49 protein-coding genes, 1 tRNA gene and 1 pseudogene are annotated in these 43,225 nt (G+C 61.7%); 49 read left to right on the top strand and 2 right to left on the bottom strand.

Annotated elements, in window-relative coordinates:
• From tuf (DIE12_RS35425) to dsbD, 46 genes are all read left to right on the top strand, one after another.
• The coding region (gene tuf / locus DIE12_RS35425; RefSeq protein WP_034191706.1) for an elongation factor Tu at positions 1-1,182 on the top strand (1,182 nt) is incomplete at its 5' end.
• A 59-nt stretch (positions 1,183-1,241) separates the two neighbouring features.
• Positions 1,242-1,317: transfer RNA gene (locus DIE12_RS35420), tRNA-Trp, on the top strand.
• A gap of 42 nt (positions 1,318-1,359) precedes the next feature.
• Positions 1,360-1,740, top strand: coding sequence for a preprotein translocase subunit SecE (gene secE / locus DIE12_RS35415; protein ID WP_006482892.1), 381 nt, complete (start codon positions 1,360-1,362; stop codon positions 1,738-1,740).
• Between the two features lies 1 nt (position 1,741).
• A complete protein-coding gene (nusG, locus tag DIE12_RS35410) occupies positions 1,742-2,299 on the top strand; it encodes a transcription termination/antitermination protein NusG (protein WP_006400672.1) in 558 nt (185 codons plus the stop codon).
• A 140-nt stretch (positions 2,300-2,439) separates the two neighbouring features.
• Positions 2,440-2,871: a 50S ribosomal protein L11 gene (rplK, locus tag DIE12_RS35405; protein ID WP_006400671.1), complete on the top strand. Its 432-nt coding sequence runs from the start codon at positions 2,440-2,442 to the stop codon at positions 2,869-2,871.
• Positions 2,872-3,567, top strand: coding sequence for a 50S ribosomal protein L1 (gene rplA / locus DIE12_RS35400; protein WP_044849038.1), 696 nt, complete (start codon positions 2,872-2,874; stop codon positions 3,565-3,567).
• A gap of 308 nt (positions 3,568-3,875) precedes the next feature.
• Positions 3,876-4,373, top strand: a complete 498-nt coding sequence (rplJ, locus tag DIE12_RS35395) for a 50S ribosomal protein L10 (RefSeq protein WP_021161756.1) — start codon at positions 3,876-3,878, stop codon at positions 4,371-4,373.
• Positions 4,374-4,436: 63 nt separating this feature from the next.
• Positions 4,437-4,811, top strand: coding sequence for a 50S ribosomal protein L7/L12 (gene rplL / locus DIE12_RS35390; RefSeq protein ID WP_021161757.1), 375 nt, complete (start codon positions 4,437-4,439; stop codon positions 4,809-4,811).
• A 376-nt stretch (positions 4,812-5,187) separates the two neighbouring features.
• Complete coding sequence (gene rpoB, locus DIE12_RS35385; protein WP_044849037.1) at positions 5,188-9,294, top strand: DNA-directed RNA polymerase subunit beta; 4,107 nt, start codon at positions 5,188-5,190, stop codon at positions 9,292-9,294.
• Positions 9,295-9,315: 21 nt separating this feature from the next.
• Positions 9,316-13,557 (top strand): DNA-directed RNA polymerase subunit beta', encoded by a 4,242-nt coding sequence (gene rpoC / locus DIE12_RS35380; RefSeq protein ID WP_044849036.1) that lies wholly within the window; start codon positions 9,316-9,318, stop codon positions 13,555-13,557.
• 241 nt (positions 13,558-13,798) lie between these two features.
• Positions 13,799-15,646 (top strand): DNA helicase RecQ, encoded by a 1,848-nt coding sequence (gene recQ, locus DIE12_RS35375; protein WP_044849035.1) that lies wholly within the window; start codon positions 13,799-13,801, stop codon positions 15,644-15,646.
• A 227-nt stretch (positions 15,647-15,873) separates the two neighbouring features.
• Positions 15,874-16,254 (top strand): 30S ribosomal protein S12, encoded by a 381-nt coding sequence (gene rpsL / locus DIE12_RS35365; RefSeq protein WP_006400662.1) that lies wholly within the window; start codon positions 15,874-15,876, stop codon positions 16,252-16,254.
• A gap of 172 nt (positions 16,255-16,426) precedes the next feature.
• Entirely contained in the window at positions 16,427-16,897 is a 471-nt protein-coding gene (gene rpsG / locus DIE12_RS35360) for a 30S ribosomal protein S7 (protein WP_006477195.1), read from the top strand.
• 123 nt (positions 16,898-17,020) lie between these two features.
• Entirely contained in the window at positions 17,021-19,123 is a 2,103-nt protein-coding gene (gene fusA / locus DIE12_RS35355) for an elongation factor G (protein WP_044849034.1), read from the top strand.
• Between the two features lie 41 nt (positions 19,124-19,164).
• Positions 19,165-20,355, top strand: coding sequence for an elongation factor Tu (tuf, locus tag DIE12_RS35350; RefSeq protein WP_124551557.1), 1,191 nt, complete (start codon positions 19,165-19,167; stop codon positions 20,353-20,355).
• Between the two features lie 285 nt (positions 20,356-20,640).
• Positions 20,641-20,952: a 30S ribosomal protein S10 gene (rpsJ, locus tag DIE12_RS35345; RefSeq protein WP_004199280.1), complete on the top strand. Its 312-nt coding sequence runs from the start codon at positions 20,641-20,643 to the stop codon at positions 20,950-20,952.
• Positions 20,953-21,130: 178 nt separating this feature from the next.
• Positions 21,131-21,781 (top strand): 50S ribosomal protein L3, encoded by a 651-nt coding sequence (gene rplC / locus DIE12_RS35340; protein WP_006752926.1) that lies wholly within the window; start codon positions 21,131-21,133, stop codon positions 21,779-21,781.
• Positions 21,781-22,401 (top strand): 50S ribosomal protein L4, encoded by a 621-nt coding sequence (gene rplD / locus DIE12_RS35335; RefSeq protein ID WP_006477192.1) that lies wholly within the window; start codon positions 21,781-21,783, stop codon positions 22,399-22,401. Before rplC ends, rplD begins: the two co-directional genes overlap by 1 nt.
• Positions 22,398-22,712, top strand: a complete 315-nt coding sequence (gene rplW, locus DIE12_RS35330; protein WP_004199275.1) for a 50S ribosomal protein L23 — start codon at positions 22,398-22,400, stop codon at positions 22,710-22,712. Before rplD ends, rplW begins: the two co-directional genes overlap by 4 nt.
• A 2-nt stretch (positions 22,713-22,714) precedes the next feature.
• Positions 22,715-23,542 (top strand): 50S ribosomal protein L2, encoded by an 828-nt coding sequence (gene rplB / locus DIE12_RS35325; protein ID WP_006482900.1) that lies wholly within the window; start codon positions 22,715-22,717, stop codon positions 23,540-23,542.
• A 10-nt stretch (positions 23,543-23,552) separates the two neighbouring features.
• Positions 23,553-23,828 carry a 30S ribosomal protein S19 gene (gene rpsS / locus DIE12_RS35320; protein WP_004199273.1) on the top strand — a complete coding sequence of 92 codons (276 nt, stop codon included), beginning with the start codon at positions 23,553-23,555 and terminating at the stop codon, positions 23,826-23,828.
• A 12-nt stretch (positions 23,829-23,840) separates the two neighbouring features.
• A complete protein-coding gene (gene rplV / locus DIE12_RS35315; protein ID WP_004199272.1) occupies positions 23,841-24,170 on the top strand; it encodes a 50S ribosomal protein L22 in 330 nt (109 codons plus the stop codon).
• Positions 24,171-24,181: 11 nt separating this feature from the next.
• Positions 24,182-24,982 (top strand): 30S ribosomal protein S3, encoded by an 801-nt coding sequence (rpsC, locus tag DIE12_RS35310; RefSeq protein ID WP_006482899.1) that lies wholly within the window; start codon positions 24,182-24,184, stop codon positions 24,980-24,982.
• 2 nt (positions 24,983-24,984) lie between these two features.
• Positions 24,985-25,401, top strand: coding sequence for a 50S ribosomal protein L16 (gene rplP / locus DIE12_RS35305; RefSeq protein ID WP_006482873.1), 417 nt, complete (start codon positions 24,985-24,987; stop codon positions 25,399-25,401).
• Between the two features lie 9 nt (positions 25,402-25,410).
• Positions 25,411-25,605: a 50S ribosomal protein L29 gene (gene rpmC, locus DIE12_RS35300; RefSeq protein WP_006400652.1), complete on the top strand. Its 195-nt coding sequence runs from the start codon at positions 25,411-25,413 to the stop codon at positions 25,603-25,605.
• A complete protein-coding gene (gene rpsQ / locus DIE12_RS35295; RefSeq protein ID WP_006752928.1) occupies positions 25,602-25,874 on the top strand; it encodes a 30S ribosomal protein S17 in 273 nt (90 codons plus the stop codon). The genes rpmC and rpsQ overlap by 4 nt, the downstream gene beginning before the upstream one ends.
• A 309-nt stretch (positions 25,875-26,183) precedes the next feature.
• The gene (rplN, locus tag DIE12_RS35290) at positions 26,184-26,552 is read left to right on the top strand and encodes a 50S ribosomal protein L14 (protein ID WP_006752929.1); all 369 of its coding nucleotides are present in this window, start codon (positions 26,184-26,186) and stop codon (positions 26,550-26,552) included.
• Positions 26,553-26,561: 9 nt separating this feature from the next.
• Positions 26,562-26,870, top strand: a complete 309-nt coding sequence (gene rplX / locus DIE12_RS35285; protein ID WP_006477187.1) for a 50S ribosomal protein L24 — start codon at positions 26,562-26,564, stop codon at positions 26,868-26,870.
• Positions 26,871-26,886: 16 nt separating this feature from the next.
• The gene (gene rplE, locus DIE12_RS35280) at positions 26,887-27,426 is read left to right on the top strand and encodes a 50S ribosomal protein L5 (RefSeq protein WP_006477186.1); all 540 of its coding nucleotides are present in this window, start codon (positions 26,887-26,889) and stop codon (positions 27,424-27,426) included.
• A 7-nt stretch (positions 27,427-27,433) separates the two neighbouring features.
• The gene (gene rpsN, locus DIE12_RS35275; protein ID WP_006482884.1) at positions 27,434-27,739 is read left to right on the top strand and encodes a 30S ribosomal protein S14; all 306 of its coding nucleotides are present in this window, start codon (positions 27,434-27,436) and stop codon (positions 27,737-27,739) included.
• 14 nt (positions 27,740-27,753) lie between these two features.
• Positions 27,754-28,149 carry a 30S ribosomal protein S8 gene (gene rpsH, locus DIE12_RS35270; RefSeq protein WP_006477185.1) on the top strand — a complete coding sequence of 132 codons (396 nt, stop codon included), beginning with the start codon at positions 27,754-27,756 and terminating at the stop codon, positions 28,147-28,149.
• An 18-nt stretch (positions 28,150-28,167) separates the two neighbouring features.
• Positions 28,168-28,698: a 50S ribosomal protein L6 gene (rplF, locus tag DIE12_RS35265; protein ID WP_006758786.1), complete on the top strand. Its 531-nt coding sequence runs from the start codon at positions 28,168-28,170 to the stop codon at positions 28,696-28,698.
• A gap of 12 nt (positions 28,699-28,710) precedes the next feature.
• Positions 28,711-29,076 carry a 50S ribosomal protein L18 gene (rplR, locus tag DIE12_RS35260; protein WP_006477183.1) on the top strand — a complete coding sequence of 122 codons (366 nt, stop codon included), beginning with the start codon at positions 28,711-28,713 and terminating at the stop codon, positions 29,074-29,076.
• Positions 29,077-29,090: 14 nt separating this feature from the next.
• Entirely contained in the window at positions 29,091-29,609 is a 519-nt protein-coding gene (gene rpsE / locus DIE12_RS35255; RefSeq protein ID WP_006752931.1) for a 30S ribosomal protein S5, read from the top strand.
• A gap of 15 nt (positions 29,610-29,624) precedes the next feature.
• Entirely contained in the window at positions 29,625-29,807 is a 183-nt protein-coding gene (gene rpmD / locus DIE12_RS35250; RefSeq protein WP_006400644.1) for a 50S ribosomal protein L30, read from the top strand.
• 26 nt (positions 29,808-29,833) lie between these two features.
• On the top strand, positions 29,834-30,268 hold the full coding sequence (gene rplO, locus DIE12_RS35245; RefSeq protein WP_006482880.1) for a 50S ribosomal protein L15: 435 nt from the start codon (positions 29,834-29,836) through the stop codon (positions 30,266-30,268).
• Between the two features lie 42 nt (positions 30,269-30,310).
• Positions 30,311-31,660: a preprotein translocase subunit SecY gene (secY, locus tag DIE12_RS35240; RefSeq protein ID WP_006400642.1), complete on the top strand. Its 1,350-nt coding sequence runs from the start codon at positions 30,311-30,313 to the stop codon at positions 31,658-31,660.
• Between the two features lie 9 nt (positions 31,661-31,669).
• On the top strand, positions 31,670-31,888 hold the full coding sequence (gene infA / locus DIE12_RS35235) for a translation initiation factor IF-1 (protein ID WP_004521905.1): 219 nt from the start codon (positions 31,670-31,672) through the stop codon (positions 31,886-31,888).
• Positions 31,889-31,908: 20 nt separating this feature from the next.
• Positions 31,909-32,025 (top strand): 50S ribosomal protein L36, encoded by a 117-nt coding sequence (gene rpmJ, locus DIE12_RS35230; RefSeq protein ID WP_004199844.1) that lies wholly within the window; start codon positions 31,909-31,911, stop codon positions 32,023-32,025.
• A 38-nt stretch (positions 32,026-32,063) separates the two neighbouring features.
• Positions 32,064-32,429 carry a 30S ribosomal protein S13 gene (rpsM, locus tag DIE12_RS35225; protein WP_039323572.1) on the top strand — a complete coding sequence of 122 codons (366 nt, stop codon included), beginning with the start codon at positions 32,064-32,066 and terminating at the stop codon, positions 32,427-32,429.
• A 28-nt stretch (positions 32,430-32,457) separates the two neighbouring features.
• Positions 32,458-32,859 carry a 30S ribosomal protein S11 gene (rpsK, locus tag DIE12_RS35220; protein ID WP_004197937.1) on the top strand — a complete coding sequence of 134 codons (402 nt, stop codon included), beginning with the start codon at positions 32,458-32,460 and terminating at the stop codon, positions 32,857-32,859.
• A 156-nt stretch (positions 32,860-33,015) separates the two neighbouring features.
• Positions 33,016-33,639, top strand: coding sequence for a 30S ribosomal protein S4 (rpsD, locus tag DIE12_RS35215; protein WP_006477177.1), 624 nt, complete (start codon positions 33,016-33,018; stop codon positions 33,637-33,639).
• A 124-nt stretch (positions 33,640-33,763) separates the two neighbouring features.
• The gene (locus DIE12_RS35210; RefSeq protein ID WP_006477176.1) at positions 33,764-34,741 is read left to right on the top strand and encodes a DNA-directed RNA polymerase subunit alpha; all 978 of its coding nucleotides are present in this window, start codon (positions 33,764-33,766) and stop codon (positions 34,739-34,741) included.
• A gap of 147 nt (positions 34,742-34,888) precedes the next feature.
• Positions 34,889-35,284, top strand: a complete 396-nt coding sequence (gene rplQ, locus DIE12_RS35205; protein ID WP_006477175.1) for a 50S ribosomal protein L17 — start codon at positions 34,889-34,891, stop codon at positions 35,282-35,284.
• A 208-nt stretch (positions 35,285-35,492) separates the two neighbouring features.
• Positions 35,493-35,819 carry a divalent-cation tolerance protein CutA gene (gene cutA / locus DIE12_RS35200; RefSeq protein WP_124489450.1) on the top strand — a complete coding sequence of 109 codons (327 nt, stop codon included), beginning with the start codon at positions 35,493-35,495 and terminating at the stop codon, positions 35,817-35,819.
• Positions 35,812-37,659 (top strand): protein-disulfide reductase DsbD, encoded by a 1,848-nt coding sequence (dsbD, locus tag DIE12_RS35195; protein ID WP_124523861.1) that lies wholly within the window; start codon positions 35,812-35,814, stop codon positions 37,657-37,659. Before cutA ends, dsbD begins: the two co-directional genes overlap by 8 nt.
• 111 nt (positions 37,660-37,770) lie before the next feature.
• On the opposite strand, the gene hemB is transcribed toward dsbD, so the two are convergent.
• A complete protein-coding gene (gene hemB, locus DIE12_RS35190; protein WP_121860787.1) occupies positions 37,771-38,769 on the bottom strand; it encodes a porphobilinogen synthase in 999 nt (332 codons plus the stop codon).
• Positions 38,770-39,022: 253 nt separating this feature from the next.
• A complete protein-coding gene (gene yihA / locus DIE12_RS35185) occupies positions 39,023-39,682 on the bottom strand; it encodes a ribosome biogenesis GTP-binding protein YihA/YsxC (RefSeq protein WP_044848923.1) in 660 nt (219 codons plus the stop codon).
• 218 nt (positions 39,683-39,900) lie between these two features.
• Here yihA and DIE12_RS35180 point away from each other — a divergent pair, with 218 nt between their 5' ends.
• From DIE12_RS35180 to DIE12_RS35170, 3 genes and pseudogenes are all read left to right on the top strand, one after another.
• Positions 39,901-40,554, top strand: a complete 654-nt coding sequence (locus tag DIE12_RS35180; RefSeq protein ID WP_044848922.1) for a cytochrome c — start codon at positions 39,901-39,903, stop codon at positions 40,552-40,554.
• 201 nt (positions 40,555-40,755) lie between these two features.
• Positions 40,756-42,966 (top strand): cytochrome c biogenesis protein ResB, encoded by a 2,211-nt coding sequence (locus DIE12_RS35175; protein ID WP_044848921.1) that lies wholly within the window; start codon positions 40,756-40,758, stop codon positions 42,964-42,966.
• A 4-nt stretch (positions 42,967-42,970) separates the two neighbouring features.
• Positions 42,971-43,225, top strand: a pseudogene (locus tag DIE12_RS35170) (c-type cytochrome biogenesis protein CcsB); the annotation flags it as partial.

The following is a 43,225-nucleotide window of genomic DNA, read 5'->3' as shown; positions in this document are numbered from 1 at the left end:
GAAAAGTTTGAGCGGACCAAGCCGCACGTCAACGTTGGTACGATTGGTCACGTTGACCACGGCAAGACGACGCTGACGGCAGCGATCACGACGGTGCTGACGAAGAAGTTCGGCGGCGAAGCGAAGGCTTACGACCAGATCGACGCGGCACCGGAAGAAAAGGCGCGCGGTATCACGATCAACACGGCACACGTCGAGTACGAAACGGCTAACCGCCACTACGCACACGTCGACTGCCCGGGCCACGCTGACTATGTGAAGAACATGATCACGGGCGCGGCACAGATGGACGGCGCGATCCTGGTTTGCTCGGCAGCAGACGGCCCGATGCCGCAGACGCGTGAGCACATCCTGCTGGCACGTCAGGTTGGCGTTCCGTACATCATCGTGTTCCTGAACAAGTGCGACATGGTGGACGACGCTGAACTGCTCGAGCTGGTCGAGATGGAAGTTCGCGAACTCCTGTCGAAGTACGACTTCCCGGGCGACGACACGCCGATCGTGAAGGGTTCGGCCAAGCTGGCGCTGGAAGGCGACACGGGCGAGCTGGGCGAAGTGGCGATCATGAGCCTGGCCGACGCGCTGGACACGTACATCCCGACGCCGGAGCGTGCAGTTGACGGCGCGTTCCTGATGCCGGTGGAAGACGTGTTCTCGATCTCGGGCCGTGGTACGGTGGTGACGGGTCGTGTCGAGCGCGGCATCGTGAAGGTCGGCGAAGAAATCGAAATCGTCGGTATCAAGCCGACGGTGAAGACGACCTGCACGGGCGTTGAAATGTTCCGCAAGCTGCTGGACCAAGGTCAGGCAGGCGACAACGTCGGTATCCTGCTGCGCGGCACGAAGCGTGAAGACGTGGAGCGTGGCCAGGTTCTGGCGAAGCCGGGTTCGATCACGCCGCACACGCACTTCACGGCTGAAGTGTACGTGCTGAGCAAGGACGAAGGCGGCCGCCACACGCCGTTCTTCAACAACTACCGTCCGCAGTTCTACTTCCGTACGACGGACGTGACGGGCTCGATCGAGCTGCCGAAGGACAAGGAAATGGTGATGCCGGGCGACAACGTGTCGATCACGGTGAAGCTGATCGCTCCGATCGCGATGGAAGAAGGTCTGCGCTTCGCAATCCGCGAAGGCGGCCGTACCGTCGGCGCCGGCGTCGTCGCCAAGATCATCGAGTAAGCCAGTTATTCGTTGATCGACAGTTTTGGGGCTGGCAACAGCCAGCCCCAGCATGGTTTAGGGGTATAGCTCAACTGGCAGAGCGTCGGTCTCCAAAACCGAAGGTTGGGGGTTCGATTCCCTCTGCCCCTGCCAAAAATCGCCACGTGTCCCACGTGGCATTTGTTTTAAGGTGTTATGGCGAATCCATCCGTCGAAACTGTAAATACCTCCGGCGATAAGCTGATGCTGGCCCTGGGCGTATTGCTGGTCTTGGCCGGATTCGTGGGCTTCTTCTGGCTGGCCAACCAGCAGTGGTATGTCCGCGGTGCCGCATTGGCGGTAGGTATCATCGCCGGCGTGGCCGTCGGCCTGATGTCCGCACCTGGCAAGAGCCTCATCGCGTTTGCCAAGGATTCGTACAAGGAAGTCCGCAAGGTCGTTTGGCCCACCCGCAAGGAAGCAACGCAAACCACACTCGTCGTGTTCGGTTTCGTGCTCGTGATGGCGATTTTCCTCTGGTTGAGTGACAAATCGATCGAATGGGTGATTTTCTCGGCGATTCTGGGTTGGAAATGATATGAGCGATACTCCGGCATCCCCGAGCGGAAAGCGTTGGTACGTCGTGCACGCCTACTCCGGTATGGAGAAGAGCGTGCAGCGTGCGCTTCAAGAGCGCATCGAACGTGCTGGCATGCAGGATAAATTCGGTCAGATCCTGGTTCCGACCGAAGAAGTGGTCGAAGTCAAAGGTGGCCACAAGGCAGTAACCGAGCGTCGTTTCTTCCCCGGCTACGTGCTGGTGGAAATGGAAATGACGGACGAAACGTGGCACCTCGTGAAGAACACGGCGAAGGTCACGGGTTTCGTCGGCGGTGCGCGTAACCGCCCGACTCCGATTTCCCCGAAGGAAGTCGAAAAGATCATGTCGCAGATGCAGGAAGGCGTCGAGAAGCCGCGCCCGAAGACCCTGTTCGAAGTTGGCGAGATGGTGCGTGTCAAGGAAGGCCCGTTCACGGACTTCAACGGCACGGTCGAAGAAGTCAACTACGAAAAATCGCGCGTGCGTGTGTCGGTCACGATCTTTGGCCGATCCACTCCAGTCGAACTCGAGTTCGGCCAGGTCGAAAAAGTTTGATCCCGATTCGGTGGGCAGCCTCGGCTGCCCACCTTCGCGCTTACGGTCCGCGTTATGGCCGTTGAGGAGCGTCAGTAGCCAGCGGCGAACGCGCGTTATCACTCACCGAATGCCGTCTGGCGTTCTAACGAGGTTTACAAATGGCAAAGAAGATTGTCGGCTTTATCAAGCTGCAGATTCCTGCAGGTAAAGCCAACCCGTCGCCGCCGGTCGGTCCGGCACTGGGCCAGCGCGGCCTGAACATCATGGAGTTCTGCAAGGCGTTCAACGCGCAGACTCAAGGCATGGAGCCGGGTCTGCCGGTGCCGGTGGTCATCACGGCATACGCTGACAAGAGCTTCACGTTCGTGATGAAGACGCCGCCGGCAACCGTCCTGATCAAGAAGGCAGCGAAGGTGGACAAGGGCTCGAGCAAGCCGCACACCGACAAGGTCGGTTCGATCACGCGCGCTCAAGCCGAAGAAATCGCGAAGACCAAGATGCCGGACCTTACGGCAGCTGATCTGGACGCAGCCGTTCGCACCATCGCTGGTAGCGCACGCTCGATGGGCATCACTGTGGAGGGCGTGTAAATGGCTAAGATCTCCAAGCGCCGTCAGGCATTTGCCGCCAAGGTCGACCGTCAGAAGCTGTACGCGATCGAAGATGCACTGGCACTCGTGAAGGAATGCGCGAGCGCGAAGTTCAACGAATCGATCGACGTCGCAGTCCAGCTCGGCATCGATGCGAAGAAGTCGGACCAGGTCGTTCGTGGTTCGGTCGTTCTGCCGGCAGGTACGGGCAAGTCGGTTCGCGTTGCCGTGTTCGCGCAAGGCGAGAAGGCCGAGCAGGCTCGTGCAGCAGGCGCGGAAATCGTCGGTATGGAAGACCTGGCAGAGCAGATCAAGGCTGGCCAGATGGACTTCGACATCGTGATCGCTTCGCCGGACACGATGCGTATCGTCGGTACGCTCGGTCAGATCCTCGGCCCGCGCGGCCTGATGCCGAACCCGAAGGTTGGTACGGTCACGCCGGACGTCGCAACCGCCGTCAAGAACGCGAAGGCTGGTCAGGTGCAATTCCGTGTCGACAAGGCCGGTATCATCCACGCGACCATCGGCCGTGCATCGTTCGAATCGACTGCACTGCGTTCGAACCTGTCGGCGCTGATCGAAGCGCTGCAGAAGGCCAAGCCGGCAACGAGCAAGGGCGTCTACCTGCGCAAGATCGCACTGTCGAGCACGATGGGCGTCGGCGTGCGTGTCGACCAGGCTACGCTGGCAGCGTAAGAAAGTATTCGGGCCGCTTCGTTCGCGAAGCGGCCTACATGGGCTTTGGGCGGTTGTTCGTGCAGTTGGGCGGGCAACCGGTTATCAAAGACCGTTGGTGGGACGCAGCAGGCAGGCGATCCCTTAATTCAAGCCAACGCAGATGGCGAACCCGAAAAAGTTTTGCAGTGGTGAAGCCGCAGGTCGTGAAGCGATTCACGGCGTGAGGTGGAAATACTCCTAACGAGGTCGGACGCCGTTGTTGAACGAGGTACGTGAGGTTTCGGCCATGCCGGCCGCGCCGAACGTATCGTTTCTGGAGGCTAACCGTGCCGCTTAATAGAGAAGACAAGCAAGCCGTCGTCGCTGAGGTTTCCGCGCAAGTCGCGAAGGCCCAGACCGTTGTGCTGGCTGAGTATCGTGGAATTGCGGTTGGCGATCTGACCAAGCTGCGCGCGAAAGCGCGTGAGCAACAGGTTTACCTGCGCGTGTTGAAGAACACGCTGGCGCGTCGCGCTGTTGAAGGTACCCCTTTTGCTCCGCTGGCAGAGCAGATGACTGGTCCGCTGATCTACGGCATCTCGGAAGATGCAATTGCCGCTGCTAAGGTCGTCAACGACTTCAGCAAGAGCAATGACAAGTTGGTCATCAAGGCTGGTTCGTTCGATGGCAAGGTGATGGACAAGGCTGGCGTGCAAGCGCTGGCAAGCATCCCGAGCCGTGAAGAACTGCTCTCGAAGCTGCTGTTCGTTATGCAATCGCCTGTTTCGGGCTTCGCGCGTGCTCTGGCCGCGCTCGCCGAGAAGAAGCAAGCGGAAGCTGCGTAAGCGAACGTGCATCAGCGTTACTGATCGCTGGCTGTATCCGAATTCAATTTAGGAGTATTTCAAATGGCAATCGCAAAAGAAGACATCCTGGCAGCAGTCGAAGGGATGACCGTTCTGGAACTGAACGAACTGGTCAAGGCGTTCGAAGAGAAGTTTGGCGTGTCGGCAGCTGCAGTGGCAGTCGCTGGCCCGGCAGGCGGCGGCGCTGCTGCTGCTGCAGAAGAAAAGACCGAATTCACGGTCGTTCTGGCTGAAGCAGGCAGCAACAAGGTTGCAGTCATCAAGGCAGTTCGCGAACTGACGGGCCTGGGCCTGAAGGAAGCGAAGGACGTCGTTGACGGCGCACCGAAGGCTGTCAAGGAAGGCGTCGACAAGGCTGCTGCTGAAGAAGCCAAGAAGAAGCTGGAAGAAGCTGGCGCGAAGGTCGAAGTCAAGTAAGTTTCGACGCGCTGTGCGAAGGCTGGCGGTATTTTCACCGCCGGCCTTTTTGTGCTTTGTGGGGACGTTATTCTGGCACTCATTCGGGAGCCCGAATAATCGGCCCCAGAAGCCAAAGAAAACCGCCGAATCGTTGTCAATGCATCGATTGGCGTTTCTCTTTGTCTTCTGAAGCGACTGCAGAAGGCAAGTTTGGTCGGGTAGCGGGCAACACAGGCATCCGCTGCCGTCAGCCAGCGGTTGGTAGCGGCCAACCACCAAGCTTCTCGGCTCGTTCAAGCCATCGGGCGGCCATCGGGTCTCAGTCGGTGAACACTCGGGTTTGAAACGTCCAGGTATCCCGCCTCGACAGCACCCGCCGTGATTCGGAGATCGTATGCAATATTCCTTCACCGAGAAGAAGCGCATTCGCAAGAGTTTCGCGAAGCGCCCCATCGTTCACCAAGTTCCGTTCTTGCTGGCCACCCAGCTTGAATCATTCAGCACGTTTCTGCAAGCCGATGTGCCTGGCGCGCAACGCAAGCCTGAAGGTTTGCAGGCCGCCTTCACATCGGTATTTCCCATTGTTTCGCACAACGGCTTCGCGCGCCTCGAGTTCGTGAGCTATGCGTTGTCCGCGCCGGCATTCAACATCAAGGAATGCCAGCAGCGTGGCCTGACGTACTGCTCCGCGCTGCGCGCGAAGGTCCGCCTCGTCATCCTCGACAAGGAATCGCCGAACAAGCCGGTCGTCAAGGAAGTGAAGGAGCAGGAAGTGTACATGGGCGAAATTCCGCTCATGACGCCGACGGGCTCGTTCGTCATCAACGGCACCGAGCGTGTCATCGTCTCGCAGCTGCACCGTTCGCCGGGCGTGTTCTTCGAACACGACAAGGGCAAGACGCACAGCTCGGGCAAGCTGCTGTTCTCGGCACGGATCATTCCGTACCGCGGCTCGTGGCTCGACTTCGAATTCGATCCGAAGGACATCCTGTACTTCCGCGTCGACCGTCGCCGCAAGATGCCGGTCACGATCCTGCTGAAGGCCATCGGCCTGACGCCTGAACAGATCCTCGCGAACTTCTTCGTGTTCGACAACTTCACGCTGATGGGCGAAGGCGCGCAACTCGAGTTCGTGCCCGAGCGCCTGCGTGGTGAAGTCGCGCGCTTCGACATCACGGATCGTGATGGCAAGGTCATCGTCCAGAAGGACAAGCGGATCAACGCGAAGCACATTCGCGATCTCGAAGCCGCGAAGACCAAGTTCATCTCGGTGCCGGAAGACTATCTGCTCGGCCGCGTGCTGGCGAAGAACGTCGTCGACGGCGACACCGGCGAAGTGATCGCGAGCGCGAACGACGAAGTCACGGAAAGCGTGCTCGAGAAGCTGCGCGAAGCGGACATCAAGGACATCCAGACGCTCTACACGAACGATCTGGACCAGGGTCCGTACATCTCGTCGACGCTGCGTGTCGACGAAACGACCGACAAGACGGCCGCGCGCATCGCGATCTACCGCATGATGCGTCCGGGCGAGCCGCCGACCGAAGAAGCGGTCGAGGCGCTGTTCAACCGTCTGTTCTACAGCGAAGAAGCGTACGACCTGTCGAAGGTCGGCCGCATGAAGTTCAACCGCCGCGTCGGCCGTGACGAGATCGTCGGCCCGATGACGCTGCAGGACGACGACATCCTCGCGACGATCAAGATTCTCGTCGAGCTGCGCAACGGCAAGGGCGAAGTGGACGACATCGACCACCTCGGCAACCGTCGCGTGCGTTGCGTCGGCGAACTGGCGGAAAACCAGTTCCGCGCGGGTCTCGTGCGTGTCGAGCGCGCGGTCAAGGAACGCCTCGGCCAGGCCGAAAGCGAAAACCTGATGCCGCACGACCTGATCAACTCGAAGCCGATTTCGTCGGCGATCCGCGAGTTCTTCGGTTCGTCGCAGCTGTCGCAGTTCATGGACCAGACCAACCCGCTGTCGGAAATCACGCACAAGCGCCGTGTTTCCGCACTGGGCCCGGGCGGTCTGACGCGCGAACGCGCAGGCTTCGAAGTGCGTGACGTGCACCCGACCCACTATGGCCGCGTGTGCCCGATCGAAACGCCGGAAGGTCCGAACATCGGTCTGATCAACTCGCTCGCACTGTACGCGCACCTGAACGAGTACGGCTTCCTCGAGACGCCGTACCGCAAGGTCGTGGACAGCAAGGTGACCGACCAGATCGACTACCTGTCGGCGATCGAGGAAGGCCGCTACATGATCGCGCAGGCGAACGCCGCGATCGACGAAAACGGCACGCTGATCGACGAACTCGTGTCGTCGCGTGAAGCCGGCGAAACGATGATGGTCACGCCGGACCGTATCCAGTACATGGACGTCGCGCCGTCGCAGATCGTGTCGGTTGCAGCTTCGCTGATCCCGTTCCTCGAGCACGACGATGCGAACCGTGCACTGATGGGTTCGAACATGCAGCGTCAGGCCGTGCCGTGTCTGCGTCCGGAAAAGCCGGTCGTCGGTACGGGCATCGAGCGCACCTGCGCGGTCGACTCGGGCACGACGGTCCAGGCGTTCCGCGGCGGCGTGGTCGACTACGTCGACGCAGGCCGTATCGTGATTCGCGTGAACGACGACGAAGCGGTCGCGGGTGAAGTCGGTGTCGACATCTACAACCTGATCAAGTACACGCGTTCGAACCAGAACACGAACATCAACCAGCGTCCGATCGTGAAGATGGGCGACAAGGTCTCGCGCGGCGACGTGCTGGCCGACGGCGCCTCGACGGACCTGGGCGAGCTCGCGCTCGGCCAGAACATGCTGATCGCGTTCATGCCGTGGAACGGCTACAACTTCGAAGACTCGATCCTGATCTCGGAGAAGGTCGTTGCGGACGATCGCTACACGTCGATCCACATCGAAGAGCTGAACGTCGTTGCACGCGACACGAAGCTCGGGCCGGAAGAAATCACGCGCGACATCTCGAACCTGGCGGAAGTCCAGCTCGGCCGTCTCGACGAATCGGGCATCGTGTACATCGGTGCTGAAGTCGAAGCCGGCGACGTGCTGGTCGGCAAGGTCACGCCGAAGGGCGAGACCCAGCTGACGCCGGAAGAGAAGCTGCTGCGCGCGATCTTCGGCGAGAAGGCTTCGGACGTGAAGGACACGTCGCTGCGCGTGCCGTCGGGCATGAGCGGCACCGTGATCGACGTCCAGGTGTTCACGCGTGAAGGCATCCAGCGCGACAAGCGCGCCCAACAGATCATCGACGACGAACTGAAGCGCTACCGTCTCGACCTGAACGACCAGCTGCGCATCGTGGAAGGCGACGCGTTCCAGCGTCTCGCACGCATGCTGGTGGGCAAGGTCGCGAACGGCGGTCCGAAGAAGCTCGCGAAGGGCACGAAGATCGACCAGGCTTACCTGGAAGACCTCGACCACTACCACTGGTTCGACATCCGCCTCGCGGACGACGAAGCAGCGGCATCGCTCGAAGCGATCAAGAACTCGATCGAAGAGAAGCGTCACCAGTTCGACCTCGCGTTCGAAGAGAAGCGCAAGAAGCTCACGCAAGGCGACGAACTGCCGCCGGGCGTGCTGAAGATGGTCAAGGTGTACCTCGCGGTCAAGCGTCGCCTGCAGCCTGGCGACAAGATGGCGGGCCGTCACGGTAACAAGGGTGTCGTGTCGAAGATCGTCCCGATCGAAGACATGCCGTACATGGCCGACGGCCGTCCGGCAGACGTCGTGCTGAACCCGCTGGGCGTTCCGTCGCGGATGAACGTGGGTCAGGTTCTGGAAGTGCACCTCGGCTGGGCCGCGAAGGGCCTCGGCTGGCGTATCGGCGAAATGCTGCAGCGTCAGGCGAAGATCGAGGAACTGCGCGTGTTCCTGACGAAGATCTACAACGAGTCGGGCCGCCAGGAAGACCTGGAAAGCTTCACCGACGACGAGATCCTCGAACTCGCGAAGAACCTGCGCGAAGGCGTGCCGTTTGCAACGCCGGTGTTCGACGGTGCGACCGAGGAAGAAATGGGCAAGATGCTCGACCTCGCGTTCCCGGACGACATCGCGGAACAGCTCGGCATGAACCCGTCGAAGAACCAGGTCCGCCTGTACGACGGCCGCACGGGTGAAATGTTCGAACGTCGCGTGACGCTCGGCTACATGCACTACCTGAAGCTGCACCACTTGGTCGACGACAAGATGCACGCACGTTCGACCGGCCCGTACTCGCTCGTCACGCAGCAGCCGCTGGGTGGTAAGGCGCAGTTCGGTGGCCAGCGTTTCGGTGAAATGGAAGTGTGGGCACTCGAAGCGTACGGCGCGTCCTACGTGCTGCAGGAAATGCTGACGGTGAAGTCGGACGACGTGACCGGCCGGACGAAGGTTTACGAGAACCTCGTCAAGGGCGATCACGTGATCGATGCAGGCATGCCGGAATCCTTCAACGTGCTCGTGAAGGAAATCCGCTCGCTCGGTATCGACATCGATCTCGACCGCAATTAATCGGACTACGGAGAGAAGGCAATGAAAGCTCTGCTCGATCTATTCAAGCAAGTCCAACAGGAAGAAGTTTTCGACGCGATCAAGATCGGTCTGGCCTCGCCGGACAAGATCCGTTCGTGGTCGTTCGGCGAAGTGAAGAAGCCGGAGACCATCAACTACCGTACGTTCAAGCCGGAACGCGATGGTCTGTTCTGCGCGAAGATCTTCGGGCCGATCAAGGACTACGAGTGCCTGTGCGGCAAGTACAAGCGCCTGAAGCACCGCGGCGTGATCTGCGAGAAGTGCGGCGTCGAAGTGACGCTGGCGAAGGTGCGTCGCGAACGGATGGGCCACATCGAGCTGGCCTCGCCGGTCGCGCACATCTGGTTCCTGAAGTCGCTGCCGTCGCGTCTGGGCATGGTGCTCGACATGACGCTGCGCGACATCGAACGCGTGCTGTACTTCGAAGCATACGTGGTGATCGAACCGGGCATGACGCCGCTGAAGGCGCGGCAGATCATGACCGAAGAGGATTACTACAACAAGGTCGAGGAATACGGCGACGAATTCCGTGCCGAGATGGGCGCGGAAGGCGTGCGTGAACTGCTGCGTGCGATCAACATCGACGAGCAGGTCGAGACGCTGCGCACCGAGCTGAAGAACACCGGCTCGGAAGCGAAGATCAAGAAGTACGCGAAGCGCCTGAAGGTCCTCGAGGCATTCCAGCGCTCGGGCATCAAGCCCGAGTGGATGATCCTCGAAGTGCTGCCGGTGCTGCCGCCGGAACTGCGTCCGCTCGTGCCGCTGGACGGCGGCCGTTTCGCGACGTCGGACCTGAACGACCTGTATCGCCGCGTGATCAACCGTAACAACCGGTTGAAGCGTCTGCTCGAGCTGAAGGCACCTGAAATCATCGTCCGCAACGAAAAGCGGATGCTGCAGGAAGCCGTCGACTCGCTGCTCGACAACGGTCGTCGCGGCAAGGCGATGACGGGCGCGAACAAGCGTCCGCTGAAGTCGCTCGCCGACATGATCAAGGGCAAGGGCGGTCGTTTCCGTCAGAACCTGCTGGGCAAGCGCGTCGACTACTCGGGCCGTTCGGTCATCGTGGTCGGCCCGACGCTGAAGCTGCACCAGTGCGGTCTGCCGAAGCTGATGGCGCTCGAGCTGTTCAAGCCGTTCATCTTCAACAAGCTGGAAGTGATGGGCGTCGCGACGACCATCAAGGCTGCGAAGAAGGAAGTCGAGAACCAGACGCCGGTGGTGTGGGACATCCTCGAAGAGGTGATCCGCGAGCACCCGGTGATGCTGAACCGTGCGCCGACGCTGCACCGTCTCGGTATCCAGGCGTTCGAGCCGGTGCTGATCGAAGGCAAGGCGATTCAGCTGCACCCGCTCGTCTGCGCGGCGTTCAACGCCGACTTCGACGGTGACCAGATGGCCGTTCACGTGCCGCTGTCGCTCGAAGCGCAGATGGAAGCGCGTACGCTGATGCTGGCGTCGAACAACGTGCTGTTCCCGGCCAACGGCGATCCGTCGATCGTGCCGTCGCAGGATATCGTGCTGGGTCTGTACTACGCGACCCGCGAAGCGATCAACGGCAAGGGCGAAGGCCTGTCGTTCACCGGCGTGTCGGAAGTGATCCGCGCGTACGAGAACAAGGAAGTCGAGCTGGCCTCGCGCGTCAACGTGCGGATCACCGAAATGGTCCGCAACGAGGACACGTCGGAAGGCGCGCCGGAATTCGTGCCGAAGATCTCGCTGTACGCGACGACCGTCGGTCGCGCGATCCTGTCGGAGATCCTGCCGCACGGCCTGCCGTTCTCGGTGCTGAACAAGCCGCTGAAGAAGAAGGAAATCTCGCGCCTGATCAACACCGCATTCCGCAAGTGCGGTCTGCGTGCGACGGTCGTGTTCGCCGACCAGCTGATGCAGTCGGGTTTCCGCCTCGCGACGCGTGCCGGCATTTCGATCTGCGTGGACGACATGCTCGTGCCGCCGCAGAAGGAAACGATCGTCGGCGACGCTGCGAAGAAGGTGAAGGAGTACGACCGCCAGTACATGTCGGGTCTCGTCACCGCGCAGGAACGCTACAACAACGTGGTCGACATCTGGTCGGCAACGTCGGAAGCGGTCGGCAAGGCGATGATGGAGCAGCTGTCGACGGAGCCGGTGACGGACCGCGACGGCAACGAGACGCGCCAGGAGTCGTTCAACTCGATCTACATGATGGCCGACTCGGGCGCCCGGGGTTCGGCGGTGCAGATTCGTCAGCTGGCCGGTATGCGAGGCCTGATGGCGAAGCCGGACGGCTCGATTATCGAGACGCCGATTACCGCGAACTTCCGCGAAGGCCTGAACGTGTTGCAGTACTTCATCTCGACCCACGGCGCACGTAAGGGTCTGGCTGATACGGCACTGAAGACCGCGAACTCGGGTTACCTGACGCGTCGTCTCGTCGACGTCACGCAGGATCTGGTGGTGGTCGAGGACGATTGCGGCACGTCGAACGGCGTCGCGATGAAGGCGCTGGTCGAAGGCGGTGAAGTCGTCGAAGCGCTGCGCGACCGTATCCTCGGCCGCGTCGCGGTCGCGGACGTCGTGAACCCGGAAACGCAGGAAACGCTGTACGAATCGGGCACGCTGCTCGACGAAACGGCGGTCGAGGAAATCGAACGCCTCGGCATCGACGAAGTGCGCGTGCGCACGCCGCTGACCTGCGAAACGCGTTACGGTCTGTGCGCGGCCTGCTACGGCCGTGACCTCGGCCGCGGCTCGCTCGTGAACGTCGGCGAAGCAGTCGGCGTGATCGCGGCACAGTCGATCGGTGAGCCGGGCACGCAGCTGACGATGCGTACGTTCCACATCGGTGGTGCGGCATCGCGTGCGGCAGTGGCGTCGTCGGTCGAAGCGAAGAGCAACGGTATCGTGCGTTTCACGGCGACGATGCGTTACGTCACCAACGCGAAGGGCGAGCAGATCGTCATTTCGCGTTCGGGCGAGGCGCTGATCACCGACGATTTCGGTCGCGAGCGCGAGCGTCACAAAGTGCCGTACGGCGCGACGCTGCTGCAACTCGACGGCGCGACGATCAAGGCCGGCACGCAGCTGGCGACGTGGGACCCGATGACGCGTCCGATCATCACCGAGTACGGTGGTACGGTGAAGTTCGAGAACGTCGAGGAAGGCGTGACCGTCGCGAAGCAGATCGACGACGTGACCGGCCTGTCGACGCTGGTCGTGATCGACGTGAAGCGTCGTGGTTCGCAAGCTTCGAAGAGCGTGCGTCCGCAGGTGAAACTGCTCGACGCGAACGGCGACGAAGTGAAGATCCCGGGCACGGAGCACGCAGTGCAGATCGGCTTCCAGGTCGGCGCACTGATCACCGTGAAGGACGGCCAGCAAGTGCAGGTGGGTGAAGTGCTTGCACGTATCCCGACCGAAGCGCAGAAGACGCGTGACATTACCGGCGGTCTGCCGCGGGTGGCGGAACTGTTCGAAGCGCGTTCGCCGAAGGACGCCGGCATTCTCGCGGAAGTCACCGGTACGACGTCGTTCGGCAAGGACACGAAGGGCAAGCAGCGTCTCGTCATCACGGACCTCGAAGGCAATCAGCACGAGTTCCTGATCGCGAAGGAAAAGCAGGTCCTGGTCCACGATGCTCAGGTCGTCAACAAGGGCGAAATGATCGTGGACGGCCCGGCCGATCCGCACGACATCCTGCGTCTGCAGGGTATCGAGGCGCTGTCGCGCTACATCGTCGACGAAGTGCAGGACGTGTATCGTCTGCAGGGCGTGAAGATCAACGACAAGCACATCGAGGTGATCGTTCGCCAGATGCTGCGTCGTGTGCAGATCACCGACAACGGTGATACGCGCTTCATCCCGGGCGAACAGGTCGAGCGTTCCGACATGCTGGACGAGAACGATCGCATGATCGCCGAGGGCAAGCGCCCGGCTTCGTACGACAACGTGCTCCTCGGTATCACGAAGGCGTCGCTGTCGACCGACTCGTTCATCTCCGCGGCATCGTTCCAGGAAACGACCCGCGTGCTGACCGAAGCGGCGATCATGGGCAAGCGCGACGATCTGCGCGGCCTGAAGGAAAACGTGATCGTCGGCCGTCTGATCCCGGCCGGTACGGGTCTCGCGTTCCACAAGGCACGCAAGGCGAAGGAGATGTCCGACCGCGAGCGTTTCGACCAGATCGCAGCGGAAGAGGCATTCGACTTCGGTACGCCGAGCGCGCCGGCGGAAGAGCCGCAACACCCGGCAGCCGAATAAGCGCGGGCGGCGCGAGCCGCCTCACGCTGCCGTATTCGCTGTCATCGAAACCGCCCGGTCCGCCGGGCGGTTTTTTTTATCCGTCGTTCACGTGCATGACGGGCTTGCCGCACGGTCGCGCAGGCCCGTCATGCGCGCGCTCGAACCCTGTCCGATCGGCCAACGTTGCACGATTCGCCGCGCGCTGCGCGAGCGGGTTGTTAAAATTGCGGTCATCCTTCCGCCGTCCTCGTTCTCACTCATGTCCCGCGCCCTCGAAATCCTCGACGAAGTTTTTGGTTATTCCGCCTTTCGCGGCCAGCAGGGCGAGATCGTCGAACACGTCGCCGGCGGCGGTGATTGCCTCGTGCTGATGCCGACGGGCGGCGGCAAGTCGCTGTGCTACCAGATCCCGGCGCTGCTGCGCCGCGAGGCCGGGCAGGGCGCGGGCATCGTGGTGTCGCCGCTGATCGCGCTGATGCAGGACCAGGTCGCCGCGCTGAGCGAAGTCGGCGTGCGCGCGGCCTACCTGAACTCGACACTGTCGGGCGCCGAGGCCGCGGCGACCGAGCGCGCGCTGCGCGAGGGCGAGATCGACCTGCTGTACGTCGCGCCCGAGCGGCTGATGACGGGTCGCTTCCTCGACCTGCTCGAGCGCGCGAAGATCGGCCTGTTCGCGATCGACGAGGCGCACTGCGTGTCGCAGTGGGGGCATGACTTCCGTCCCGAATACATCCAGCTGTCGGTGCTGCACGAACGCTTCCCGTCGGTGCCGCGCATCGCGCTGACCGCCACTGCCGACGCGATCACGCGCGACGAGATCATCCATCGCCTCGCGCTCGACGACGCGCGTGTGTTCGTGTCGAGCTTCGATCGTCCGAACATCCGTTACCGTATCGTCGAGAAGGACAACGCGCGTTCGCAGCTGCTCGACTTCATCCGCGCGGAACACACGAACGCGGACGGCACGACCGACGCGGGCGTCGTCTACTGCCTGTCGCGCCGCAAGGTCGAGGAAACGGCCGAATGGCTGAAGGCTCAGGGTGTGCGCGCGCTGCCGTATCACGCGGGGATGGAGTTCGAGGTACGGCAGAAGCACCAGGAAATGTTCCAGCGCGAGGAAGGCATCGTGATGTGCGCGACGATCGCGTTCGGCATGGGCATCGACAAGCCGGATGTGCGCTTTGTCGCGCACCTCGATTTGCCGAAGAGCGTCGAGGGCTACTACCAGGAAACCGGCCGTGCGGGCCGCGACGGGATGCCGGCGAACGCGTGGATGGCGTACGGGCTCGGTGACGTCGTCCAGCAGCGCAAGATGATCGACGAGTCCGATGCGGACGACGCGCACAAGCGCGTGCAGACGTCGAAGCTCGACGCGTTGCTCGGGTTGTGCGAGACGATCTCGTGCCGGCGCGTGCGGCTCCTGAACTACTTCGGCGAGGCGAGCCAGCCGTGCGGCAACTGCGACACGTGCCTCGAACCGCCCGATTCATGGGACGCGACGCGCGAGGCGCAGATGGCGCTGTCATGCGTATTCCGCGCGCAGCGCGCGAGCGGCTTCAATTTCGGCTCGAGCCATCTGATCGAGATCCTGCGCGGCGGCCGCACGGAGAAAGTGTTGCAGCGCGGCCACGATCAGCTCAGCACGTTCGGGATCGGCGCATCGCTGTCCGAACCCGAGTGGCGCGCGATTTTCCGGCAACTCGTCGCGTACGGCTATCTCGCGGTCGACCATGGCGGCTTCGGCGCGCTGATGCTGACCGAGGCCGCGAAGCCGGTGCTGAAGAACGAGGAGAAGGTCACGCTGCGCCGCTACGTGAAGCCGCAGCGCACGCGCCAGTCGTCGAGCCGCAGCGGCACGCGCGTCGACCCGACGGCCGGCATGGGCACGCGCGAGCGCGCACGCTGGGACGCGCTGCGCGCGTGGCGCGCGGAAACCGCGAAGTCCGACGGCGTGCCGGCCTACGTGATCTTCCACGATGCGACGCTGGCCGAAATCGCGCGCAACGCGCCAGAGACGATCGACGACCTGCGCCATATCCCCGGCATGGGCGTGCGCAAGCTCGAGCGCTTCGGCGACGAGATCATCGACGTCGTCGAATCGGCGTGACACAGGTGTTCCGACCCTTCCGGTAAACCGCCCGCGCGGCTGGCAAATCACGCAAGCCGTTGACTTAGTTGGCATTTCCGGAATATCATGCTGGGTTCCGGTATTCGGTGGGCCGTGTCGCGTTCGAAAGCTCGCACCCGATTCGCCGGTTCGGAAGTCAACTGTGCGTCGATTCTCGCTTTGCCCGAAATCGATGTGCAGATTTTGTTCAATTTCAGGAATAAACAATGCCAACCATCAACCAACTGGTTCGCAAAGGCCGTCAGTCGGAAACGACGAAGAGCAAGAGCCCGGCCCTGCAGGACTGCCCCCAGCGTCGCGGCGTGTGCACCCGTGTGTACACGACGACGCCGAAGAAGCCGAACTCGGCACTCCGTAAGGTCGCCAAGGTTCGTCTGACGAACGGCTTCGAAGTGATTTCGTACATCGGCGGTGAAGGCCACAACCTGCAGGAACACTCGGTTGTGCTGATCCGCGGCGGCCGTGTGAAGGACTTGCCGGGTGTGCGTTACCACATGGTTCGCGGCTCGCTGGATACCCAGGGCGTCAAGGACCGTAAGCAAGCGCGCTCGAAGTACGGCGCGAAGCGTGCAAAGGCTGCCAAGTAAGCAGTTTTTGATCAGGGATCGCCGCAGGGCGGTCAAGGCGGGAGTGCCGGATTGCCGGTGCTGTCGAGTAAGTGGTCACCCGGCCAAGCTGGTTAGTCGTGAAGATGTGATCGGGTTTGTTGGTGGCCGCGGAGCTGGAACCAGCTCCAACTGAACAAGTAAAGGAAGAATCATGCCGCGTCGTCGCGAAGTCCCCAAGCGGGAAGTGTTGCCGGATCCGAAGTTCGGCAACGTTGATGTTGCCAAGTTCATGAACATGCTGATGCTGTCCGGCAAGAAGTCGGTTGCAGAGCGCATCGTTTATGGCGCATTCGAACAAATCCAGACCAAGGGTGGCAAGGACCCGCTGGAAGTGTTCACGGTTGCGCTCAACAACGTGAAGCCGGTGGTCGAAGTGAAGAGCCGCCGCGTTGGTGGTGCCAACTATCAAGTTCCGGTCGAAGTGCGCCCGTCGCGTCGTATGGCATTGGCGATGCGCTGGCTGCGTGAGGCTGCGAAGAAGCGCAGCGAGAAGTCGATGGCTCTGCGCCTGGCTGGTGAACTCTCCGAAGCGGCCGAAGGCCGTGGCGGCGCGATGAAGAAGCGCGATGAAGTTCACCGCATGGCAGAAGCCAACCGCGCGTTCTCGCATTTCCGTTTCTAAGCGCCTGGCTGGGCTGTTTGCGGAAATAAATTCCGGGCGGGTGCGCTTTTCAGGCGCCTCGCCCGTTTGTGTTGAAGCATGATGCAGCTGGGCTGCATCATGTCATCCCAGTAGAGGATCAAAGTGGCTCGCAAGACTCCTATCGAGCGCTACCGCAATATCGGTATTAGCGCTCACATCGACGCCGGCAAAACGACGACGACCGAGCGCATTCTGTTTTACACCGGTGTGAACCACAAGATCGGTGAAGTCCACGACGGCGCAGCAACGATGGACTGGATGGAGCAGGAACAAGAGCGTGGCATCACGATCACGTCCGCTGCTACCACGGCCTTCTGGAAGGGCATGGGCGGCAACTATCCGGAACACCGCATCAACATCATCGACACGCCGGGCCACGTCGACTTCACGATCGAAGTGGAGCGTTCGATGCGCGTGCTCGACGGCGCGTGCATGGTGTACTGCGCAGTGGGCGGCGTGCAGCCGCAGTCGGAAACGGTGTGGCGCCAGGCTAACAAGTACAAGGTGCCCCGTCTCGCGTTCGTCAACAAGATGGACCGTACCGGCGCGAACTTCTTCAAGGTCTACGACCAGCTCCGTCTGCGCCTGAAGGCGAACCCGGTTCCGGTCGTGGTGCCGATCGGCTCGGAAGAAAACTTCAAGGGCGTGGTCGACCTGATCAAGATGAAGGCGATCATTTGGGACGAAGCGTCGCAAGGCACGAAGTTCGACTACGTCGACATCCCGGCCGAGCTCGCCGAGACCTGCAAGGAATGGCGCGAAAAGATGGTCGAAGTGGCTGCTGAAGCCAGCGAAGACCTGATGAACAAGTACCTGGAAGAAGGCGATCTGCCGGAAGCCGACATCGTCAAGGCGCTGCGCGACCGTACGATCGCGTGCGAAATCCAGCCGATGCTGTGCGGTACCGCGTTCAAGAACAAGGGCGTGCAGCGTATGCTCGACGCCGTGATCGACTTCCTGCCGTCGCCGGTCGACATCCCGCCGGTCAAGGGCGAGCTCGAAAACGGTGAAGAAGCAGAGCGCAAGGCGTCGGACGAAGAGAAGTTCTCGTCGCTCGCGTTCAAGATCATGACCGACCCGTTCGTCGGCCAGCTGATCTTCTTCCGTGTGTACTCGGGCGTCGTCAATTCGGGCGACACGCTGCTGAACTCGACCAAGGGCAAGAAGGAACGCCTCGGCCGGATTCTGCAGATGCACGCGAACCAGCGTGAAGAAATCAAGGAAGTCCGTGCGGGCGACATCGCTGCTGCGGTCGGCCTGAAGGAAGCGACCACGGGCGACACGCTGTGCGACCCGGCGAACCCGATCGTTCTCGAACGCATGGTGTTCCCGGAGCCGGTGATTTCGCAGGCTGTCGAGCCGAAGACCAAGGCTGACCAGGAAAAGATGGGCCTCGCGCTGAACCGTCTGGCGCAGGAAGATCCGTCGTTCCGCGTGCAGACCGACGAAGAGTCGGGCCAGACCATCATTTCGGGCATGGGCGAGCTCCACCTCGAAATTCTGGTCGACCGGATGAAGCGTGAATTCGGCGTGGAAGCGACCGTCGGCAAGCCGCAGGTTGCATACCGCGAAACGATCCGTTCGACGGCGAAGGATGTCGACGGCAAGTTCGTCAAGCAGTCGGGTGGTCGCGGCCAGTACGGTCACGCGGTCATCACGCTCGAGCCGAACGAACAAGGCAAGGGCTACGAGTTCTTCGACGAGATCAAGGGTGGTGTGATTCCGCGTGAATACATCCCGGCGGTCGACAAGGGTATCCAGGACACGCTGAAGTCGGGCGTGCTGGCTGGCTTCCCGGTCGTCGACGTGAAGGTTCACCTGACGTTCGGTTCGTACCACGACGTTGACTCGAACGAAAACGCGTTCCGCATGGCCGGTTCGATGGCGTTCAAGGAAGCGATGCGCAAGGCGAACCCGGTCGTCCTCGAGCCGATGATGGCTGTCGAAGTCGAGACGCCGGAAGACTACATGGGCAACGTGATGGGCGACCTGTCGGGCCGTCGCGGCATCGTCCAGGGCATGGAAGACATGGTTGGCGGCGGCAAGATCGTTCGCGCCGAAGTGCCGCTGTCGGAAATGTTCGGTTACTCGACGTCGCTGCGTTCGCTGACGCAAGGTCGTGCAACGTACACGATGGAGTTCAAGCACTACGCTGAAGCTCCGCGCAACGTTGCTGAAGCGATCATCAGCGCGAAGTCGAAGTAAATCTGCAGCTACCAACCGATATTTTTTGAAAGAAGAGAATCATGGCAAAAGAAAAGTTTGAGCGGACCAAGCCGCACGTCAACGTTGGTACGATTGGTCACGTTGACCACGGCAAGACGACGCTGACGGCAGCGATCACGACGGTGCTGACGAAGAAGTTCGGCGGCGAAGCGAAGGCTTACGACCAGATCGACGCGGCACCGGAAGAAAAGGCGCGCGGTATCACGATCAACACGGCACACGTCGAGTACGAAACGGCTAACCGCCACTACGCACACGTCGACTGCCCGGGCCACGCTGACTATGTGAAGAACATGATCACGGGCGCGGCACAGATGGACGGCGCGATCCTGGTTTGCTCGGCAGCAGACGGCCCGATGCCGCAGACGCGTGAGCACATCCTGCTGGCACGTCAGGTTGGCGTTCCGTACATCATCGTGTTCCTGAACAAGTGCGACATGGTGGACGACGCTGAACTGCTCGAGCTGGTCGAGATGGAAGTTCGCGAACTCCTGTCGAAGTACGACTTCCCGGGCGACGACACGCCGATCGTGAAGGGTTCGGCCAAGCTGGCGCTGGAAGGCGACACGGGCGAGCTGGGCGAAGTGGCGATCATGAGCCTGGCCGACGCGCTGGACACGTACATCCCGACGCCGGAGCGTGCAGTTGACGGCGCGTTCCTGATGCAGGTGGAAGACGTGTTCTCGATCTCGGGCCGTGGTACGGTGGTGACGGGTCGTGTCGAGCGCGGCATCGTGAAGGTCGGCGAAGAAATCGAAATCGTCGGTATCAAGCCGACGGTGAAGACGACCTGCACGGGCGTTGAAATGTTCCGCAAGCTGCTGGACCAAGGTCAGGCAGGCGACAACGTCGGTATCCTGCTGCGCGGCACGAAGCGTGAAGACGTGGAGCGTGGCCAGGTTCTGGCGAAGCCGGGTTCGATCACGCCGCACACGCACTTCACGGCTGAAGTGTACGTGCTGAGCAAGGACGAAGGCGGCCGCCACACGCCGTTCTTCAACAACTACCGTCCGCAGTTCTACTTCCGTACGACGGACGTGACGGGCTCGATCGAGCTGCCGAAGGACAAGGAAATGGTGATGCCGGGCGACAACGTGTCGATCACGGTGAAGCTGATCGCTCCGATCGCGATGGAAGAAGGTCTGCGCTTCGCAATCCGCGAAGGCGGCCGTACCGTCGGCGCCGGCGTCGTCGCCAAGATCATCGAGTAATATCGACGATCCGCGGATCCCTCCGGGGTCCGCGATTCCACGGTAGGCAGTCGTACCGTCGAAACCGGGTGTCCAGTTCGATCTGGCACCCGGTTTTTCTTTGTGGCGTGCGCGTTGCCATATTGACAAACGCACACCACCGCTTCGATTTTTCGTGTAGAATCGCGGGCTTAGCAGTGGAAGTACCGTTCGGGACCGGGCGCCTCGCTCCCCGCAGGCAACAGGTTTCGCGTTCTTTTAGTGTCCGGCGATGCAACATCGCCTCGCTCTTTTCAAGGAATCGTCATGCAGCAACAGAAAATCCGCATTCGCCTGAAGGCTTTCGACTATCGTCTGATCGATCAATCGGCTGCCGAGATCGTCGATACCGCGAAGCGGACTGGCGCAATCGTCCGTGGCCCGGTGCCGCTGCCGACGCGCATTCAGCGTTTTGACATCCTGCGTTCGCCGCACGTCAACAAGACGTCGCGCGATCAGCTCGAAATCCGTACCCACCAGCGCCTGATGGACATCGTCGATCCGACCGACAAGACGGTTGACGCGCTGATGAAGCTCGACCTGCCGGCTGGCGTCGACGTGGAAATCAAGCTGCAGTAAGGCTTTCGGCGCCTCCCGGCGTGCCGGGCGGTGCTAAGTCTTTGTATTGCTTGCGGAAATCGAGAAGTCGGGCTATACTGCTTGGCTTTTCGCGTATTCGCGTAAAAAAGTTGGGCCTTGCGTGCCCGGCATTTTGTAAATCAGCCCCGACCAATCGCAGTCGGGAATGGAGAAAATGATGAGCCTTGGACTCGTAGGTCGCAAGGTTGGCATGACCCGTATCTTCACGGCTGAAGGGGATTCGATTCCCGTCACCGTGCTGGACGTGTCGGACAACCGCGTGACGCAGATCAAGACTGTTGAAACCGACGGCTACACGGCCGTGCAGGTTGCATTCGGCTCCCGCCGCGCATCGCGCGTGACGAAGCCGCTGGCAGGTCATCTCGCCAAAGCCGGTGTCGAAGCCGGTGAAATCCTCAAGGAATTCCGCATTGACGCGGCCAAGGCAGCTGAGCTGTCGAATGGCGCCGTGGTCGGTGCTGATCTTTTCGAAGTAGGCCAGAAGGTCGACGTGCAAGGCGTGTCGATCGGTAAGGGCTACGCCGGTACGATCAAGCGTTATAACTTCTCCTCCGGCCGTGCTACCCACGGTAACTCGCGCTCGCACAACGTGCCGGGCTCGATCGGTATGGCGCAGGATCCGGGTCGCGTTTTCCCGGGTAAGCGCATGACGGGTCACCTCGGTGACGTTACGGTGACGGTGCAGAACCTCGAAATCGCTCGTATCGACGCAGAGCGCAAGCTGCTGCTCGTCAAGGGCGCGATTCCGGGCGCGAAGGGCGGCAAGGTTTTCGTGACGCCGGCCGTCAAGACCAAGGGGGCGAAATAATGGAACTCAAGCTCCTGAACGAAAATGGTCAGGAAGGTGCAGTGGTCAACGCGTCGGACGTCGTGTTCGGTCGTGACTACAACGAAGCGCTGATCCACCAGGTCGTCGTCGCGTACCAGGCGAATGCTCGCCAGGGTAACCGCGCACAGAAGGACCGCGAGCAAGTCAAGCACACCACCAAGAAGCCGTGGCGTCAGAAGGGTACGGGCCGCGCTCGTGCCGGTATGTCGTCGAGCCCGTTGTGGCGTGGCGGTGGTCGCATCTTCCCGAACTCGCCGGAAGAAAACTTCTCGCACAAGGTCAACAAGAAGATGCATCGCGCAGGTCTCTGCTCGATCTTCTCGCAGCTGGCCCGCGAAGGCCGTCTGTCGGTCGTCGAGGACATCATCCTCGAAGCGCCGAAGACCAAGCTGCTGGCTGACAAATTCAAGACCATGGGTCTCGACTCCGTTCTGATCATCACGGACACGGTCGACGAGAACCTGTACCTGGCTTCGCGCAACCTGCCGCACGTGGCGATTGTCGAGCCGCGCTACGCTGACCCGCTGTCGCTGATCTACTTCAAGAAAGTGCTGGTCACGAAGGCTGCGGTCGCCCAGATCGAGGAGTTGCTGTCATGAGCGAGATTCGCAAGAACGATCATCGTTTGATGCAGGTCCTGCTCGCACCGGTGATCTCGGAAAAGGCGACGCTGGTTGCCGACAAGAACGAGCAAGTCGTGTTCGAAGTCGCACCGGATGCCACGAAGCAGGAAGTGAAGGCGGCTGTCGAGCTGCTGTTCAAGGTTGAAGTTGATTCGGTCAACGTGCTGGTTCAGAAGGGCAAGCAAAAGCGCTTCGGCCGTTCGATGGGCCGCCGCAAGGACGTGAAGAAGGCGTACGTTTGCCTGAAGCCCGGCCAGGAAATCAACTTTGAAGCGGAGGCCAAGTAATCATGGCAATCGTGAAAGTTAAGCCGACATCGCCGGGTCGCCGCGCGATGGTCAAGGTGGTCAACAAGAACCTGCACCAGGGCAAGCCGTTCGCGGCACTGCTCGACTCGCAGAGCTCGACCGCCGGCCGTAACAACAACGGCCGTATCACCACGCGTCACAAGGGTGGTGGTCACAAGCAGCACTATCGTATCGTCGACTTCCGTCGCACGAAGGATGGCATTCCGGCAAAGGTCGAGCGTCTCGAGTACGACCCGAACCGTAGCGCGAACATCGCGCTGGTGCTCTACGCAGACGGCGAGCGTCGCTACATCATCGCCCCGAAGGGCCTGACCGTCGGCCAACAGCTGATGTCGGGTTCGGAAGCGCCGATCCGTGCAGGCAACACGCTGCCGATCCGCAACATTCCGGTCGGTACGACGATCCACTGCATCGAGATGCTGCCGGGCAAGGGCGCGCAAATGGCGCGTTCGGCTGGCACGTCGGCCATGCTGCTGGCACGTGAAGGCGTCTACGCGCAGGTTCGTCTGCGTTCGGGCGAAATCCGCCGCGTGCACATCGAGTGCCGTGCAACGATCGGTGAAGTCGGTAACGAAGAGCATAGCCTGCGCCAGATCGGCAAGGCTGGCGCGAACCGCTGGCGCGGTATCCGCCCGACGGTGCGTGGCGTTGCGATGAACCCGGTTGATCACCCGCACGGTGGTGGTGAGGGCAAGACGGCTGCAGGTCGCGACCCGGTGAGCCCGTGGGGTACGCCGGCTAAGGGTTACCGCACCCGCAGCAACAAGCGCACGACGACGATGATCGTCCAGCGCCGTCACAAGCGTTAAGGAGTAGGCAATGGCACGTTCTGTAAAAAAAGGTCCGTTCTGCGACGCCCATTTGCTGAAGAAAGTTGAGGCGGCTGCAGCTTCGCGCGACAAAAAGCCGATCAAGACCTGGTCGCGTCGCTCGACGATTCTGCCGGATTTCATCGGCCTGACGATCGCTGTTCACAACGGCCGTCAACACGTTCCGGTGTACATCTCGGAAAACATGGTCGGCCACAAGCTTGGCGAGTTCGCACTGACCCGTACGTTCAAGGGTCACGCGGCCGACAAGAAGGCCAAGAAATAAGGGGCAATCAAGATGGAAGTGAAAGCAATTCATCGCGGTGCCCGCATCTCGGCGCAAAAAACGCGCCTTGTGGCTGACCAGATCCGCGGTTTGCCGGTCGACAAGGCGCTGAACGTTCTGACGTTCTCGCCGAAGAAGGCGGCTGGCATCGTGAAGAAGGTTGTGCTGTCGGCAATCGCGAATGCGGAGCACAACGAAGGCGCTGATATCGACGAGCTCAAGATCAAGAGCATCTACGTCGACAAGGCGGCATCGCTCAAGCGTTTCACCGCGCGCGCCAAGGGCCGCGGTAACCGCATCGAGAAGCAATCCTGTCACATCACTGTGACGGTCGGGAATTAAGGAGCCATACGATGGGACAGAAAATTCATCCGACTGGCTTCCGCCTGGCTGTCAGCCGCAATTGGGCTTCGCGTTGGTACGCGAACAACAACAATTTCGCGGCGATGCTGCAGGAAGACATCGGTGTTCGTGAATACCTGAAGAAGAAGCTGAAGAACGCTTCGGTCGGTCGGGTGGTCATCGAGCGTCCGGCGAAGAACGCGCGCATCACGATTTACAGCTCGCGTCCGGGCGTCGTCATCGGCAAGAAGGGCGAGGATATCGAACAGCTGAAGACGGAACTGCAACGCCGCATGGGCGTGCCGGTTCACGTCAACATCGAAGAAATCCGCAAGCCGGAAACCGATGCGCAACTGATCGCTGACTCGATCACGCAACAGCTCGAGCGCCGGATCATGTTCCGTCGCGCGATGAAGCGTGCGATGCAGAACGCGATGCGTCTGGGTGCCCAAGGCATCAAGATCATGAGCGCAGGCCGTCTGAACGGTATCGAAATCGCTCGTACGGAGTGGTATCGCGAAGGTCGCGTGCCCCTTCACACGCTGCGTGCCGACATCGACTACGCGACCTCGGAAGCGAAGACGACTTACGGGATCATCGGCGTCAAGGTGTGGGTATACAAGGGCGACACGCTCGGCCGCAATGACGCGCCGGTGGTCGAAGAAGTAGCCGAAGACAAGCGTCCGCGTCGCAATGCGCGTCCGGGCGACCGTCGTCCGCGCCGTGACGGCGAAGGCGGCGCTCCGGGTGCTCGTCGTGGCGCACCGCGCCGTGGCGCCGGCAAGCCCGAAGACGGCAAGACTGGAGAATAACGATGCTGCAACCGAAACGCAGAAAGTATCGTAAAGAGCAGAAGGGTCGTAACACCGGCAAGGCGACGCGCGGCAACGCAGTGTCGTTCGGTGAATTCGGTCTGAAGGCGATCGGTCGCGGTCGTTTGACCGCACGTCAGATTGAAGCGGCGCGTCGTGCAATGACGCGTCACATCAAGCGTGGCGGCCGCATCTGGATCCGGATCTTCCCGGACAAGCCGATTTCGCAAAAGCCGGCAGAAGTGCGTATGGGTAACGGTAAGGGTAACCCGGAGTACTACGTCGCCGAGATCCAGCCGGGCAAGATGCTCTATGAAATGGACGGCGTAACCGAAGAACTGGCACGCGAAGCGTTCCGTCTGGCTGCAGCCAAGCTGCCGCTGAAGACGGCATTCATCGTGCGCCAGCTCGGCGCCTAAGGAGAAAACATGAAGGCTTCCGAACTTCTCCAGAAAGACCAGGCCGCGCTCAACAAGGAGCTGGCGGACCTGCTGAAGGCGCAATTCGGCCTGCGCATGCAACTCGCGACCCAGCAGCTCACGAACACGAGCCAGCTGAAGAAGGTTCGTCGCGACATCGCACGTGTGCGGACCGTCATGACTCAGAAGGCGAACCAGAAATGAACGATAGCGTGAAAACCTCGCTGAAGCGGACGCTGGTCGGTCGGGTCGTCAGCAACAAGATGGACAAGACCGTCACCGTGCTGATCGAGCACCGCGTCAAGCACCCGATCTACGGCAAGTATGTCGTGCGCTCGAAGAAGTACCACGCGCATGATGAAGCGAACACCTGCAACGAAGGCGATCTCGTCGAAATCCAGGAAACTCGTCCTGTTTCGAAGACGAAGGCCTGGACGGTGTCGCGCCTCGTCGAAGCAGCTCGCGTCATCTAAGCGGGCAGAGCAGTAGGCAGTAACAAGCACTTCGCCACGAAGTGCTTGAAATCGCAAAGTTTTTGCTTGCGTGACCAGGGTTATTTGTTATAATCCTGGTCTTCCCTCTTTATGGGAGCCCCGTCGCGGGCGAAGTTGGTGGGGGAAGCGGACTGGCGCCAGCCTGTCCGAAAGATTCACCGAATTGCGATGGCGGGTTTCGTTTGCCGTCGCTGCTGTTCCAACCCAAGCAGCCGATTGGCTGACGGGACCAAGACTGACCGAATGCATCATGGTGGTGCAATCGGATTAAGTTGGGAAAGACAAACCATGATCCAGACCGAATCTCGGCTCGAAGTAGCCGACAACACGGGTGCACGTGAAGTCATGTGCATCAAGGTGCTCGGCGGCTCGAAGCGTCGTTATGCCGGCATTGGCGACATCATCAAGGTGACCGTCAAAGAAGCAACGCCGCGCGGGCGCGTGAAGAAAGGCGAAATCTACAACGCCGTGGTGGTCCGCACCGCCAAGGGTGTTCGCCGTCAAGACGGCTCGCTGATCAAGTTCGACGGCAACGCCGCTGTGCTTTTGAATAACAAGCTTGAGCCGATCGGCACCCGTATCTTCGGGCCGGTGACGCGTGAGCTGCGTAGCGAACGATTCATGAAGATCGTTTCGCTGGCGCCGGAAGTGCTGTAAGGAGTCGCGATGAACAAGATTCGCAAAGGTGACGAAGTCATCGTCGTCACTGGCAAAGACAAGGGCAAGCGCGGCGTCGTGCTGGCTGTCGGTGCAGAACATGTGACGGTTGAAGGTATCAACCTCGTCAAGAAGCATGTGAAGCCGAACCCGATGAAGGGTACGACGGGCGGCGTGGAAGCGAAGACGATGCCCCTGCATATTTCGAACGTCGCACTGGTCGACGCGAATGGCAAGGCGTCGCGTGTTGGCATCAAGGTCGAGGAAGGCAAGAAGGTTCGCTTCCTGAAGACGACCGGTGCCGTACTGAGCGCCTGACGCAGCGGAGTAAAAAATGGCTCGTTTTCAAGAGTTTTACAAAGAAAAGGTTGTGCCCGGCCTGATCGAGAAGTTCGGTTACAAGTCGGTCATGGAAGTGCCGCGCATCACCAAGATCACGCTGAACATGGGTCTTGGCGAAGCGATCGCTGACAAGAAGATCATCGAGAACGCCGTCGGCGACCTCACGAAGATCGCTGGTCAGAAGCCGGTCGTCACGAAGGCACGCAAGGCAATCGCAGGCTTCAAGATCCGCCAGGGTTACCCGATCGGCGCGATGGTGACGCTGCGTGGCCAAGCGATGTACGAATTCCTCGACCGTTTCGTGACCGTTGCCCTGCCCCGCGTGCGTGACTTCCGCGGTGTGTCGGGTCGTGCCTTCGATGGCCGCGGCAACTACAACATCGGTGTGAAAGAGCAGATCATTTTCCCCGAAATCGACTACGACAAGATCGACGCACTGCGTGGGCTGAACATCAGCATCACGACGACTGCGAAGACCGACGACGAAGCAAAGGCTCTGCTCGCCAGCTTCAAGTTCCCGTTCAGAAACTGAGGTTACCGTGGCTAAACTGGCACTGATCGAACGTGAAAAGAAGCGCGCCCGCCTGGTCGCGAAGTTCGCAGCAAAGCGCGAAGCGCTGAAGGCGATCGTCGAAGACCAAAGCAAGTCGGAAGAAGAGCGCTACGAAGCACGCCTTGAGCTGCAGCAACTGCCCCGCAACGCAAACCCGACCCGCCAGCGTAACCGCTGCGCGATCACGGGCCGTCCGCGTGGCACGTTCCGTAAATTCGGCCTCGCGCGTAACAAGATTCGTGAAATCGCATTCCGTGGCGAGATTCCTGGCCTGACCAAGGCGAGCTGGTAATAGGAGAAACGTAAATGAGCATGAGTGATCCTATCGCCGATATGCTGACTCGCATCCGCAACGCGCAGATGGTCGAGAAGGTATCGGTCGCGATGCCCTCGTCGAAGGTCAAGGTTGCAATCGCGCAAGTCCTGAAGGACGAAGGTTATATCGACGATTTCGCCGTCAAGGCGGAAGGTGCGAAGTCCGAACTGAATATCGCGCTGAAGTACTACGCAGGTCGCCCGGTCATCGAACGCCTCGAGCGCGTGTCGAAGCCTGGTCTGCGCGTGTACCGCGGCCGTAACGACATTCCGCAGGTCATGAACGGCCTGGGTGTGGCAATCGTGTCGACGCCGAAGGGCGTGATGACCGACCGCAAGGCGCGCGCTACCGGCGTCGGCGGCGAAGTCATCTGCTACGTTGCTTAAAGCCGAGGAGAGAGAAACATGTCTCGAGTAGGTAAGAGCCCGATCGCGCTGCAAGGCGCGGAAGTCAAGCTGGCCGACGGTGCGATCACCGTCAAGGGCCCGCTGGGCACCATCACGCAAGCGATCAATCCGCTCGTGAACGTGGCGAACAACGACGGCACGCTGAATCTGTCGCCGGTCGACGAAAGCCGCGAAGCAAACGCACTGTCGGGCACGATGCGCGCGATCATCGCGAATGCCGTGCACGGCGTGACCAAGGGTTTCGAGCGCAAGCTGACGCTGGTTGGCGTCGGTTATCGTGCGCAAGCGCAAGGCGACAAGCTGAACCTGTCGCTGGGTTTCTCGCACCCGGTGGTGCACCAGATGCCGGAAGGCGTCAAGGCTGAAACCCCGACGCAAACCGAAATCGTGATCAAGGGGATCAACAAGCAACAAGTCGGTCAAGTGGCTGCGGAAGTCCGCGGTTACCGTCCGCCGGAGCCGTACAAGGGCAAGGGCGTGCGCTATTCCGACGAGGTTGTGATCCTCAAAGAAACGAAGAAGAAGTAAGGGTGCGCAATCATGGATAAGACTCAATCTCGCCTGCGCCGCGCTCGCCAGACGCGTATCAAGATCGCTGAGCTGCAGGTCGCGCGTCTCGCCGTGCATCGCACGAACACGCACATCTACGCTCAAGTGTTCTCGCCCTGCGGCACCAAGGTGCTCGCCAGCGCGTCGACGCTCGAAGCAGAAGTGCGCGCTGAACTGGCCGACAAGTCGGGCAAGGGCGGCAACGTTAATGCCGCGACGCTGATCGGCAAGCGTATTGCCGAGAAGGCAAAGGCTGCCGGCATCGAATCCGTCGCCTTCGACCGCTCGGGCTTCCGCTACCATGGCCGCGTCAAGGCGCTGGCTGAGGCAGCTCGCGAAGCTGGGCTCAAGTTCTAAGGAAGGAATTCGTCATGGCAAAGATGCAAGCGAAAGTTCAGGCTGACGAGCGCGACGACGGCCTTCGCGAAAAGATGATTTCGGTCAATCGCGTGACCAAGGTCGTGAAGGGTGGCCGTATTCTCGGCTTCGCCGCACTGACCGTGGTTGGCGACGGTGATGGCCGCATCGGTATGGGCAAGGGCAAGGCGAAGGAAGTGCCGGTCGCTGTCCAGAAGGCAATGGAACAAGCTCGCCGCAACATGTTCAAGGTGCCGCTCAAGAACGGCACGCTGCAGCACGAAGTGCACGGCAAGCATGGCGCATCCGCTGTCCTCCTCGCTCCGGCGAAGGCAGGTACGGGCGTGATCGCCGGCGGCCCGATGCGCGCAGTGTTCGACGTGATGGGCGTTCAGAACGTCGTGGCGAAGAGCCACGGTTCGACGAACCCGTACAACCTCGTTCGCGCCACGCTGGACGGTCTGCGGAAGCAGTCGACCCCGGCAGACATCGCGGCGAAGCGCGGCAAGTCCGTCGAAGATATTTTGGGCTAAGCCCGGGTGGTCACCATGTCTGAAAAAACTGTCAAGGTTCAGCTCGTCAAGAGCCTGATCGGGACCCGCGAATCGCACCGTGCGACCGTGCGTGGCCTGGGCCTGCGCCGACTCAACTCGGTTAGCGAGCTGCAGGATACGCCGGCGGTCCGCGGCATGATCAACAAGGTCTCGTACCTCGTTAAGGTCATCGCGTAAGCGGCCCTACGGATCAAGGAGTTGATATGGAATTGAATAACCTGAAGCCGGCCGCTGGTGCAAAGCACGCCAAGCGTCGTGTCGGCCGCGGCATCGGTTCGGGCCTCGGCAAGACGGCTGGCCGTGGTCACAAGGGTCAGAAATCGCGTTCGGGCGGCTTCCACAAAGTCGGTTTCGAAGGCGGTCAGATGCCGCTGCAACGTCGTCTGCCGAAGCGCGGCTTCACGTCGCTGACGAAGGAATTCGTCGGTGAAGTGCGCCTGGGCGACCTCGAGAAGCTGCCGGTCGATGAAATCGATCTGCTCGCACTGAAGCAAGCCGGCCTGGTCGGCGAGCTGACGAAGAGCGCAAAGATCATCGCGACGGGCGAACTGAAGCGCAAGATCGTCGTGAAGGGTCTCGGCGCCACCAAGGGTGCGCGCGCTGCGATCGAAGCGGCTGGCGGTTCGTTCGCCGAGTGACACGCGTAGCGCGTCGTTACTTGCATTCATCGGAGAAGGTACTTGGCTAACAGCCCGAGTCTTGCAAAACCCGGTCGAAGCACGGCGAAATTCGGCGATCTGCGTCGGCGAGCGATGTTCCTGCTCCTGGCGCTGATCGTCTATCGCATCGGCGCGCACATCCCCGTGCCGGGCATCGATCCGGATCAACTGGCGAAGCTGTTCCAGAGCCAGGCGGGCGGCATCCTTGGCATGTTCAACATGTTCTCGGGTGGCGCGCTTTCCCGCTTCACGATCTTTGCGCTGGGGATCATGCCGTACATCTCGGCGTCGATCATCATGCAGTTGCTGGCGATCGTCTCGCCGCAACTCGAGGCGCTGAAGAAGGAAGGGCAGGCAGGGCAACGGAAGATCACGCAGTACACGCGGTATTTCACCGTGGTGCTCGCGACCTTCCAGGCGTTCGGTATCGCGGCTGCGCTGGAAAACCAGCCGGGCCTCGTGATCGACCCCGGCATGCTGTTCCGGCTGACGACGGTCGTGACGCTGGTTACCGGCACGATGTTCCTGATGTGGCTGGGTGAGCAGATCACCGAGCGTGGTCTGGGCAACGGCATCTCGATCATCATCTTCGGCGGGATCGCAGCAGGGTTCCCGAATGCCGTCGGTGGGCTGTTCGAGCTGGTGCGTACGGGTTCGATGAGCATCATTTCGGCGATCATCATCGTCGTTCTGATCGCCGCGGTGACTTACCTGGTCGTGTTCATCGAACGCGGTCAGCGCAAGATCCTCGTGAACTACGCGAAGCGCCAGGTCGGCAACAAGATCTACGGTGGCCAGTCGTCGCACTTGCCGCTGAAGCTGAACATGTCGGGCGTGATTCCGCCGATCTTCGCATCGTCGATCATCCTGTTCCCGGCCACGATTCTCGGCTGGTTTAGCACGGGTCAGCCGTCGGGAAGCTGGATCTCCAACACGTTGCATAACGTCGCGGAGGCGCTGAAGCCGGGCCAGCCGGTCTATGTGCTGCTGTACACGCTGGCGATCGTGTTTTTCTGCTTCTTCTACACCGCACTGGTGTTCAACAGCAGGGAAACCGCGGACAACCTGAAGAAGAGCGGCGCGTTTGTTCCGGGCATTCGTCCGGGCGACCAGACCGCACGATATATCGACCGCATCCTCACGCGTCTGACGCTGGCCGGTGCGATCTACATCGTCTTCGTGTGTCTGCTGCCGGAATTCCTGGTGCTGCGCTGGAACGTGCCGTTTTATTTTGGTGGAACGTCGCTGCTGATCATTGTCGTCGTCACGATGGACTTCATGGCGCAGGTGCAGTCGTACGTTATGTCGCAACAGTATGAGTCGCTGCTCAAGAAGGCAAACTTCAAGGGCGGCAACATCCCAATGCGTTAATCAAGGACTATGGCCAAAGACGATGTAATCCAGATGCAAGGTGAGGTGATCGAAAACCTCCCGAATGCGACCTTCCGCGTGAAGCTGGAAAACGGCCATGTCGTGTTGGGGCATATCTCCGGGAAGATGCGGATGCACTACATCCGCATCCTGCCGGGCGACAAGGTGACGGTTGAATTGACGCCTTACGATCTGTCTCGTGCGCGGATCGTGTTCCGGGCGAAGTGATTTGAAAAAAGGGTATTATCATGAAAGTGATGGCATCGGTTAAGCGCATTTGCCGCAATTGCAAGATCATCAAGCGCAAAGGCGTCGTTCGCGTGATCTGCAGCTCGGATCCGCGCCACAAGCAGCGCCAAGGCTGACCGCGCGTTTGTTTGCGCTTTTTGTTTGAGGAAAAACAATGGCTCGTATCGCAGGGGTTAACATCCCGAATCACCAGCATACCGAGATCGGCCTGACGGCAATCTTCGGTATCGGCCGCACGCGCTCGCGCAGCATCTGCACGGCAGCTGGCGTGGAATTCTCGAAGAAGGTCAAGGACCTGACCGACGCAGACCTCGAAAAGCTGCGTGAAGAAGTGGGCAAGTTCATCGTCGAAGGCGATCTGCGCCGTGAAGTGACGATGAACATCAAGCGCCTGATGGACCTCGGTTGCTACCGTGGCGTTCGTCATCGCAAGGGCCTGCCGATGCGCGGTCAGCGTACGCGTACGAACGCACGTACCCGCAAGGGTCCGCGTCGTGCAGCGCAAGCGCTGAAGAAGTAAGCGGAACTGACAGTTACAGGAAAACGTAATGGCTAAGGCTTCGAACACCGCGGCGCAACGCGTTCGCAAGAAGGTTAAGAAGAACGTCGCTGAAGGCGTGGTTCACGTTCACGCGTCGTTCAACAACACGATCATCACGATCACCGATCGCCAGGGCAATGCACTGGCATGGGCGACGTCGGGCGGCCAGGGCTTCAAGGGCTCGCGCAAGTCGACGCCGTTCGCTGCTCAGGTTGCTGCTGAGTCGGCCGGTCGCGTGGCGATGGAATATGGCGTGAAGAATCTGGAAGTGCGGATCAAGGGCCCGGGCCCGGGTCGTGAGTCGGCAGTGCGTGCACTGCATGGCCTCGGCATCAAGATCACCGCGATTTCGGACGTCACCCCGATTCCGCACAACGGCTGCCGTCCGCCGAAGCGCCGTCGTATCTAAGAATGCTGCTGGCACGTTCGTGCTGGCGCATTTGCCTGTCGCCGCGTAGCGTCGACGGGCGTTGCTTTTTTGATTGACTAAGCCCACCGTTCGCCCCAAAGGGCGCGAACTAGCGCGGATTCCGGTCCGCGTGACTGATTGATAAAGGAATGCAAAGTGGCACGTTATATCGGCCCTAAGGCCAAGCTGTCCCGCCGTGAAGGCACCGACCTGTTCCTGAAGAGCGCGCGCCGCTCGCTCGCCGACAAGTGCAAGCTTGACAGCAAGCCGGGTCAGCACGGCCGTACCTCGGGCGCACGTACGTCCGACTATGGTACGCAGCTGCGCGAAAAGCAGAAGGTCAAGCGTATTTACGGCGTCCTGGAGCGTCAGTTCCGCCGCTACTTCGCTGAAGCCGACCGCCGCAAGGGCAACACGGGTGAAAACCTGCTGCAACTGCTCGAGTCGCGTCTCGACAACGTCGTGTATCGCATGGGCTTCGGCTCGACCCGCGCTGAAGCGCGTCAGCTGGTGAGCCACAAGTCGATCACGGTGAACGGCGTCGTCGCGAACGTGCCGTCGCAGCAAGTGAAGGCGGGTGACGTCGTCGCGATCCGCGAAAAGGCGAAGAAGCAGGCGCGTATCGTCGAAGCGCTGTCGCTGGCCGAGCAAGGCGGCATGCCGAGCTGGGTTGCAGTCGATGCGAAGAAGTTCGAAGGCACGTTCAAGCAAATGCCGGAACGCGCTGAAATCGCAGGCGACATCAACGAAAGCCTGATCGTCGAATTGTATTCGCGTTAATCCGATTGACGGCCGAGGTACCCCGATTGCGTTATGCAAGGAGGGGCCTCGGCTGTTTATTTTCTGGTTGTTACCGGTCAGCCTTATCGGTGTAACGAGCCGAGGGTATTGAAAAGGAAAGCCCATGCAAACCAGTTTGCTGAAACCCAAGATCATCGCCGTGGAATCGCTGGGCGAGAACCACGCGAGGGTGGTCATGGAACCGTTCGAACGCGGTTACGGCCACACCTTGGGCAATGCGCTTCGCCGCGTGCTGCTGTCGTCGATGGTTGGCTACGCGCCGACCGAAGTCACGATCGCTGGCGTGGTGCACGAGTATTCGACGCTTGACGGCGTGCAAGAGGACGTCGTCAACCTGCTGCTGAACCTGAAGGGTGTGGTGTTCAAGCTGCACAACCGTGACGAAGTGACGGTGACCCTGCGCAAGGAAGGCGAAGGCGTCGTCACGGCCGGCGATATCGAGCTGGCGCACGATTGCGAAGTCATCAACCCGAATCACGTGATCGCACACCTGTCGAAGGGCGGCAAGCTCGACGTTCAGATCAAGATCGAAAAGGGTCGCGGCTATGTGCCCGGCAACGTCCGTCGCTACGGCGAAGACACGGCCAAGATCATCGGCCGCATCGTCCTCGACGCATCGTTCTCGCCGGTTCGCCGCGTGAGCTACGCCGTTGAAAGCGCACGTGTCGAGCAGCGTACCGACCTCGACAAGCTCGTGATGAACATCGAGACGAGCGGCGTGATCACCCCGGAAGAGGCGATCCGTCAATCGGCCCGCATCCTGGTCGACCAGCTGTCCGTGTTCGCGGCACTGGAAGGCACGGAAACGGCTGCCGAAGCACCGTCGCGCGCACCGCAGATCGATCCGATCCTGCTGCGTCCGGTGGACGATCTCGAGCTGACGGTTCGTTCGGCGAACTGCCTGAAGGCCGAGAACATCTACTACATCGGCGACCTGATCCAGCGCACGGAAAACGAGCTGCTGAAGACGCCGAACCTCGGTCGCAAGTCGCTCAACGAGATCAAGGAAGTGCTCGCTTCGCGCGGTCTCACGCTGGGCATGAAGCTCGAAAACTGGCCGCCGGCTGGTCTCGACAAGTAAGCCCGGTTGTAGCCCGGCTGTAGCAGTAGTTGGCAAAGATGCGGATTTTCCTTTAAAATCCGCATCTTGCTTTTTTCTCTACCGGCCCGTGCACCCCAGAGGTGCGATAGAAGAGCTGGATCAAAACTTTGAATCAAGGAAACTGAAATGCGCCATCGTCATGGTCTGCGGAAACTGAACCGCACGAGCAGCCACCGTCTGGCTATGCTCCGTAACATGTCCAACTCGCTGATCGAGCACGAAGTCATCAAGACGACGCTGCCGAAGGCGAAGGAACTCCGTAAAGTCGTCGAGCCGCTGATCACGCTCGGCAAGAAGCCGTCGCTGGCAAACCGTCGCCTGGCGTTCAACCGCCTGCGCGATCGTGACTCGGTGGCGAAGCTGTTCGACGTGCTCGGTCCGCGTTTCGCGAACCGTCCGGGCGGCTACCTGCGCGTGCTGAAGTTCGGCTTCCGCGTCGGCGACAACGCACCGATGGCACTGGTCGAGCTGCTCGATCGTCCGGAAGTCGACGAAACGGAAAACGTGCAAGAAGCCGAGTAAGCTTCCGGTACGCAGCAGGATCCGAAAGGGCCGAGCAATTGCTTGGCCCTTTTTGTTTTTGGCGGCGCCTCGGCTGCGATCGATTGTCGCAGGCCGGTGCCGGCAGTGCCGCGCGGGCTGCGCTACGATATGCAGTTATTGGCGCGGGCCCCTCGATGGGGCGATTCGTGGCGGCGGAAGCCGGTAAAGGCCAGTCAGGAGGGCGCGTATGGTGGTGGTATTGATGCTGACGACGGTGCCGGATGCGGTGACGGCCGCGGCGCTCGCTGACGGCGCGCTCGACGCGCGGCTTGCCGCGTGCGTGTCGGAGCTCGGTGCGATCAAGTCGCGCTATCACTGGCAGGGCAAGGTCGAGACGGCCGACGAGATCCAGTTGCTGTTCAAGACGAGCCCCGTCCGCTCGCTCGAACTGGAGCGATTTATTCTCGCGCATCATCCGTACGAGACGCCGGAAATCGTCTCGTGGCAGGGGACGGCCACGGCCGCGTACGGCCAGTGGGTGACCAGCGAAACTCAACGTCTATTTCATGTTTAACGGTATGGCGCTTTCCGTGCGCGTGCGCGCGCTGCGGTTCCTCGCAGTCCTGATGTCGTTCATGTTCGTGCTGGGCGGCCTGTCGGTCGCGCGCGCGGCCGACGATTTTCTCGATCCGTCGGTCGCATTCAAGTTCAGCGCGAGCGAATCGCCGGGGCAGGTGGACGTCCGTTTCAAGGTTGCCAGCGGCTATTACCTGTACCGCGAGCGGTTCGCGTTCGCGGTGAAGGGCGGGCAGGCGACGCTCGGCGATCCGCAATTCCCGGCCGGCCATGTGAAGTTCGACCAGACGTTCCAGAAGGAAGTCGAGACCTATCGCGACGAGGTCGTGATTCATGTTCCGGTCAAGCAGGCGGCGGGGCCGTTCGAGCTCGCTGTGACGTCGCAAGGATGCGCCGACGAAGGAATCTGCTATCCGCCTGCGGAGCACGTCGTGAAGGTCGACGGCGCTGCGCTGGGCGCGGCCGCGCCGGTCGATCGCACGGCGGCTTCGGGCAGCTGGTTCGACAAGGTCACGAGCGCGGATTTCGCGCAGTCGCTGCTCGAGGGGCACGGTTTCTTCACCATCGTCGCACTGTATTTCGTCGCCGGCGTCGTGCTGAGTCTCCTGCCCTGCTCGTATCCGATGATTCCGATCGTGTCCGCGATCATCATCGGCCAGGGCACGCGCGCGACGCACGCACGCGGTTTCGCGCTGTCGCTGACGTACGTGGTCGGCATGGCGCTCGTCTATACGGTGCTGGGCATCGCGGCGGCGCTGGTCGGCCAGAGCCTGGGCGCATGGCTGCAGAACCCGTGGGTGCTCGGTGCATTCGGCGTGCTGCTCACCGCATTCGCCGTATCGCTGATTTCCGGCAAGGACATCGCGCTGCCCGAGCGCTGGCAGAACGGCGCGGCGGAAGCCTCGAGCGCGCGCCGGGGCGGCCACTTCGTCGCGGTCGCCGCGATGGGGGCGTTGTCGGCGCTGGTCGTCGGCGCATGCATGACGGCGCCGCTGTTTGCGGTGCTCGCGTTCATCGCGCACACCGGCAATGCGCTGCTCGGCGGCGCTGCGCTGTTCGCTATGGGGTTGGGGCTCGGCGTGCCGCTGCTCGTCGTCGGCATCGGTGCAGGTACGGTGCTGCCGCGCGCGGGCGCATGGATGGACGGCGTGAAGGTGTTCTTCGGCATCGTGCTGCTTGCCGCCGCGCTGTGGATCGTGTGGCCGGTGCTCGCGGGTGCTCTGAAGATGGTGCTCGCCGCATTGTGGCTGCTCGTCGCGGCTGCGGCGCTTGGCCTGTTTACGCCGCATGCCGGCGCCGCATCGATCTGGCGCCGTCTCGGTCGCGGCCTCGGTGCTGCGCTTGCGATCTGGGCTGCAACGCTGCTCGTCGGTCTTGCGGCGGGCTCCAACGACCCCGTGAAGCCGCTGGCCGTGCTCGCGGCGCGCACGGTTGCGTCGGGCGATGCGTCGGCAGCCGGTGCGGCGACCGGAGGGCAGGGGCCCGCGTTCGCGTCGGTGCGCTCCAGTCGCGAGCTCGATGCGCTGCTGAAGACGTCGGGTCAGCCCGTGATGCTCGACTTCTACGCCGACTGGTGCGTGAGCTGCAAGGAGATGGAGCATCTGACGTTCACCGATTCGCGCGTGCAGGCGCGGCTCGCGCAGCTTCACCTGGTGCGTGCCGACGTCACCGCGAACAATCCGGACGACCAGGCGCTGCTCAAGCGCTTCAACCTGTTCGGGCCGCCGGGCATCATCTTCTTCGATCGCAACGGCAACGAAATCGGCCGTGTGGTTGGTTATCAGGCGGCCGAGACGTTCCTGCGCAGCCTCGATCGCGCGGCGGTACCGACGGTGTGACGCGCGCTCGTCGGCGCACGGGCGGCCCGCTGCGCCGACCGGACGGTGCAAAAAAAACGGCGGGACACCGAAGTGTCCCGCCGTTTTTCCTTGTGCCGGCCGGCGCGCGGCTCAGCGCTGCGCTTTCAGCAGACGCGCGGCATCGAGCGCGAAGTACGTGAGCACGCCGTCGGCGCCTGCGCGCTTGAACGCGAGCAGCGATTCGAGCACTACCTTGTCGTGATCGAGCCAGCCGTTCATCGCGGCGGCCTTCAGCATCGCGTATTCGCCGCTCACCTGGTACACGTAGGTCGGGAAGCGGAACTCGTCCTTCACGCGGCGCACGATGTCGAGATACGGCATGCCGGGCTTGACCATCACCATGTCGGCGCCTTCGTCGATGTCGAGGCGCACTTCGCGCAGCGCTTCGTCGCTGTTCGCCGGATCCATCTGGTAGGTCATCTTGTTGCCCTTGCCCAGATTGGACGCCGAGCCGACCGCATCGCGGAACGGGCCGTAGAACGCCGACGCGAACTTGGCCGAATAGGCCATGATGCGCGTATGGATGTGACCGTCGCTTTCCAGCATTTCACGGACCGCGCCGATGCGGCCGTCCATCATGTCCGACGGCGCGACGATGTCGACGCCGGCTTCGGCCTGCGCACGCGCCTGGTCGACCAGGATCTCGATCGTGTCGTCGTTGATCACGTAGCCGTTCTCGTCGAGCACGCCGTCCTGGCCGTGGCTCGTGTACGGGTCGAGCGCGACGTCGGTCAGCACGCCGAGTTCGGGGAAGCGCTTCTTCAGTTCGCGCACCGCGCGCGGGATCAGGCCTTCCGGATTTGCCGCTTCGCGGCCGTCAGGCGTCTTCAGCGACGGCTCGATGGCCGGGAACAGCGACAGCACGGGCACGCCGAGTTCGACGCACTGCTCGGCGACATGCATCAGCAGATCGACCGACACGCGCTCGACGCCGGGCATCGACGGGACGCTCTGGCGTTCGTTGGTGCCGTCCACGACGAACACCGGATAGATCAGGTCGTCGGTGGTCAGGCGGTTTTCGCGCATCAGGCGCCGGGAGAAGTCGTCGCGGCGCATCCGGCGCGGACGGTGAAGCGGATGGAAGCTCATGGCGATTGGGCAGAAATCAGGGTAGTAAGAACCTTACGGAACCCTTAGGTCATTTTCGAGAGCGTTGGTATATGATAGCGATCGAGCGGCACGCGTCGCGTGCCGCTCCCCGCTTCTCCTCCCTGAGCGGGTGCCTGTCGTTATTCGATTAGGCTGTTTGACCCGCCGTTCAACGGCGGGTTTTTTTATGAGCCGGCCGAATCCGCAGGTGCCGTCAGGTGCGCACGGCCGGTCCCGGCCGCGCGTTGCCCGCTCATTGTGCTACAGGCTCGCTTTTTTCGTCGGCGACGGACGGCCGCACCCAGCTCTCGATCAGTTCATGGGCCTCGTCGAGCCCCGTGCGCTTCAGCGCCGAGAACAGCTGGACCGTCAGCTTGCCCTTCACGCCCTGGTCACGGTACGCGTCGAGTCCCTTCTGCGTGTTGCGCAGCGCGTTGATGCTTTCTTGCCGCGTCAATTTGTCGCACTTCGTCAGCAGCGTGTGGATCGGCTTGCCGGTCGGCGCGAACCACTCGATCATCCGGCGATCGAGGTCGGTCAACGGGCGGCGCGAATCCATCATCAGGATCAGGCCGCACAGCTGCGAACGCGTCGCGAGGTAGGACGACAGCAGCATTTCCCAGTGGGCCTTCGCGGCCCCCGGCACTTCCGCGTAGCCGTAGCCGGGCAGGTCGACGAGGTTCGCGACGGGCTCGGCGGCCGGGCCGACGGAGAAGTAGTTGATGTGCTGGGTGCGGCCGGGCGTCTTCGACGCGAAGGCAAGCCGCTTCTGGTTGCACAGCACGTTGATCGCCGTCGATTTGCCGGCATTCGAGCGGCCCGCGAACGCGATTTCCGGTTGTACCGTCGGCGGCAGGTCGCGCAGATGGTTGACGGTCGTGTAGAAGCGGGCTTGGTGGAGCAAAAAGGCCATGGGGGAAACCGGTGGGACGGGGCGGCGCGAGCCGCTTGGTGGAGGCGGGGTAGCCCCGATAGGCGCGGGAGCTTTCAGCGCGATATTGTACAATACGGCGGTTTTGCCGAAGGGCTGCGGGCGCCTGCCTCGCGCTTTTATGCAGCTTCTGCGGTAGACTGGTCGACGTCGTTTTTTGCAGAACCTCAAATTCCCACAAGACGAAACAGGGTGTGCGAATGAATCGACTGTGCAAGTCTCTGATGGTGCTTCAGGTTGCAGCAGGGTTCGTAGGTTTCGTAGCGGAGGCAAATGCGGCGGATGCGGCAAAGCCGGATCTGGACCGCGGCAAGGCGATTGCCGGGCAAGTTTGCGCGTCGTGTCACGGCGCGGACGGCAACAGCGCGTCGGGCAGTTTCCCGAAGCTGGCCGGCCAGCATCCCGACTATCTGGTCAAGCAGTTGAACGACTTCAAGGCCCAGCCGGGCGCGAAGGGGCCGGCGCGGACCAATCCGGTGATGGTCGGGTTCGCGAGCGCGTTGAGCGCGGACGACATGCGCAACGTCGCTGCGTATTACGGATCGCAGACGACGAAGCTCGGCACCGCACGCGACGCGGCGACCGTGCCGATCGGCCAGAAGATCTATCGCGGCGGCATCGCGGAAAAGGGTGTACCCGCCTGCGCGAGCTGCCACGGGCCGACGGGGCAGGGCATTCCGGTCCAGTACCCGCGTCTGTCGGGGCAATGGGCCGATTACACGGTTGCCCAGTTGACCGCGTTCCAGCAGGGTGTCGGCGCGCGCAACAACAACGAGGCGATGCATCAGATCGCAGCGCGTCTGTCGGACAACGAGATCAAGGCCGTCGCGGATTACATCGCGGGCCTGCGTTGACCGGACGGTCGCGAATGGAATGACCGGGCGCCCGAAGGGCGGCCGGCGTCAGAACAAGAAAAAGGGTGGGGCGCCGCGTGATTGCGGTTGCCTCGCCCTTTTTTGTCGGCACTCGCCGGGTCGTCCCCAGCGTGCTGACCGCCCCCTTGGGGCAGCGAACATAGTGAGCGTAGGGGCTGTTTCCCCTTAGTCGGAGTTTGAATGAGCGTTACCACGTCGGGGTTGCAGTCGAAGTCGGGTCAAAGTGCGTCCAGGCGCGCGATCGAGCTGCTGAGCTCGATGCGCTTCGCGATCGCGCTGCTGGTAGTGCTGTCGATCGCGAGCATCGTCGGCACGGTCCTGACGCAGGACGATCCGTATCCGAACTACGTGAACCAGTTCGGGCCGTTCTGGGCGGACATCTTCCGCTCGCTGGGCCTGTACAACGTGTACAGCGCCTGGTGGTTCATGCTGATCCTGATCTTCCTCGTCGTGTCGATCTCGCTGTGCGTGATCCGCAATGCGCCGAAGATGCTTGCCGATGCGAAGAGCTGGAAGGACAAGGTCCGCGAAGGCAGCCTGCGCGCGTTCCACCACAAGGCCGAATACTCGGCGTCCGGCACGCGCGCGACCGTCGCGGCCACGCTCGCCACGTTCGTCACCAAGGCCGGCTACAAGCACGTCGTGCGTGAAACCGACGGCGCGACGCTGATTTCCGCGAAGCGCGGCGCGCTGACGAAGTGGGGCTACATCTCCGCGCACCTTGCGATCGTCGTGATCTGTATCGGCGGCCTGCTGGACAGCAACCTGCCGATCAAATTCCAGATGTGGATGTTCGGCAAGAGCCCGGTCAACACGAGCGCGACGATCAGCGAAATCTCGCCCGACCACCGGCTGTCCGTGTCGAACCCGACGTTCCGCGGCTACGCGTGGGTGCCGGAAGGCCAGTTCGTGTCGACCGCGATCCTGAACCAGCCGAGCGGCTCGCTGATCCAGGACCTGCCGTTCTCGATCCAGCTCAACAAGTTCATCGTCGACTACTACACGACCGGGATGCCGAAGCTGTTCGCGAGCGACATCGTCGTGATCGATCGCGAGACGGGCCAGAAGATCCCGGCGCGCGTCGAGGTCAACAAGCCGTTCACGTACAAGGGCGTGTCGATCTACCAGTCGAGCTTCCAGGACGGCGGCTCGCAGATGGAGATGACGGCCTACCCGATGACGGGCGGCAACGCGAAGACCTTCGCGGTGAAGGGCACGATCGGCAGCACGGCGCCGCTGCAGATGCCGGGCAGCGACGGCGACACGATCGAGTTCTCCGACTTCCGCGCGATCAACGTCGAGAACATGGCCGACGCGAACGGCAAGCCGGACGTGCGCGGCGTCGCGAAGACGGCGTCGCTGAAGGAAGCGTTCGACGAGCGGCTCGGTTCGGGCGCGAAGACGTCGAAGCCGGTGCAGCTCCACAACATCGGCCCGTCGGTGCAATACAAGATTCGCGGCAAGGACGGCCAGGCGCGCGAATTCAATAACTACATGCTGCCCGTCGACATGGGCGGCACGCGCGTGTTCCTCGCCGGCGTGCGCGCGAGCCCGAACGATCCGTTCCGCTACATGCGGATTCCGGCCGACAGCCAGGATTCGATCGGCGAATGGATGCGCCTGCGCGCCGCGCTCGAGGATCCAGCCGTGCGTGCCGACGCCGCCGCGCGCTTCGCGCAGCGTTCGCTGCCGACGACCGAAGCGTCGCTGCGTGGCCGCCTGCAGGACAGCGCGTTCAAAGTGCTGACCCTTTTTGCGGCGAGCGACGACAGCATCGGCCGCGGCGCCGACGGCCAGCCGGTCGGCGGCTTCCAGGCGGTGGCGACCTTCATCGATCGTTCGGTGCCGAAGGCCGAGCAGGAGAAGGCGGCGAGCCTGCTGCTGCGCATGCTCGAGGGTTCGATGTGGGAGGTCTGGCAGATCGCGCGCGAGCGCGCCGGCGAGCCGGCTGCCCAACAGGGCGCCGACACGATCCGCTTCGTGCAGAACGCGATCAATGCGCTATCGGACAGCTTCTTGTATGGATCGCCGGTCTATTTGCAGCTTGACTCCTTCAAGCAGGTGCAAGCTTCGGTATTTCAGTTGACGCGCGCACCCGGCAAGAATCTGGTGTATCTTGGCAGCCTGCTGCTGGTCGCCGGCATCTTCTCGATGTTCTACGTGCGCGAGCGGCGCCTCTGGTTCTGGCTCAAGGATGCCGGTTCGGGCGTCGATGTGGTGATGGCGATGTCCACGGCCCGCAAGACCTTCGATTTCGAAAAAGAATTCGTGCAGACGCGCGACGCGGCCGGCGCCGCCTTGCGCGCCGCACCGCGCGACGCCGCGCCCGCCGGTGCGGCAGCGACTGCCCGTCCGCCTGCCGGCGGCGATTCCGAGAATTCCACCCGGTAACATCATGGATCTCACGCAAGTTTCCTCTTCCCGTTCGGGGCCGGTTCAGGCCCCGAATCCGGCGCCGTTGTTCGACGACCGTCCGTTCCTCGCGCGCCTGTCGGTCATCGACTGGCTGTTCGCACTGGCACTCGTGGTCGGCGCGGGCTATGCGTTCGTGCATTACAACGAACACATGAATTACTACGACAAGGCGGTGATGATCGGCACCGTGCCGGCGCTCGTCGTGCTCGGCTGGCGCTGGAAGCCCGCGCGGCTG

Source organism: Burkholderia sp. Bp9015 (assembly GCF_003853505.1).
Lineage (GTDB): Bacteria > Pseudomonadota > Gammaproteobacteria > Burkholderiales > Burkholderiaceae > Burkholderia.
Note: the sequence above shows the minus strand (reverse complement) of the source record. Positions and strands in the feature narration are given on the sequence as shown.

Excerpts from the sequence above, each read along its gene's own strand:
- secE (WP_006482892.1), top strand. The coding sequence starts at position 1,360 with ATGGCGAATCCATCCGTCGAAACTGTAAATACCTCCGGCGATAAGCTG.
- nusG (WP_006400672.1), top strand. The coding sequence starts at position 1,742 with ATGAGCGATACTCCGGCATCCCCGAGCGGAAAGCGTTGGTACGTCGTG.
- rplK (WP_006400671.1), top strand. The coding sequence starts at position 2,440 with ATGGCAAAGAAGATTGTCGGCTTTATCAAGCTGCAGATTCCTGCAGGT.
- rplA (WP_044849038.1), top strand. The coding sequence starts at position 2,872 with ATGGCTAAGATCTCCAAGCGCCGTCAGGCATTTGCCGCCAAGGTCGAC.
- rplL (WP_021161757.1), top strand. The coding sequence starts at position 4,437 with ATGGCAATCGCAAAAGAAGACATCCTGGCAGCAGTCGAAGGGATGACC.
- rpoB (WP_044849037.1), top strand. The coding sequence starts at position 5,188 with ATGCAATATTCCTTCACCGAGAAGAAGCGCATTCGCAAGAGTTTCGCG.
- rpoC (WP_044849036.1), top strand. The coding sequence starts at position 9,316 with ATGAAAGCTCTGCTCGATCTATTCAAGCAAGTCCAACAGGAAGAAGTT.
- recQ (WP_044849035.1), top strand. The coding sequence starts at position 13,799 with ATGTCCCGCGCCCTCGAAATCCTCGACGAAGTTTTTGGTTATTCCGCC.
- rpsL (WP_006400662.1), top strand. The coding sequence starts at position 15,874 with ATGCCAACCATCAACCAACTGGTTCGCAAAGGCCGTCAGTCGGAAACG.
- rpsG (WP_006477195.1), top strand. The coding sequence starts at position 16,427 with ATGCCGCGTCGTCGCGAAGTCCCCAAGCGGGAAGTGTTGCCGGATCCG.
- tuf (WP_124551557.1), top strand. The coding sequence starts at position 19,165 with ATGGCAAAAGAAAAGTTTGAGCGGACCAAGCCGCACGTCAACGTTGGT.
- rpsJ (WP_004199280.1), top strand. The coding sequence starts at position 20,641 with ATGCAGCAACAGAAAATCCGCATTCGCCTGAAGGCTTTCGACTATCGT.
- rplC (WP_006752926.1), top strand. The coding sequence starts at position 21,131 with ATGAGCCTTGGACTCGTAGGTCGCAAGGTTGGCATGACCCGTATCTTC.
- rplD (WP_006477192.1), top strand. The coding sequence starts at position 21,781 with ATGGAACTCAAGCTCCTGAACGAAAATGGTCAGGAAGGTGCAGTGGTC.
- rplW (WP_004199275.1), top strand. The coding sequence starts at position 22,398 with ATGAGCGAGATTCGCAAGAACGATCATCGTTTGATGCAGGTCCTGCTC.
- rplB (WP_006482900.1), top strand. The coding sequence starts at position 22,715 with ATGGCAATCGTGAAAGTTAAGCCGACATCGCCGGGTCGCCGCGCGATG.
- rpsS (WP_004199273.1), top strand. The coding sequence starts at position 23,553 with ATGGCACGTTCTGTAAAAAAAGGTCCGTTCTGCGACGCCCATTTGCTG.
- rplV (WP_004199272.1), top strand. The coding sequence starts at position 23,841 with ATGGAAGTGAAAGCAATTCATCGCGGTGCCCGCATCTCGGCGCAAAAA.
- rpsC (WP_006482899.1), top strand. The coding sequence starts at position 24,182 with ATGGGACAGAAAATTCATCCGACTGGCTTCCGCCTGGCTGTCAGCCGC.
- rplP (WP_006482873.1), top strand. The coding sequence starts at position 24,985 with ATGCTGCAACCGAAACGCAGAAAGTATCGTAAAGAGCAGAAGGGTCGT.
- rpmC (WP_006400652.1), top strand. The coding sequence starts at position 25,411 with ATGAAGGCTTCCGAACTTCTCCAGAAAGACCAGGCCGCGCTCAACAAG.
- rpsQ (WP_006752928.1), top strand. The coding sequence starts at position 25,602 with ATGAACGATAGCGTGAAAACCTCGCTGAAGCGGACGCTGGTCGGTCGG.
- rplN (WP_006752929.1), top strand. The coding sequence starts at position 26,184 with ATGATCCAGACCGAATCTCGGCTCGAAGTAGCCGACAACACGGGTGCA.
- rplX (WP_006477187.1), top strand. The coding sequence starts at position 26,562 with ATGAACAAGATTCGCAAAGGTGACGAAGTCATCGTCGTCACTGGCAAA.
- rplE (WP_006477186.1), top strand. The coding sequence starts at position 26,887 with ATGGCTCGTTTTCAAGAGTTTTACAAAGAAAAGGTTGTGCCCGGCCTG.
- rpsH (WP_006477185.1), top strand. The coding sequence starts at position 27,754 with ATGAGCATGAGTGATCCTATCGCCGATATGCTGACTCGCATCCGCAAC.
- rplF (WP_006758786.1), top strand. The coding sequence starts at position 28,168 with ATGTCTCGAGTAGGTAAGAGCCCGATCGCGCTGCAAGGCGCGGAAGTC.
- rplR (WP_006477183.1), top strand. The coding sequence starts at position 28,711 with ATGGATAAGACTCAATCTCGCCTGCGCCGCGCTCGCCAGACGCGTATC.
- rpsE (WP_006752931.1), top strand. The coding sequence starts at position 29,091 with ATGGCAAAGATGCAAGCGAAAGTTCAGGCTGACGAGCGCGACGACGGC.
- rpmD (WP_006400644.1), top strand. The coding sequence starts at position 29,625 with ATGTCTGAAAAAACTGTCAAGGTTCAGCTCGTCAAGAGCCTGATCGGG.
- rplO (WP_006482880.1), top strand. The coding sequence starts at position 29,834 with ATGGAATTGAATAACCTGAAGCCGGCCGCTGGTGCAAAGCACGCCAAG.
- infA (WP_004521905.1), top strand. The coding sequence starts at position 31,670 with ATGGCCAAAGACGATGTAATCCAGATGCAAGGTGAGGTGATCGAAAAC.
- rpmJ (WP_004199844.1), top strand. The coding sequence starts at position 31,909 with ATGAAAGTGATGGCATCGGTTAAGCGCATTTGCCGCAATTGCAAGATC.
- rpsM (WP_039323572.1), top strand. The coding sequence starts at position 32,064 with ATGGCTCGTATCGCAGGGGTTAACATCCCGAATCACCAGCATACCGAG.
- rpsK (WP_004197937.1), top strand. The coding sequence starts at position 32,458 with ATGGCTAAGGCTTCGAACACCGCGGCGCAACGCGTTCGCAAGAAGGTT.
- DIE12_RS35210 (WP_006477176.1), top strand. The coding sequence starts at position 33,764 with ATGCAAACCAGTTTGCTGAAACCCAAGATCATCGCCGTGGAATCGCTG.
- rplQ (WP_006477175.1), top strand. The coding sequence starts at position 34,889 with ATGCGCCATCGTCATGGTCTGCGGAAACTGAACCGCACGAGCAGCCAC.
- cutA (WP_124489450.1), top strand. The coding sequence starts at position 35,493 with ATGGTGGTGGTATTGATGCTGACGACGGTGCCGGATGCGGTGACGGCC.
- dsbD (WP_124523861.1), top strand. The coding sequence starts at position 35,812 with ATGTTTAACGGTATGGCGCTTTCCGTGCGCGTGCGCGCGCTGCGGTTC.
- hemB (WP_121860787.1), bottom strand. The coding sequence starts at position 38,769 with ATGAGCTTCCATCCGCTTCACCGTCCGCGCCGGATGCGCCGCGACGAC.
- yihA (WP_044848923.1), bottom strand. The coding sequence starts at position 39,682 with ATGGCCTTTTTGCTCCACCAAGCCCGCTTCTACACGACCGTCAACCAT.
- DIE12_RS35180 (WP_044848922.1), top strand. The coding sequence starts at position 39,901 with ATGAATCGACTGTGCAAGTCTCTGATGGTGCTTCAGGTTGCAGCAGGG.
- DIE12_RS35175 (WP_044848921.1), top strand. The coding sequence starts at position 40,756 with ATGAGCGTTACCACGTCGGGGTTGCAGTCGAAGTCGGGTCAAAGTGCG.